Source organism: Halomonas sp. BN3-1, from assembly GCF_003056325.1.
Lineage (GTDB): Bacteria > Pseudomonadota > Gammaproteobacteria > Pseudomonadales > Halomonadaceae > Halomonas > Halomonas litopenaei.
In genome coordinates this window covers 56784-114454 of record NZ_PYVV01000007.1, presented here as the reverse complement: position 1 = coordinate 114454, position 57671 = coordinate 56784, and the positions used below count along the sequence as shown (strand labels likewise).

Below are 57671 nucleotides of genomic sequence, written 5' to 3'. Positions count from 1 at the left end.
GACGACCAGGTACAGGATCACGATGGACCAGTTCAACGCTCCCAGATTTTCCATGGCGGTTACCGTCGTTGTTGTTGTGCTAGTTGCTGTGCTTGTCGTTGCCGGCAGCGTCGGGACAGTGATCGATCAGCCGCCGGTACCTACGTCTGAGGCTGGCATTATTTGCATACGCATGCAATGCGTCAAAGACAGCATCTTCTAGAGATATCTCTGAGCTGCAGTGCAACAGAAACGCAGGCAAGCCGGGGCTCACCATGATAAATGGCCGTCTATTCAGAGAACGGCAGTTCGGGGAAAGCCAATTCGGAGAAAGGGAACTCGGAGGAAGACAGCAAAGTGAATATCGCCAAACGACAGCACAGCCTGCAGGGGCTAGCGGTAAGGGCCCTATAGGCCTCGCCCGGCGATCAGGACAGAACGCAGCGACGCATCTCACACCACGGGGCTAGCCGGGCTCCTGCGCAAGGACTGGCATCGCAATCAGGCCGAGTCGGGCCGCCGGGCGGTCTCGCGCAGTACTGGAATAACCGGCAGTACACGGCTCTCGGCTCCTCCGCCCTCATGAATCTGACGCATGAGCAGCGAGGTCGCCACCTCGATCATCTGATCGATGGGCTGGCGAACGGTGGTCAGCGAATAGCTTGGCCAGGCAGAAACAGGGGTATCGTCGAAGCCGATCACCGACACGTCCTCCGGGACCCGCTTGCCGAGCTCATGGCGCAAGGTCTCGAGCACCGCCACCGCCATATGATCGCTGGCGGCAAAGATGGCGTCGGGCACGACGGTTTCAGCGAACAATCGACGGGTCTGCTGGCGTGCCATCTCGAAGTCGTAGTCGCCATGGACAACCGCGTGGGGCTTGAGCCCGTGGGCTGCGAGGCCGTCGACGAAGCCTTCGAAGCGACGCCGACTGGTCGAGGAACGCTCGACACCGGCGACAAAGGCGATATTCCGGTGCCCACCCATGGCCAGATAGCTGCCAGCCCAGTAGCCACCATGATAGTTATCACTGTAGACCTGGCCGATCCCCTCGATGTCGACGCTACGGTTGAGCAGCACCAGCGGCACGCCGGCGTTCACGCACTCTCTGGCAAGGCTCGAGGTCAACAGCGCCGACAGCATCAGGATCCCGTCCACCTGGCTCTGCAGGATACGGTCCATGACTCCCGGGAAATCGTCGCTTTCCGGAACCACGAACAGCAGCAGATGGTAGCCCTCATCTTGGAACCGTCGAGACGCCATCTGGACCGCCATTGGGTAGAACATGTTGTCCAGCGAGGACAGTACCAGGGCGATCGTCCGTGTCGAACGCATGATCAACGAGCGCGCCACGGTATTGGGCCGATAGCCCAGCTCCTGCGCCGCGCGCAATACCTTTTCCCGAGTCTTCTCGGAAATACTTGCATTGGGGGAGAAACACCGACTTACGGCTGACTGAGAGACCCCCGCCAGCCTTGCCACTTCCTTCGAGGTTACCGCCGGCCTTTGTTTCATCGTTGACGACTCAATCGTTTCTGCATACGTACTCAGACTAACAGTATCGAGACCTCAAGGCGCGTCTCAATGCTCCCCCAGCGCCGCCAGAAAGGCTTCCAGCACCCGATGGGGGCGGCGGTCACGGCGGGTGATGGCGACGAAGGGCGTCTCGTAGGCGGCACTCTCGGAGCACAGCTCGCGCAGCCTACCCTGCGCGACCCAGAGATTGGCGTGGTGATCCGGCAGATAGCCGATGTAGGCCCCGGTCAGGATAAGAAAGGCCGCGCCTTCCCGGTCGGACGCGGTGGCGCTGGGCTTGAGCCCGACATGGCGCTCACGGCCGGCTTCCGACAGCGGATAGGACGGTACCACTGCGTCCCACTGCCCCAGCGCCTGCCACCCGCCCAGCGCCTCCAGCGCCGTCGATGGCTCGGCAAACAGCGGATGCCCCCGGCCACAGTAAAGCCCGGAGCGTTCGCTGTAGAGCGCCTGGCTATCGACGCTGGCAGGCAGGTTGACCGCCGGAACGACACCGACATGCAGGCGTCCGTCGAGCACCCCGCGGGCGATCTCGCCGGGAGGGTCCATGTGCATGTTGATGCGCACCTCTGGGCCCTGGGCCTTGAGGCTTGCCAGGGCATGGGTGATACGCATCTCGGGTGAGCTGACCAGGGTATCGGTGATGCCGATATTGAGTTCGCCGCGCAGGCTGTGGTGCAGCGCATTGACCTCGGTGCGAAAGGCTTCCAGTCCCGACAGCAGACGACGGGCCCCTTCCAGCACCTCCCGTCCTTCCTCGGTCAGGGCGAAGCCGCCCCGCCCCCGCCGACAAAGCTTGAGCCCCAGGCGCTTTTCCAGGTCGCCCATATGCAGGCTGATGGCCGAACGACTGATGCCAAGCTCGTTCTCGGCGGCGGAAAATCCACCACACTCGGCCACCGCCTTGAACACCCGCAATAGACGAATATCGAAGTCGGTGACCGGGCTCTGCCGGCTCACGCGCTTGCTCCGCCGGACCGCCCTCGGTCTGCGCAGGCAGGACAGCGTGGATCGCGCCCCAGCCGATAGTGACGCCATTCACCACTCAGGCCGTCGAAGGTGGCAAGCCCCCGGTGGGGCGTGCCGGCCCCGGACAACAGCTTGACCGCCTCCAGCGCCTGGAAGCAGCCGATCAGCCCCACCAGCGGCGAGATGACGCCACTCTCGGCGCAGGACAGGGCCTCGTCACCCTGGTCATCCGGCGGATACAGGCAGGCGTAGCAGGGGCTCGCCTCGTCACGCGGGTCGAACACCGCCAACTGCCCGGAAAAGCGGATCGCAGCGCCGGAGACCAGCGGCACCCCGGCGGCGACGCTGGCGGCATTGATGGCGTAGCGGCTGGAAAAGCGATCGGTGCAGTCGAGGATGACGTCCGCCTCCCGCGCCGCCTGGACCAGCCCCTCGGCGTCCAGATGGCGCTCGATGGCGCTGACCCGGCAGCTTGCATTGAGGGCGATGGCAGACTCGGCGGCCGACAGGGCCTTGTTGCGTCCCAGGTCCTGCTCCTGGTGGGCGATCTGGCGCTGCAGGTTGGAGATCTCGACCATATCGGCGTCGGCGATGGTCAGCTGTCCGACTCCGGCGGCGGCCAGGTACAGCGCCACCGGCGAGCCCAGGCCACCGGCACCGACGATCAGTGCGCGCGACGCCAGCAAGCGCTCCTGGCCGTCGATGTCCACTTGGGGAAGCATGATCTGGCGGCTGTAACGCAGCAGGTCCTGGTCATTCATGAAAACTCACTTGTCCTCGAACTCTTCGATATCCGGCACGTGCAGGGCAAAATCTTCCTTCACTTCTTCCATCACCACGTAGCTCTTGGATTCCTTGACCCCGGGCAGGGTCAGCACCACGTCGCCAAGTAGCTGACGATAGGCGGACATCTCGGGAATTCTGCACTTGAGAATATAGTCGAACTGCCCGGACACCAGGTGGCACTCCTGGATCTGCGGCAGCTTCGACACGGCTCGACGGAACTCGTCGAACACCGCCGGGGACTGGGTCTCCAGACTGATCTCGACGAACACCAGCAGATTGGCCTTGAGCATGCGCGGGTTGAGGATCGCCTTGTAGCCACGGATCACCCCGGAGCGCTCGAGGCGCTTGACGCGTTCCAGGCACGGCGTGGTGGACAAGCCCACCTGGGCGGCGAGGTCCACGTAGGACACCCGGGCGTTTTCCTGCAGGCAACGCAGAATCTTCAGATCGATACGGTCGAGGGAGCGGTTCTTGGTTTTCATTGTGGTCCTGAACGCTGGTCTGACGGCGAGGGGCACGCAAGGAAAGAATCGACCAAAAAGGCCTGGTCGCAAAGCATTTCACGACAATCTCTCGCGCCCAATCGCTTGGTGGCAAAACATTTTACTGATAATCAGTATCACATGCCCCCAACAGACTCCAGTCCCGGCTTCAACGTTGCCTGCCCCACTGCCCAAGCGTCACCCGAGGGTGGCCCCCCAGGTCATGCACGCTGTCGCAGCGAACATAGCCCAGCGCTTCAAGATGCTCTCGCACCCGCTCGGCCTGCTCGTAGCCGTGTTCCATCAACAGCCAGCCGCCCGGCTGGAGGAAGCTCCGGGCGCGCTCGGCGATGGCAAATAGATCGGCCAGGCCATGGTCGGCGGCCACCAGCGCCGAGCTTGGCTCGAAGCGCACATCGCCCTGCCCCAGATGAGGATCCTGCGGGTCGATATAGGGCGGGTTGGCCACGATCAGGTCGAAGCGCTCGTCATCGAGCGCATCGAACCAGTCGCTCTGGCGAAATCGTACCGCCAGACCATGTCGCTCGGCGTTGCGCCGCGCCAGCGCCACCGCCTCAGGGGACAGATCGACGCCCTCGACCCGCCAGCCGGGGCGCTCGCTGGCAAACGCCAGGGCGATGGCACCGGTGCCGGTGCCCAGGTCGAGCAAGGCGCCGGGATTGGTATCGGCCCGGGCCAGCGCGGCCTCCACCAGGGTCTCGGTATCGGGCCGGGGAATCAGGGTGCTGGGCGAGGTCGCCAGGGCCAGCCCCCAGAATTCGCGTTCGCCGGTCAGGTAGGCCACCGGCATGCCCTGGGCACGCGCCGCCACCCAGGCCTCGAAGCGGGCCCGGGCCAGCGTCGACATGGGCTTGTCGCCCCAGGTGTAGAGCCAGGTGCGATCGACCTTCATCGCCGCCATGGCCAGCACCTCGGCGTCGAGTCGCGGCGTCGGGCTGCCGGCGGCCTCGAGGCGGCGGGTCGCCCGGGCGATCAGCACATCACAGCGCATCAGCCGTCCTGTTGCAGAGCGGCTAGCTGCTCCGCCTGGTACTCGTGGATCAGCGGGTCGATGACCTCGTCGAGGCCGTCGCCGGTGACCACCTCGTTGAGCTTGTACAGGGTCAGGTTGATGCGATGGTCGGTGATCCGCCCCTGGGGGAAGTTGTAGGTACGTATGCGCTCGCTGCGATCGCCGGAGCCCACCAGCGAGCGACGGGCGTCGGCCTGTTCCTGGCGCTGGCTGTCCTGGGCCGACTGCTTTAGCCGCGCCGCCAGCAGCGACATCGCCTTGGCCCGGTTCTTGTGCTGGCTGCGCTCTTCCTGACACTCCACCACCACACCGCTGGGCAGGTGGGTGATGCGGATTGCCGAGTCGGTGGTGTTGACGTGCTGACCGCCGGCGCCGCTGGAGCGAAAGGTGTCCACCCGCAGGTCGGCCGGGTTGATGTCGATGTCGCTGACCTCGTCGGCCTCGGGCATCACCGCCACGGTGCAGGCCGAGGTATGGATGCGGCCCTGGGATTCGGTGGCGGGAACCCGCTGAACGCGATGGGCACCGGACTCGAACTTGAGCCGGGCGTAGACGCCCTCGCCCTTCACCCGAGAGATGATCTCCTTGTAGCCGCCCTGCTCGCCGTGGCTGGCACTGACCACCTCGACCTTCCAGCCCTGGTTCTCGGCGTAGCGCGAGTACATGCGAAACAGGTCGCCGGCGAACAGCGCCGCTTCGTCACCGCCGGTTCCCGCGCGCACCTCGAGAAAGACGTTACGCCCATCATCGGGATCCTTGGGCACCAGCAGACGCTTGAGTTCGGCCTCCAGCTCCTCGAGCTTGGCCACGCCCTCCTCGCGCTCCATCTGAGCAAGCTCGCGCATGTCGGCGTCGGCGTCCTCGGCCATCTGCTCTGCGGTGGCCACGTCTTCCTCGACGCCACGATAGCGGCGCCAGGCGTCGACCAGCGACTCGAGCTCGGCGTATTCGCGGGAGTAGTCGCGAAAACGTGGCTGATCGCTGATCACGTCGGGCTCCGACAACAGGGCAGAGAGTTCCTCGAAGCGGTCGACGAAGGCATCGAGGCGCTCACGCAGAGAAGCTTTCATCGGCAAATCCTTGAAATCATGTAAGAAGGCGCATTGCGGTCAAGCCAGGCCCGGCTAGTTCCGGGACTCGGGCTCGCCCAGCAGCAGTTCGACGGCAGCCTCGAGCAGGTCCTGGCGCTCATCGGCGGCGGCACCCCGCAGGGCCAGGGTGGGCTGATGCATCAGGCGGTTGGTCAACTGGTGGGCCAGGCGACGCACCACGGCCTCGGGATCCTCACCCTTGGCCAGGCGCTCCAGCGCCTGGGTCTGGGCCTCGTCACGCAGCCGTTCACCCTTGGCACGCACGTCGCGGATCACCTCGCCGGCCCCGCGCACCCGGCGTTCCTTGTGCCAGTGGGCCACGCCGTGCTCGATCAGCGCCTCGGCCTGGTCCGCCGCCACCTGGCGGTGACGTCGGTTTTCCTCGATGACCTCATGCAGGTCATCGACGGTATAAAGGAAGATGTCGCTGAGCTCGCCGACCTCCGGCTCGATGTCGCGAGGTACGGCGATATCGACCATGAACACCGGACGGTGGCGGCGACGCTTGAGCGCCCGCTCGACCATGCCCTTGCCAAGAATCGGCAAGGGCGCCGCGGTGGACGAAATGACGATGTCGGCCTTTTCCAGGGCGACGGGGATCTCGTCGAGGCTGATGGCCTGACCGCCCAGGCTGCCGGCCAGGGCACTGGCCCGCTCGCGGGTGCGGTTGGCCACCGTCAACTGGTGCACCCCGGCTTCATGCAGGTGGCGCGCCACCAGCTCGATGGTCTCGCCGGCACCGATCAACAGCGCCCTGGCACGCGAGAAATCGTCGAAGATTCGACTGGCCAGACTGACCGCCGCATAGGCCACCGAAACGGGGTTCTCGCCGATGGCGGTCTCGGTGCGCACCTGCTTGGCCACCGCGAAGGTATGCTGGAAGAGCCGCTCCAGCTCCCCGCCGAGCCCGCTGGCGTCCCTGGCCGCCTGGTAAGCATCCTTGAGCTGGCCCAAGATCTGGGGTTCACCCAGCACCATGGAATCGAGACCCACGGCGACGCGCATCAGATGGCGCGCGGCGTCACCTTCCAGATAGTGGTAGGCGCAGTGCAGCAGGTCCTCGCGGGGCAATGCATGAAACCGGCTCAACCAGTCGAGCACCTCGTTCTCCCCGCTCGACTCGGTCACGCAGTAAAGCTCGGTACGATTGCAGGTCGACAGCACCGCAGCCTCATGCACACTCGGCAGCGCGCGCAGCTCGGAGAGCGCCCGGGTGAGTTGCGAGGGGCCAAAGGCCACCTTTTCGCGCACCTCGACGGCCGCGGTTCGATGGTTGATGCCAAGGGCAAGCAGGGTCATGCGTTCGACGTCTTCATCAGATGATGTCCGGAGCGGCCAACCAGGCCGCTCCTGCAAGGCGCATATCCTACCATAGGCAGCTCTGACCTCGCTCCCCCGGGCATTGACCTTTGCCAAGACTCTCCAAGCCGTTATGCTGAGAATTCTCATGGAGAAGATGACGCCTCAATGCCCCCGAACGCGCGCCACGGAAAGCTGACCTGCACTCTGGCCACCCTGTCACTGACGGCGTGGCTCGCCGGCTGTCAGAGCTTTTCCTACAGCCCAGGCAGCGCGTCACAGGCTGACCCCATGGCCGGTGCTCCACCGATCACCCGTGGACTCGATGCCGACGGCCTGTCGACGCTGCTGATTGCCGAAATAGCCGGTCAGCGGGGCGACTATCGACGCGCCACCGAAGGCTACCTCAAGGCAGCCGAGCGCTATCACTCCGCTGCCCTGGTCGAACGCGCCACCCTGGCTTCACGCTTCACCGATGACACCGCCCTGATCGAACGCGCCGCGCGACGCTGGCAGGAGCTGGCGCCCGAGGCGCCGGTGGCCGCCCAGATCCTGGGCAACCTCGCCGGTGGTCGCGGCAACTGGGACGAAGCCCTGAAACAGCGGCTGATCGCGGCCGATGACGACACCGACATCACTCGCTTCGTCGATACCGCCCTGTCCAGTGGCGGCGATCCGGTGGCGCTCGCCGCCACCCTCGAACAGGCGCTCGACGAACCCACACTCCCAGAGTCGAGGAAAGACGACCTGCGCCTGGCGCTGGCCCTGACCGACTCGGCCCAGGGGGATCATGAGGGCGCCCAGCGACGAATTGCCGCACTGGGAAACGACAGTCGCGATAACCCCCAGCGGATTCTCGCCGAATCACGCATCGCCCTGGACGCCGGCAAGTACCACCAGGCCCGCCTGGCGGCCAAACGCGGCCTCAACCTCTCTCCCGGCGACCCCCGCTTTCTGTTGCTGATGGCGCGGGCCGACATTCGCCTGGGCAACCTGGTGTCGGCCGAGAGCAGCACCGACACCCTGCTCGAGACCCGTGGCGACAACCCCCTCTTGCGGGTCGGCCTGGCCCAGCTCTATCTGGAAGAAGGCCACCACGACCCGGCGCGCCGGCTGCTGCTGCCGCTGGTCGATGATCCCCAGGCACCCAGCGCCCTCTATCTATTGCTTGGCAGCATCGCCGAGCAGGAAGACGAGGTCGACAACGCCCTGCTCTACTATCGCCGGGTACCGCCGGGCCCTGACTTCCTGCTGTCGCGTCAGCGCGCGGCCAGCATGCTGATCGAGGCCGACCGGCTGCTGGACGCCCGGGCCTTTCTGCGGGTAGAGCGGCTGCGTCACGACGACGCCTATACCGGCCTGGTCATCACCGAAGTGCAACTGCTCGACCAGCAAGGTCTCGAGCCCGAGGCCGAGGCGCTGCTCAACCGCGAGCTGGCACGTAGCCCCGAGGATGGCGACCTGCGCTACTTCCGCGCCATGCGTGCCTGGAGCGAAGGCGACCTGGACACCTCCGAACAGGATCTGCGCACCCTGGTCGAACAGCAGCCGGACAACGCCGTGGCGCTCAATGCGCTCGGCTACACCCTGGCCGATGCCGGCGACCCGGATGATCTTGACGAGGCCAGGCGACTGATCCAGCGGGCCTACGAGCTCTCGCCGGACAACCCCGCCATCCTCGACAGCCTGGGTTGGGTCGCCTACCGTGAGGGCAAACCGGAGGTTGCGCTACCCTGGATCGAGCGCGCCTGGCGCGAGATCGCCGATCAGGAGGTCGCCGCCCACCTGATCGAGGTGCTGTGGGACCTGGGCCAGAAGCAGCGCGCACGCGAGCTGTTGCAAGAAGCCCAGCAACGCTTCCCCGAGCGCCCGCTGATCGTCGACCTCCTCGATCGGCGCCCCGAAATCAGGCCTGAGCCAACGGCAACAGCGCCTTGACCGCCCCGACACCACGACCACTACCCGCAAGGACCCCGCGATGATGTCTTGTTTTCGCCTGACCGCCGCCGCCCTGGGGCTCGGCCTGCTGGCCGGCTGCGCCACCTCCCAGAGCGTCACCGAGCCGCGCCAGGAGCGCCAGGCCGGTGACTGGGAAGCCCAGACCGAACAGGTGGAAGCCTTCACCTCCTGGAACCTGACCGGAAAGGTGGGCCTGCGCACTCCCCAGGAATCCACCAGCGCCAACCTCGACTGGCGCCAGACCCCCTACCACTATCGCCTGCTGGTCACCGGCCCCATGGGCGCCGGCCGCAGTACCCTGGAAGGACGCGACGGTCGCGTCTCGCTGACCACCAGCGAGGGTCGCTTCGAGGCCGACAGCCCCGAAGCCCTGATGGAACAGCGCCTGGGCTGGTCGCTGCCGGTCTCGAGCCTCACCGACTGGGTGCGCGGCCTGCCCGCCGACGACAGTGACTTCGAGATGACCGACGACGAACTCGGCTTCCCCGCTTCACTGGAACAGGACGGCTGGGAGATCGACTATCGCGGCTGGAAGGATGTGAACGGCACCTGGCTACCCAACCGGCTGGTGATGACCTATGACGACCTGCGCGCCACCCTGGTGGTGAACCAGTGGCAGCCACTGGAACTGTAGTCGCGCCGGCTCCCGCCCCGGGTGGCGGGAGCCTGTCTCCCGGGTAAAATGAAGCACCATCGCCCTCTGCCTCCTGTCGACGTGCTCCTTGCAGCAAGCTCCCTATAGAGAGAAGCAACGAGAGCCATCATCGATCCCGATCGCCGATGGCAGGCGCCGCCCCCAGCCACCGATCGCCATCACTTCGCTCAGCCGATCCCTGGACAGCACCCTTTATAGACTCCCCCATGCCCGACACCTCTTTCTCTTCCGATGCCAGCGCGCAGCAGACCCTGACGTTGCCGGCGCCGGCCAAGCTCAATCGCATGCTGCATATCGTCGGCCGTCGCGACGACGGCTACCACGAGCTGCAGACGCTGTTCCAGTTCCTCGACCACGGTGACGATATCCACCTGCGCCTGCGCCTGGACGGTGAGATAACCCTGACAGACCGTCTCGAGGGCGTACCCCGCGAGGCCAACCTGCTATGGCGGGCCGCCGACCTGCTCAAGCGCGAGACCGGCTGCGCGCTCGGTGCCGATCTTGGCGTCACCAAGCGCCTGCCCATGGGTGGTGGCCTGGGCGGTGGCAGCAGCGACGCCGCCAGCGTGCTGGTCGGGCTGAATCATCTGTGGGGCCTGGAACTGACGACCCGGCGTCTGGCTGAACTGGGCCTGACGCTGGGCGCCGATGTGCCGGTATTCGTCCACGGCCAGGCCGCCTGGGCGGAAGGCGTCGGCGAGCGCCTTGTCGCGGTGGCACTCGACACCCCCTGGTTCGTGGTCGTGCACCCGGGTGTGGCGGTCTCCACCCCTGCCGTGTTCACTGCGCCGGAATTGACACGGGACACCCCCGCCATTACCATGGCGCGCGCACTCAAGGGGGGAGCGTCAAGCTGGCGCAACGATTGCGAGGACACCGTCAGGCAAGCCTATGCTGAGGTGGCTCGTGCCCTGGACTGGCTCAACGCCCGGGCGCCGTCAATGTTGACGGGTACCGGCGCGTGCGTTTTTGCCCGTCTGGAGTCGGAGGCCGAGGCCGTCCAGTTGCTGGACGATGTCCGATGCCAACAGCCGACCTGGCACGCCTTCAAGGCCCTGGGCCTGAATCGATCGCCTCTCCTCGACGCCCTGCCCGCGTGAGGCAGGACGTATGCTGGGGTATAGCCAAGCGGTAAGGCAGCGGTTTTTGGTATCGCCATGCGGAGGTTCGAATCCTCCTACCCCAGCCAACTTCCTTCTGAGTCCTGGACTCACTCCCCCAGGCTCACACTGAAGACCCAACACAGCAAAGGTGGCTGCGCGTGTCAAAATTGATGGTTTTCGCCGGGAATGCCAACCCCGAACTCGCCCGTAAGGTCGCCGAGAGCCTGGACAGCCGACTGGGTAATGCCACGGTCGGCCAGTTCAGCGATGGCGAGGTCGCGGTCGAGATCAACGAGAACGTGCGCGGCAAGGATGTCTTTATCCTGCAGTCCACCTGTGCACCGACCAACGACAACCTGATGGAACTGATCCTGATGGTTGACGCCCTGCGCCGAGCCTCGGCCACCCGTATCACTGCGGTGGTGCCCTACTTCGGCTACGCCCGCCAGGATCGCCGCGTGCGCTCCGCCCGGGTGCCGATCTCGGCCAAGATCGTGGCCGACATGATGGTCAAGGCCGGCGTCGACCGGGTCATGACCATGGACCTGCACGCCGACCAGATCCAGGGCTTCTTCGACGTGCCCGTGGACAACGTCTACGGCTCGCCGATCCTGCTCGACGACATCGAGCGTCAGAACTACGACGACCTGGTCGTGGTCTCTCCCGATGTCGGCGGCGTGGTCCGCGCCCGTGCCATCGCCAAGCAGCTCAACGCTGACCTGGCGATCATCGACAAGCGTCGTCCCCAGGCCAACCAGGCCCAGGTGATGCACATCATCGGGGATATCCAGGACCGCACCTGTGTGGTGGTGGACGACATGATCGATACCGCCGGCACCCTGTGCAAGGCGGGCGAAGCGCTCAAGGAACACGGCGCCAAGCGCGTGGTCGCCTACGCCACCCACCCGATCCTTTCGGGCCCTGCGGTGGACAACATCTCCGAGTCGGTGCTGGACGAAGTGGTGGTGGCCGACACCATCCCGCTGTCCGACACCGCGCGTCGCAGCGGACGTATCCGCCAGCTCAGCGTGGCCGGCCTGATCGCCGAAGCGATCCGCCGCGTCAGCAACGAGGAATCCGTCAGCGCGATGTTCCACTAAGCGACATATCGCGCGGGAAACGCGCCCCGACAACCGGGGCATCTGGAACCACCGAGGTCTGGTCGCGGGCTCGGTGGCTTCCTTACTTTAGCCAAGAGGCAATTTCATGTCTGACTACAAACTTACCGCCAATGTTCGTAACGACCTGGGGAAAGGTGCGAGCCGCCGCCTGCGTCGTGCGAACCAGCAAGTCCCCGCCATCATCTACGGTGGTGAAAAGACGCCGCAGCCGATCGCCGTCGACAAGACTGCGTTCTACAAGGCGCTGGAAGACGAAGCCTTCTTCTCTTCCGTCATCAACCTTGAGGTTGACGGCAAGTCCCAGCAGGTCGTGGTGCGTGACCTTCAGCGCCACCCGTACAAGCCGCTGGTGACCCACGCCGACTTCCTGCGCGTCGATGCGACTCACGAGATCACCATGCGCGTTCCGCTGCACGTGGTCGGTCAGGACGAGTCCAAGGCCATCAAGGAGCAGGACGGTGAACTGCACCAGCTGGCCAACGAAGTCGAGATCAGCTGCCTGCCGAAGGACCTGCCCGACTACCTCGAGGTCAACATCGCTGACCTCGAGATCGGCAGCACCCTGCACCTGTCCGACCTCAAGGTTCCGGCTGGCGTGACCATCGTCGAGCTGAGCCACGGTGAAGAGCACGACCAGGCCATCGTCAACGTGACCAAGGCCAAGGTCATGCAGACCGAGGAAGAAATCGCCGAGGAAGAAGCCGCCGCCGCCGAGGCCAGCGAAGAAGCTGCCGAGGAAGCGAAGGACGACGCCAAGGACGAAGGCGAAGCCGAAGAAGGCGACAAGGAGTAATCCTTTTCTGCCGGATTCAGGGGCCACTGCGGTGGCCCTTTTCGTTTCCGAGGGCTTTGCCCATGGCCTCGTCGCCAAGGCCCTGAGCAAAGCGCTTGCCCCGCACCGCTGACCGGAGAGACCACCATGACAAGGATCAAGGCGCTGATCGGCCTTGCCAACCCTGGCACCCAGTACGAGGCGACGCGTCACAACGCCGGCGCCTGGCTGGTGGAGGAAGTCGCGCGTCAGTCCAGCGCCGAGCTGCGCCCGGAGAAGAAGTTTCTCGGCCTCTACGCCAAGGCCTTTGTCGAAGGCAGCGACCTGCACCTGCTGGTGCCGACCACCTACATGAACCGCTCCGGTGCCTCGGTGGCGGCGCTGGCCAACTTCTTCAAGCTGGCCCCCGACGAGATGCTCATCGCCCACGACGAGCTCGACCTGCCCCCCGGCAGCGCGCGCTACAAGCAGGGCGGCGGCCACGGCGGCCACAATGGCCTGCGCGACATCATCAGCGCCCTGGGCAACGACAAGTCCTTCCATCGTGCGCGCATCGGCATCGGTCATCCCGGCAGCGCCAAGCTGGTCACCAACTACGTGCTGGGCCGTCCCGGCAAGACCGAGCGCGAGGCCATCGACGGCGCCCTGATCGAGTGCCTGGCGACATTGCCCCAGGCGCTATCCGGCGACTGGGCCAAGGCCATGAACCGCCTGCACAGCCACTCTGCCTGACCCGGCAGGCGCCAACAGGGGCAGCAGGTGGTTGCACCGCCCGGGCTGTCCCCGCCTGGCCCGACGTCATACACTGTGCGCCGACTTCTTTCACTTCACGCCTTCAGGAACCACCCATGGGATTCAACTGCGGCATCGTTGGTCTGCCCAACGTCGGCAAGTCCACCCTCTTCAACGCCCTGACCAAGTCCGGCATCGATGCAGAGAACTTCCCGTTCTGCACCATCGAGCCCAATGTCGGCATCGTCCCCATGCCGGACCCGCGCCTCGACAAGCTCGCCGAGATCGTCAAGCCGGAGAAGGTGGTGCCCACCACCATGGAATTCGTCGATATCGCCGGCCTGGTCGCCGGCGCCTCCAAGGGTGAAGGTCTCGGCAACCAGTTCCTCGCCAATATCCGCGAGACCCAGGCCATCGCCCACGTGGTGCGCTGCTTCGACAACGACAACGTCATCCACGTGGCCAACCAGGTCGACCCGGCGGCGGATATCGAGACCATCAACCTGGAGTTGGCCCTGGCCGACCTCGACACCGTGGAGAAGGCCATCCAGCGCCTGGTTCGCGTGGTCAAGGGCGGCGACAAGGACGCCATTGCCACCAAGGCGGTGCTCGACAAGATCCAGCCGCACCTGGCCGAAGGCCAGCCGCTGCGCAGCTTCGATCTGAGCGATGACGAGAAGAAGCAGATCAAGAGCTTCGGCTTTTTGACCCTGAAGCCGACCATGTACATCGCCAACGTCAACGAGGACGGCTTCGACAACAACCCCTACCTCGACGTGGTCAAGGGCATCGCCGAGGCCGAGGGCGCCGTGGTGGTTCCCGTGTGCAACCAGCTGGAAGCCGAGATCGCCGAACTCGATGACGAGGAACGCGAGATGTTCCTGGCCGAGATGGGCATGGAAGAGCCCGGTCTCGACCGGGTGATCCGCGCCGGCTACGCCCTGCTGGGTCTGCAGACCTACTTCACCGCAGGGGTCAAGGAAGTGCGTGCCTGGACCGTCAAGGTCGGCGCCACCGCCCCGGAAGGCGCCGGTGTCATCCACACCGACTTCCAGAAGGGCTTCATCCGCGCCGAAGTGGTGGCCTATGACGACTTCGTCAGCCTGAACGGCGAGCAGGGCGCCAAGGACGCCGGCAAGTGGCGCCTGGAAGGCAAGGACTACGTGCTCAAGGACGGCGACGTGGTGCACTTCCGCTTCAACGTCTGAGGCTCACCGCAGCGTCCGACGTAACATCACGTTTCCTGTGTCAACACCGAGGCATGCCTCGGTGTTGTCGTTTACATGCCAGTCACATGCAGCAACTCTATCGCAAAGAGGTTATATTCGAGAGATGTCATCAAGCGCAGGAACAAGAGCGTGACACTCTCGAATGATTCTCCACCGCTCAAGGCAACGGCGCCTGAGCTATGGATAGCGGATGGGCCCGTCATCAGAGGCAAGCTGCTGCCCTATCCGACACGCATGGTGGTGGTACGCCTGAGCGGCGACCGGCTGTGGGTGCACAGCCCCGTCCCACTGACCGAGCCACTGCGTGACGCCCTCGACGAGCTGGGCCAGGTACACTTCCTGATCGCTCCCAACCATTGTCACCACCTGTTCATGCGCGAATGGCAGATGGCCTACCCGATGGCTCGCAGTTTCGGCACCCGGGAAGTCATCGCCAAGCGCGGCGACCTGGTGTTCGAAAGCACCCTGGATGGCACTCCCAACCGCTTCTGGGGTGACGATATCGACCAGTGCCTGTTCACCGGCTCATCGCGCATGCAGGAAGCGGTGTTCCTGCACCGTTCCAGCCGCAGCCTGATCGTGGCCGATCTGATCGGCAATCTACCCCCTGCTTCCCTGACGCCCTTGCAGCGTCGACTGGCCAGGCTCTCGGGCATCCTGGCGCCGGATGGCAGGATGCCGCTGGAGTGGCGACTGAGCTTCCTCGGCCGACGCTACCTGGCGAGCGAGCATCTACGCACCCTGCTCTCCTGGCGGCCCGCTCGAATCATCATGGCCCACGGCGAGATCATTGAGGATGACGTGGAAGGCTTTCTCAAGCGCTCCTTTCGCTGGTTGACAGCAAGCGCGCCGAGTTTGCCGTGAACACGCCCTAGTCGACGACTGCTTATTCTGGCCGAACAAGGTGGACGAGCGGAGAGACGACGACAGCGTGCTAGCGGAAATCCCGCGAGGGCACGCCGAGTTCGGCCCACAAGCCGCTCAAGTCCTCGAGCCGTCCGGCGATCACATGGATCACGCTGCCCTCGCGCTCCAGATGGCCGGTGACCTTCAACAGCCGGGCGTTCAACAGCGCCTGGCGCTGGGCCTTGGCGGTGTCCTTCCACACCACCACGTTGACGTTGCCGGTCTCGTCTTCCAGGGTCACGAAGGTGACCCCGGAGGCGGTGCCCGGCCGCTGGCGGGTGGTCACCAGCCCCGCTACCTGGACCAGATGGCCGTGGTCCAGCTCGGCAAGCTCAGTGGCCTTGAGGCAACGCGCCAGTCCTTGCCGCGCCATCGAGGTCTGCTCGCGCAGCAACGCCATGGGATGGCGGGCAAGGCTCAGCCCCAGATGGCGAAAGTCCTCCTCGAGGTCGGCCTGCTCGCTGGGGGGCGCCAGCTCTGGGGTGGTGTCGTCGAGGATATCGGTCTCGCCCAGCGCCAGCGCCGGATCCGGCGCCAGCAGATTCCAGCGTGCCTGGTAGCGATGGCCGCCGAGGCTCGACAGCGCCCCGGCCGCCGCCAGCGCTTCCCACTCGCGGGCCGACATCGGCGCGCGACGCCTGGCCTCGGCGACGCTGGCATAGCCGTTGGCCGGACGCCTCGCCAGCAGGCAGTCGATGGCACCACGCCCCAGCCCCTTGACCAGGCGAAAGCCCAGTCGCAGGGCACCATCTGGCTCCAGGGTGGCGTCCCAGTGGCTGGCATTGATATCCACCGGACGCACCTCGACACCGTGACGGCGGGCATCCTGCACCAGTTGTGACGGGCTATAGAAGCCCATCGGCTGGCTATTGAGCAGGCCACAGCAGTAGGCCGCGGGGTGGTGGCACTTGAGCCAGGCCGAGACGTACACCAGGTGGGCGAAGCTGGCCGCGTGGGACTCGGGGAAGCCGTACTGGCCAAAGCCCTCGATCTGGCGACAGATGGCGTTGGCAAACTCGTCGCTGTAGCCCCTGGCACGCAGCCCGGCGGTCAGCCGCTGCTGGTGCTCGGCGATGGTGCCGGCCCGTCGCCAGGCCGCCATGGCCCGCCGCAACTGGTCGGCCTCGCCACCGGAATAGCCCGCCGCCACCATGGCCAGCTTGATCACCTGCTCCTGGAAGATCGGCACCCCCAGGGTCCGCTCGAGCACGCCCCTGACCTCGTCGCTGGGATAGCTGACCTCCTCGATGCCGTCGCGACGCCGCAGGTAGGGATGCACCATGTCGCCCTGGATCGGCCCGGGACGAACGATGGCGATCTCGATCACCAGGTCGTAGTAGTTGCGGGGCTTCAAGCGCGGCAGCATGTTCATCTGGGCACGGCTCTCCACCTGGAAGACGCCGACGCTGTCCCCGCGACTGAGCATGGCGTACACCTCAGGATCATCCCGGGGCACCCGGGACATGGCCATGGCCTGATGCTCGCCATCGCCCTCGCCATCGTCGTCGCCCTCGCCCGTGCTCTCGAAGCAGCGCCTGTCGTCGTCCCGGTGTTCGCCTCCGTCTGACAGCAGCGCCAGGGTCTTGCGAATGGCGGTCAGCATACCCAGCGCCAGCACGTCGACCTTGAGCAGCCCCAGACTCTCCAGGTCGTCCTTGTTCCACTGGATCAGGGTGCGCCCTTCCATCGCGGCGTTCTCCACCGGCACCAGCTCGTGCAGCGGCCCGCGCGAGATCACGAAGCCCCCCACGTGCTGTGACAGGTGTCGCGGAAAGCCCAATAGCTGCTCCACCAGTTCGACCAGATGACGCAGCAGTTCCGGGACGGCGGTGGAGGCGGCCTCTTCACCTCCCGCGCCTACCGTCTCCCCCACCGTCTGCTTGAGCGCCTCGAGCCAGGCGCCCTCGCCCTCGCGGCGATCCAGCCGACTGGCGAGCCAGGCCAGATAGCCCGGTTGCAGCCCCAGCGCCCGCCCCACGTCCTTGAGTACACTTCTGGGGCGGTAGCTGATCACGGTGGCGGCAAGCCCGGCCCGCTCGCGGCCGTAGCGCCGATAGATGTACTGGATCACCTCCTCGCGGCGCTCGTGCTCGAAGTCCACGTCGATATCCGGCGGCTCGTCGCGCTCCTCGGAAATAAAGCGTTCGAACAGCAGCTGCACCTGACGCGGGTCCACCTCGGTGATAAACAGGCAGTAACAGACCACCGAATTGGCCGCCGAGCCCCGCCCCTGACACAGGATGCCCTGGCGGCGGGCGAAGGCGACGATGTCCTCGATGGTCAGAAAGAACGGCTCGTAGGCCATCCTGGCGATCAGCTCAAGCTCGCGGGCGATCTGCTCGGCGATATCCGAAGGCGTACCCTCCGGGAAGCGTAGCCGCTCGCCCTGGCGCACCTTGTGCGCCAGCCAGGACGACGGCGTATGGCCGTCGGGGACCAGTTCCTCGGGGTACTCGTAGCGCAGCTCGCCGGGGTCGAAGCGACAACGCTCGGCGATACGCAGGCTTTGTTCGAGCAGCGCAGGCGCAAAACACTGCGCCAGCCGTGACAGGGGGCGCAGGCAGCGCTCGGCGTTGGGCTCGAGCAGAAAACCGGCGCGTTGCACGCTGGTGCGATGCCGAAGGGCGGTCAGTACATCCTGCAATCGCTTGCGGCTCGGCTGGTGCATCAGGACGCCACCGCTGGCGACCAGCGGCAGGCCGGCGGCACTCGCCAGCCTCATCCGCCTCGCCAATCGGTCCTCCTCGCTTGCCTGGAAGTGGCGCTGGACCATCACCCAGCAGCGCCCGTCGAAGTGTTGCTTCAACCCGTCCATTCTCTCCCGAGTCCGGGCGTCGTCGTTGCCCGGCAGGTACAGCAGCAGACAGTCCTCGAGCGCCTCCAGATCCTCCCAGTCGAGACGATAGCTGCCCTTGGGCGCACGGCGACGGCCCAGGGTGATCAGCCGGCACAGGCTGGCGTAGCCGCTGCGGTTCTCGGCCAGCACGACCACGACCTCGTCGGCCAGGCGAAACTCGGCACCGATGATCAGCGCGATCCGGTGGTCTCGGGCAGCCTCCCAGGCGCGCACGATGCCGGCCACCGAGCACTCATCGGTGATCGCCAGGGCGTGATAGCCAAGCTCGGCGGCGCGGGCGACCAGCTCATGGGGGTGAGACGCGCCCTTGAGAAAGGTGAAGTTGGACAGGCAATGTAGCTCAGCGTAGCCAGGGCCCGGGGCGACTTCTGCAGCGTCAGGTGGCTCGCCGACACGCTCAACCGAACCAGCCATGCAACCACCATTGCGACTCGGCGTCGCGAAAGACCCAGCCATGGCGACCGTCCGGCCAGCAGGCCACGTGATAGTCACGCCGCGCCGGGGCCTGGTCCCACCAGCCGCTGGCCAGGCGCTCGGGCCCGGCGACCCAGACCAGACGCTCGAGGGTCGCCGGCGTCAGCGGCTCGGGGTGTTCCAGCAGCCAGGCCGGATGGTTGGCAGTCTGGATTTCAGCCGGGGGCCTGCGAGCGGTCCCCGGCTGCGCTACCAAGCGGGAGGCCCGTTCGGGGCGATGATCCTCCAGCGCCATGGGCTGCAACACGGCGCCATCACCGAGACGAGAACGCAACCGGCTGAACAGTGCCTCGGGGGTGTCTCTGGGCGGCGCCGCCTGAAACAGGTCCGTTGCCACCTCTTGCAGGCTAGCAACCTCGCTGACCTCCAGGCGCAGGCGCAACACCGGTGCTTCGAGTACCACTGATTCCAGGCGCAACCGGCACAGCTCGAGCCAGGCCTCCGCCGCCTGCTCGCCCCCGGCGTGCCCCACGCTCAGGTGCTGAGCCCCTTCCCGGTGATACAGGGTCAAGGTCAGCGACAATGCCTTGACGCAACGCACCTTGAGAAAGCCCTCGAGCTCCGCCAGCAGGCGCCGCAGGGGAAACACGATGCCGGCGGCCAGCTCGATCTCATGGACCAGCTCCCGCTCACGATCGAAGCGCGGTGGTGGCGCGAATACCGGCGGGGGATCGGCGACCTCGCCGGTCAAGCGCTGAAGGTAGCGCCGCAGGTCTGTCCCCAGGCGCGAGGCCAGCGAGGCCGGCGGCAGCACAAGCAGGTCATTGAGGTGCGTAAACCCAAGCCCCTTGAGGCGCGACTGCTGGCGTGCGGACAGCCCCAGCCGGTCGAGGCGAAGCCTGCCGAGCCTGGCCATATGCTCAGCCTCGCCCTGGCCACAATAGCCCCCCGTCCGGGCCAGCAGGCAGGCGGCCAGCGGGGTGTGCCCGGTGGCGCTGGACACCTCAAGCTCCAGGGTCGCCAATTCTTCGTGCAGGCGTCGCCACAGTCCCTCGAGTCCGCCGAAGTAGTCGAGCATCGAGACGATCTCCATCACCACGCCCCAGGACGCGGCGTTCTCCGCCGTCGGCTCGAGACTGACCCGGGCGCTGAAGCGGGCACACCATAGCGCCAGCCCTTCGAGACGACGTCGGCTCACCTCAGGATTCGGCGTCAATAGCCGGAGTCCTGGCTCCAGACACAGTGCCGCATTGATCGTCATGCCCGGCCGCACACCGGCCTGCCAGGCCCTGGCCGAGACCAGGGCGATACGCTCCCCGTCCTCGCACAGCAACGCGAGGGGTCCGTCATCGCCGGCGCTCAGCACCTCCAGCCCAAGCTGCGGACAGTGAAGGCATAGCCACAGCCCCTTCATGATCGCCCCGCACCCTTGCGCTCGGAGACGAGCAACACGGGGCGGGATCGACGTTCCCCACTGGGTGCGCACGGTAGCGAAGTCGGCCGCGGGCACGGGGGCGACAGCCTAGAGTCGGCCAGGGTGATATCGATGGCCCTGGCTGGCATGGCCCCCTTGCGCTTGAAGGCATGGACCTTGATGCGCCTCGACAAGGGCGCCGTCTCGTCACCGCTGCTCTGGTCAGGAGCCGACAGCCGCAGTCGCCAGGGGGCCACTGACCCTTGCTTGGCGAAGTCGGCCGGTCGAATCAGCGCGCCATGGCCGCCCCCTGACGCCACGGCGAGCTGCAGCCGCCGCAGCCATTGCCCCTGCACAGCGGCGAACCAGCCCAGCACCAGATCGCAGCAGCCGCTCTTCAATGCCTGCTCCATGGCCCACAGCCGCTGCCTGGGATGGCGGGTACGCACGATGACCAGATGCGACAGATCCAGGCCCGCCGCCGCCAGGGCCGCCGCATGAGGCTGCCAGGGTGGGTCGAACCACACCACCCGCTCGCAGCGGTGCATCAGCGGAAGCAATAGACGAATCTCGCCGCAACCCGCTCGATCCAGCAGCAGTTCCAGCAGCTCTCCCCGGGGCCAGCCACCGCCGAGCACCTCGTCCAGGGCCTCCACCCCGGTGGAGATCCCGCGCCTCGTGTCGCCCTGCGGCTGATCACGGTGCCACTGTCGCCGCGCCCGCCAGACGCTGCCTCGCTGCATCAAGCGCGAGAGGTCATCACTTGCGTTGTCACGGGCCTGGTTGTCTGCTGCCTTCATCGCTCCTCTCCCGCTCCTATCCCGCTCCGCTCTTGGCCTGCTCAACTGGCCTGCTCAACCGGCCTGCTCAACTGGCCTGCTCTGATGGCGTTCGCTGCTGGCGTTCTCTGCTGGCGTTCTCTGCCGAGCTGCGCTGCTGGCCCGCTAGATACTCCAGCCCGGCTCAGATTTCTAACCCAGATTTCTGGTCCAGGTTTCAGGTCCATGTTTCTAGACCACGCCCTGGCCTTACCGGGCGGACGCCAACATACCGAATACTGTTATTTTATACAGTACTCGTCCAATGCCAAGTCGGCAATGCAGCGCCAGGCCAATCTGACGATGGGTCAGGAAAGCGGCACATCCGCTCACACCAGCACAGAAGCGCCACGGAGGCTCCCCCGGGGAGGGGTATGGTGGTCGTAGAAGGTTGTCACAGCTCAAGTTTGGCCTGCGTTAGCTGTGAAATAGTCAGGCAGGTCTTTTCTTCACCGCTGGACGTCATGACCATTCACCCCCCCACGACACCGCCATGCACCCCAGAAACCACGGTAGAAATCCGGGTCCGCGGCTGCGTGCAGGGTGTGGGGTTTCGTCCGACGGTATGGCAACTGGCCAACCGGCTAGCGCTGGTCGGTGAGGTGCTCAACGACGGTGAAGGCGTGCTGATCCGGGCAGCCGGCCCCAGTGAACGCCTCGAGAGCCTGATCGAACAACTCAAGCGCGACCCGCCCCCACTGGCACAGATCACCGACATCGAGGTTCGCTCGGGCCTGGCACCGCTGCACCGAGTCGGCTTCACCATCGTCGATAGTCTCGAGGGCGCAACGCGCACCGATATCGCCGTGGACGCCGCCATCTGCGCAGCCTGCACAGAAGAAATACTGAGCCAGCACCAGCGACGCTCCGGTTACGCCCTGACCAACTGCACCCACTGTGGCCCACGCCTGTCGATCATTCGTGACATGCCCTACGACCGGGCGGCCACCACCATGGCTGACTTTGCGCTATGCGAGTGCTGTCGCGCCGAATATCTGGATCCCGGCGACCGTCGCTTCCATGCCGAACCCATCGCCTGTCCGGCCTGCGGGCCCCAGGTGCGTCTGGTGGCGCTGGACGACGGGCCCTGTCTGGCGGGCGAAGACGCCATCGACGCTCACACCACCCCCGCCATTGAGGCTCCCATCGACCAGGCCGCCGCGCTGATCCGCCAGGGCCAGATCCTCGCCATCAAGGGGCTCGGCGGTTACCAGCTTGCCTGCGACGCCACCAGCACCGAGGCCCTCGAGCGCCTGCGACGGCTCAAGCATCGCCCCACACGCCCGCTGGCGTTGATGGCAAAAGACCTGGAGATGGTCAGGCGTTATTGCCGGCTCGATGAGCTCGAACAACAGGCACTCTGCTCAGCCGCCGCACCCATCGTGCTGCTCGAGCGGCGCCGTGACGAGGCCACAGGTCGACCACTCGCCGAGGCCCTGGCCCCGGGACTCGACCGGCTCGGCGTGATGCTGCCATCGACCCCCTTGCACGTGCTGCTGTGCCAGCGGCTGCCCTTTCCCATCGTGATGACCAGCGGCAACGTCTCCGGGGAGCCCCAGCTGATCGACGATGGAGGACTCGGCGACAGCCTGTCGACGATCGCCAGCCACGCCCTCACCCACGACCGCGCCATCGCCCGGCGTATCGACGATAGCCTGGTACAGCTGGCCGCCGGCAAGGTGCGCATGCTGCGTCGTGCCAGGGGCTACGCCCCGGCATCACTGCCGCTGCCGCCTGGCTTCGAGGACATCTCGCCGGGGCTTGCCCTGGGTCCGCAACAGAAGGCCACCTTCTGCCTGGTGGATGGCCAGCGCGCGATCCTGTCCCCGCATCAGGGTGACCTGGACGACGCCGCCACCCTCGACGACTACGAACGCAATCTTGACGACTTCCTGGCGCTTTACGACCACCGCCCCGCCTGGCTGGCCTGCGACACTCACCCGGACTACCGTACCAGCGACATGGCTCGTCACATGGCTCGTCACATGGCTCGGCGAATGGCCGACGACGCCGGCCTGCCACTCGATGCCATTGGCCATCACCACGCCCATATCGCCGCCTGTCTGGCCGACAACGGCTATCCTCGCGACGCCGCTCCGGTACTGGGGATCGCCCTGGACGGCCTGGGCCTTGGCGAGAATGGAGGCCTGTGGGGCGGTGAGTTCCTGCTGGCGGATTATCGCCATTGCCAGCGGTTGGGTTCTCTCAAGTCCGTGGCCATGCCGGGGGCCGGCGCCGCCTCCCGCGAGCCCTGGCGCAACCTCTTGGCGCAGCTCATCGCCGGTCCCGGCCTTGCCGCCCTCAAGCGCCGCCACCCCAACCTTGGCGTACTGAAGCGACTGCGGCAGAAGCCGATCGACACCCTCAGCGGGATGATCGAGGCCAGGATCAACAGCCCCCTCGCCTCCTCCTGCGGGCGCCTGTTCGACGCCGTCGCCGCCGCCCTGGAGCTGTGCTTCGATCACCAGCACCACGAAGGCGAAGCGGCCATGGCACTGGAAGCCCTGGCCGCCCGCGCGCTGACACCGACCCCGCCGCCTACGTCACGCACGTCTTGTGCCATTGCGCCCTATCCCTTCGCCCTTCACAGGGCGCAAGGCGGTCACCGGATCCTCGATCCGGCACCGATGTGGACGGCGCTTTTTGACGACCTGGCCGCCGGCAAGGACGCCACACTGATCGCGGCGCGCTTTCATCTGGGACTGGCCAAGGGGCTTGGCGAGGTCGTTGGCGAGATGCAGGACGACGCACTCGACGAAGTATCTAACGACCATGCCCGGCGCCTCTCTAGCACGCGCAACGTCGAGGCCGTCGCGCTGAGCGGCGGCTGTTTTCACAACCGCACCCTGCTGGAACTGACGCTTAAGTGCCTCGCACCCCTGCCTGTTCGGGTGCTGACCCACCGCCAGGTGCCGGCCAACGACGGCGGCATCGCCCTGGGCCAGGCGCTGATCGCGGCGGCGCGGCGGCATCCGCTGGCCTCCGACCAGGCGTCGGATAGTCCGACCTCAGCAATCTCGACGATCTCGACAACAACAACCGTTCCCTCCATTGCCACTGTCACTACCGCCACCACGGCATCCAATAACACACAGGAGACCGCCCATGTGTCTGGGAATTCCAGGACAGATCATTTCCCTCGATGACGCCGACGCGCGGCTCGCCACGGTGGACGTGAGCGGGGTCCGACGCCAGATCAACATCGCCTGCATCGTCGATGACGACCACCCGCCCGAACACTGCGTGGGCGACTGGGTACTGGTCCATGTGGGCTTCGCCCTGAACCGTATCGACGCCGAGGCTGCGGCGCGCACCCTCGAACTGCTGGACGAACTAGGCGATACCCACGAGTTCGACGCCCTGACCTTGACCGGCGACCAGGAGGTCTCTTCATGAAATTCATCGACGAATTCCGCGATCACGCCCGCGCCCGGCAGATCCTCGAACACATCACCACCCTGGTCGCCCGCCTGGCCGAGCAGCGTGGAGGCCCGGTGCGCATCATGGAGGTCTGTGGCGGCCACACCCACGCGATCTTCCACTATGGGCTGGAGGCCATGCTGCCGCCGGAACTGGAGCTGATTCACGGCCCCGGCTGCCCGGTATGCGTGCTGCCGATGGGTCGCGTCGATGACTGCGTCGCCATCGCCGAGCGTCCCGAGGTGATCCTCGCCACCTTCGGCGACGCCATCCGGGTTCCCGGCTCACGCAAGAGCCTGATGCAGGCCAAGGCCGACGGCGCCGACGTGCGCATCGTCTACTCCCCCACCGACGCCCTGGCACTGGCGCGCAAGCATCCGGATCGGGAAGTGGTGTTCTTTGGCCTGGGCTTCGAGACCACCATTCCCTCCACCGCCCTGACCATCGCCCAGGCCGAGCGCGAAGGGGTCGGCAACTTCTCGGTGTTCTGCAACCACATCACCATCATCCCGACGTTACAGGCGATCCTCGACAATCCTGACCATCGCCTGGATGGCTTCCTCGGGCCGGGACACGTGTCGATGATCATCGGCACCGACCCCTACCGCTTCATCGCCGAGCGTTACGGCTGCCCGGTGGTGGTCTCTGGCTTCGAGCCCCTGGATATCCTGCAGTCGCTGCTGATGGTCGTTCGCCAGCTTCACGATGGCCGCGCCGAGGTCGAGAACCAGTACCAGCGTCTGGTGACCAGCGACGGCAATCTCACCGCGCTGGAGGCCTTCCATCGGGTCTACGAGCCCCGCGAGAGCTGCGAGTGGCGCGGGCTTGGATCGATCGCCGAGTCAGGTGTCCAGATCAAGGACGCCTATGGCGCCTTCGATGCCGAACGCAAGTTCGCCGTGCCCAATCAACAGGTGGCCGACCCGGACAACTGCCGCTGTGGTGACGTGCTCACCGGCAACCTCAAGCCCTGGCAGTGCGAGCTGTTCGGCAAGCGTTGCACACCGGATCAACCCCGGGGCGCGCTGATGGTCTCCAGCGAAGGCGCCTGCGCCGCCTACTATCAATACGGCGGTGGCAACGTCGATAGCCCGAACCACAGCACAAGCCAGGCCGAATCATGAGCGACACGACACAACGACAGCTTCCCACCCTTGCCGCCCGCGCGGTGACCCAGGCCCACGGAGGCGGCGGCAAGGCCATGAAGGACCTGATCGATGACGTCTTCGTCAGGGAATTCACCGCGCTTCCCGAGGTGCTCGAGGACCAGGCGCGGCTGGAACTGGCCGAGCTGGCATGCCTGGGCGACCGACTGGCCATGACCACCGACGGCTTCGTGGTCGACCCGCTGTTCTTTCCCGGTGGTGACATCGGCAAGCTGGCGGTGTGCGGCACCGTCAACGACCTGGCCGTGGGGGGCGCCCATCCGCGCTACCTATCCTGCGCGGTGATCCTGGAAGAAGGCCTGCCGATCGATGACCTGAGGCGCATCGCCCGCTCCATGGCCACAGCCGCCCGCGAGGCCGGCGTCGAGATCGTCACCGGTGACACCAAGGTGGTCGAGCGCGGGGCCTGCGACGGCGTCTTCATCACCACCACCGGCATCGGCGTCATTCCAGCCGAGCGTAAGCTCGGTATCGAGCGCATCCAGGCCGACGACGTGATCATCGTCAACGGCTGGCTCGGCGATCACGGTGCTGCCATCCTGGCGGCCCGTGGCGACCTGTCGCTGGACACAGACCTTGAGAGCGACTGCGCCGCCCTCAATGGCCTGATCGAGGCACTGCTGGCCGCCGCCCCCGAGACCCGCTGCCTGCGTGACGCCACCCGGGGCGGCGTCGCCACGGTGCTCAACGAGATGGCCGAGGCCTCCAGGCTTGCCATCGAACTCGACGACCTGGCTCTGCCGCTGCGCAAGGAGGTCCGGGGGATGTGCGAGATACTGGGGCTGGATCCACTGTACCTGGCCAACGAAGGCAAGCTGGTGGCGGCGGTGCCCGTGGCTCAGGCCGAGGCGGCCCTGGCCGCCCTACGCGGGCATCCGCTGGGAAAGGAAGCCGCGATCATCGGTCAGGCGCTTGACGGCAAGCCGGGACGGGTGACGCTGCGCACCGGCTTTGGCGGCCAGCGCATCGTCGACATGCTGGTGGGAGAGCAGCTACCGCGCATCTGCTGATGCAGTGCTGACACGCTGATGGCGGTCTGCTCCGGGCCGATTCGAATCTCGGCCTATTCGGGGTCTCCGGCCGCCTCGCCGATCCCGTAGCGTTGCAGCTTGGCCCTCAGGCCGATGCGCGATAGCCCCAGTTCACTGGCGGTACGTGACTTGTTGCCGCCATGACGCTCGAGCGCCCGGGCCAGGCAGCTCGCCTCCAGGCGCTCGACCCGTTCGCGCAGGGTGCCGGCGTCCTCGACCGGATCGGCCGTCGTATTCGCCTTCGGCGGCTCAGGCAGGTCCTGGCGCCGCTCGACTGGCGCCTGACGCCATTCATCGGTTCGCAGGTGCGGCGCCAGCAGTTCGACGCCAAGCTTCTCGCCGGTCGCCAGCATCACCATGCGGGTGATCTGGTTTTCCAACTCGCGAACATTGCCGGGCCAGGCGTAGGCGCACAGACACGCCATCGCCGCATCGGTGAAGCCGCCGACCCTGACCCCGTGGCGGGAAGCGATCCGCGCCAGCAGTACCTCGGCAAGGGCCGCGATATCACAGGCGCGCTCGCGCAGCGGTGGCAACTGAACCGGGGCCACCGTCAGGCGATGGTAGAGGTCCTCCCGGAAGCGTCCCGCCGCCACCTCGGCCATCAGATCCCGATTGGTCGCGGCGATGACCCGGACGTCCAGCTGGCGCACCTCGTTGGAACCCACCGGGCGCACCTCTCCCTCTTGCAGAAAGCGCAACAGGCGCAGCTGAAAGGCGCTGGAGGTGTCACCGATCTCGTCCAGCAGCAGGGTGCCCTCGTGGGCCCGCTCCAGCAGTCCGACGCGGCTTGAACTCGCCCCGGTGAAGGCCCCCTTGCAGTGGCCAAACAGCTCGCTCTCCAGCAGTTCATCGGTCACCGCGCCGCAGTCCAGGGCGTAGAAAGGCATCTCCGAGCGCAGGCTGCTGGCGTGGATCGCCCGGGCCATCAACTCCTTGCCGGTGCCGCTCTCTCCTGTCACCAGGACAGGCACGTCGAAGCCGGCGATGCGCGCCGCCATGTCGCACAGCGGCTCCAGCGGCGATCCCGGCGCCCGGATGATCGTCTCGAAGCCCCCCGCCTCGCGCATCCGCCGGCGGTGGGCCGCCAGCCGCGCCTGAACGGTCGGCTGGTACAGGGCACGCTCCACGCGCAGCCGCCGACACTCCCGCTCGAGCTGGTACTGACGCAGGGCGACGCCGATGGTTCGCGCCACCACCTCAACCGGACTACTGCGACAAAGCAGGTGAAACGCCTCGGGCCAGTCACCGACCGACGTGCGCCCATAATCGGCGATCACCAGACACTGCACCTCGGGCCAGCGATGGGCCAGTTCCCTTGCCCAGCCACCGTCAGGGGACAGCCCCCTGCCCCTGGCGGCGTCGCCCTCAGGTGCAAGCTCGACAATCACCAACCCGACCCACTCGGACACCAGCAGCGCCCGAGCCTCTTCCCAGTGCGTCGCCCTCAGGCACTCCAGGCGCCCTTGCGTGACGCCCTCGAGCGAGTCGATTCGCTCGCTGGCGACACCGACCACCAGCACACTGGGCAGCGACTCGGAGGCAACACCGTGTCCATCGAACAGCGGACCCTCGACCAAGGTGGACATGGCGCCCCCTAGCGCTGCTCGAGCATGGCAAGGTGCTGACGCGCCCGGCTCAAGGCGCGCTGCCTGAGCGCCTCACGGCGTGCGTCGATCCAGTCGAGCCAGGCGTCCATGCCCTCGCCGCTGGTGGCCGACAGCCGCAGGATCTCGAGTTCGGGATTGACCCGACGGGCGTAGGCTTCGCAGGCGTCCATGTCGAAGTCGACATGGGGTGCCAGATCGACCTTGCTCAGCAGCATCAGCGAGGCGGCGGCGAACATGTGCGGATACTTGAGCGGCTTGTCCTCGCCTTCGGTCACCGACAGGATCACCACCTTGGCGTCCTCGCCCAGATCGAAGCCCGCCGGACACACCAGGTTGCCCACATTCTCGATAAACAACAGGCCAAGCCCGGGCGGGCTTACCTGAGGCAGCGCCCGTTCCACCATGGAGGCGTCGAGATGGCAGCCCTTGCCGGTATTGACCTGCAGCGCCGGCACCCCTGTCTCGCGAATGCGCCGGGCGTCATTGGCGGTCTGCTGGTCGCCCTCGATCACCGCCACCCCCTCGGCGCCGAGTCGACGGATGGTATCCACCAGCAGCGTGGTCTTGCCGGACCCCGGACTCGACACCAGATTCAGCGCCAGCACACCGTCGGCCTCGAGGCGCCGCCGATTGCCCTCGGCGATGGCGTCATTGCGGGCCAGGATGTTGGTCTCGATCTCTACCAGACGGCGTTGCGACATCCCCGCCACCTCGACCCCGGCAGGCCCTGCGCCACAGTCCAGATGCGGCGAGGCATCCGGCTCGGCAGCGCCAGGGTGGTCGCCGTGGTCATGGGAATGAACATGGGCGTGCACATGCTCATGAGAGTGGGCGTGGTCGTGCTCGTGCGAATGAGGGTGAGCATGGGAGTGAGTGTGGGGGTGAGCATGGGAGTGAGCGTGCTCGTGCCCGTGCTCGTGGGGATGAGCATGCTCGTGCTCGTGATGATGGGCGTGACTCTGGTCACCGCTTTCGGCGCATCCGCAGACGGTACACATCAGACAACCTCCAGTTCCTTGACGCGAAGTTCCTCTCCGCCGGTCACGTGCAGACGGGCGCTGGAACACAGGGGGCAATCGTCGCCACGCTGGGCAATATCCACCGTGCGATTGCAACCGAAACACCAGGCCGTGGCCGGTATGTTGACGATATCCAGCGTCGCCCCTTCGGCGACGGAGCCACGGGTGGACAGATCGAAACCGAACGCCAGGGCCTCGGGCTCGACGCAGGACAAGGCCCCGATCTCGAGACACACCCGGGTCACCTTCTCGAACGCCTGGACGCTGGCCTGCTCCTCGATCAGTTCGACGATGCTCTGACACAGGCTCAATTCGTGCATGATGACCTCCCCCCTGGCGGCCCTGCCTTCCGGCATGGCGCCTGCGAAGGCTCCTGGCACAGCGCTTCACTCGACTCCTGCCACACCACCGGCAGACAGGGATCGGCACAGCTCAGCGCCATCGCCACCCGCTGCCGGGCCCGGTTGTCGCCATCACTGAGGCCATGACTGTAGCCATGGCACTCGCCCTGGCCGTGGGCGGATTCCAGCAGGCGAGAAAGAAAACCCCGTTGCCGCTCGCCATCGGGGCCGACAGCACCGTCGAGCATGGCGTCGGTCGGGGTGATGATGTGGTAGTCGACGACCCGGTCGTCCCGGCACGCCACCCGATGCACCAGGCGTCCCCGGGCGGCCTCGGCCCAGCCACTGCCATCGGCGGCACGCCCGCAGCGTGGCTCGCCGGCATCGCTGCTATCCCCAGCAGTGCAGTTGCCAGCGCCGGCGCGCAGCGCAAGTATCAACTGCGCCACCTCCACCACCCGCGCCAGCATCCGCGCATACAGGCTCCAACCATCCCGCGCGATGACGCCGCCTAGCGACGCATGCCCGCCCACGCGCCCCACGAAGGTAGGATCGTCCGCCACGGCGATTCTCCCGAACTCCCGGGGCCAGTGGGCGACCTGGCGCAGCACCTCGGCGGGCCGACTCGGCGCTCGCTCAAGCCACGCCTCGATATCCTCCAGAGCGCGCTCGGCCGGACCGGCGAACACCCGCGCCTCCAGCATCTCCAGCGTGGACAGCGAAAGCCCCGCCAGCCCCTTCAGGGAGTCGGCGTCCATCGCCATGCCCAGCACCCCCGGCCAGTCCCGCAGCATGACCAGGCCATGCTCGCGCAGGGACTCGAGCTGGATATGACGGTGGCAGTCAGGGGCAAGCGGCAGGTCCATGGCCTTGGCCGCCGCGGCGCTCTGGGCGGCGGCGCACAGGTTGTAGAGACACCCCACCATGGTCATCGCCTCGTGACGATTTCGATCGATCAGCCACTGGGTCGGCATCCGTCCTCGCTGACTCACGCGAAACCCGGGCTCGCCCCCTGGGTTGTGGCCGTGGCCGTGACTGATGATCAGCGTCGGCATCATGACGACTCGTCCTCGTCCCCTGACGCAGAATCCAAGGACGCTCCGCTGCTGGGGGCGGCTGTGGTGCCGGCAGCGGTGCTCGACGTGCGCCCGGTCAGGAAGTCTCGCCGAGACTCGAGCCCGGGTGTCGGGGGAGACCACTGGCTTACGCCAGCTTCGCCATCGCCGCCTAGGGGTTCGGGGTCGGCCGAGGGCGCCGCGGTGCTTTCAGCCTCCGCGTCAGCGTCAGCATCTGCCCCGGCGATACCCTCCTCCCCGGCCACGCTCAGCGCGGCGATATCCGCGTGGCGATCCGTCTCGGCACGGTGGGCCGGATCGAACAGCGCCTCCATGGCGGCGCGCGCCACCTCGGTGGCGTAGGCCTGGCTTGCAAACTCACTCATGTCGGAAAACAGCGAACAGGCCAGGAAGGCACCCACCGGTACCCGGGTATTGAAGATGAATTCGTAGTCGCCGGAGGCAAAGGAGTAGACCCGCTTGTCGCCGGGACGCAGGCGCTGGGCGTCGTCATCGGGCCCTGGGATCACCACCAGATTCATCAGCCAGGGCGCGACCAGGATGCCCAGCAGCCCGCCCTCCCAGGGGATAAACCCCACCGCCTCGACGTGCAGCGACAGATTGTTGAAGGGGGAATCCTTCATGCCGGTGGTCTGGATCTCGCGAAAGGTCTCGACCAGTCGCTTGACGGCGCCCGTATCGGCCGTCGCAGCCCCGGCGGGTGTGGCGAGTGCGGCGGGCGCGGCAGCCACCCCCCCGGCGCCCTGCCGATCATCCAGCACCATAAACTGGTTGCGCTCACCGTCGCACTGGGGGCAGCGCCAATCCTGGGGCAGCGCCGAGAACGGCGTCCCCGGCTCGACCTGACGGACGGCGTCACCGACGGCCGGGTCATAGCAGTACCAGCAGATCTTGCACTCGAGACGGGCGTCGTCGTCCAGACGCGCCAGGTCTCCGAGAAACGAACCTTCGAATCGTGCCGTCACGCCATCGCCTCCACTACCTGCTTGAGTCGAATCACCGAATCGGCGATGTCTTCGGCCGCCGCGCAGGCCACCTCGGGCACATCGGAGACTTCGATGACGTCCAGAATCAGCGAGTCCTGGGAATTGAAGTAGCGCACCCGCCAGACGTGATCGAGGGCGGTGCTGTCGATACGACAGTTGCCGTAGCCCCGCGACAGGATGGTGACCTCGCCCTGGCCCAGCGCCTCGTCCAGATAGGCCAGATCCTCCGGGGTATGGGGCAACAGCGACAGGTTGATGGCATAAGGGTCGCCACCAGGGGCACGCTCCTCGCAGCGCTCGATCAGCTCCGAGACGATAAAGGGTCCGTTGACCACACCCTGGCCGGCCTCCGGCGGGCAGAAGATGCGCTGCTGGCGGCATTGCCCCACCGCCAGGGGCACCACGCCGATCTCGATATGCTCCCGAACACTGCCCGAGGCGTGATCCACATCCCGGGACGTCACCCGCCACAGACCGGCGAAGACCGACTCCTGAATCTCGACGGCATCCTTGCCACCGACCTTGATCGCGACCTCACCCTCGCCGAGTGCATCGGCCAGCGCCTTGCGATTCTCGGCATCGAGCGACGGCAGCTCGACCACCAGATTGCCGCCCTCCGGCGTCCACTGGGCGGCCCTGTCGGCCAGAGCGCTGAGGGCATCCAGCGCGGGCCGGATGCGCTCGGGGTCCTCCACCTCGGGAAAGCTCGGCTGAAAGGTGCTCATTCCCGATGGCATCGGCAGGTAATCGAGCACGGCCTCCTCGGGCTGGCTGCCAGGCCCGATACCCGGCGATGACGGCATGAATCCCTGGGTCATGTTCGAACACTCCCGTCGCGAGCGATGATATTGGCGCTGGCAGACGTCCCTTGCAGAATGGCGTGGATCTCGCCCAGGTAGTCGTCCCAGTCGCGCACCTTCGAGATCACACCGGTCATCCGCCCGTCCTGGAAAAACAGCAGTGAAGGCACCGGCCACACTTGAAAGCGTTCGCGGGTGGCGTCTTCTTCCGCGCGATCCACCACCGCGGGCTTGAAGCGCCCCGGGAAGGCCTTGACCAACTCCGGCAGAATAGCGGCCACATCGTTGGTCTCGAGGTTGGTGGCCGGATCGCCACTGAGAAACAGCACCCGGGCGCCTGGCCCCGTCACGAAGGCCGCCAGTTCCTCCCCGGCGAGGCAGGGATAGTCCAGTTCATTGATCAGCCGGTGCAATGGCCCCGTCATTGGCGTGACTCCCTTGTCGCTCACTTGTCGCTCACTCGCTTGTGTTGTCGATCACCCGCTTATGTTGTCACCCGTGGCGTACTCACCCGGTGGAGGCACCCGCCTTGCGCGCCGCCTCCAGATGCGGCGGCAGGCGGGGTTCACCCTGCTCCAGGTCTGCAAACAGTCCCGCCTCGACCGTCCCTCCCTCGGCCGCCATGGCCATGGCCCTTAACGCATCGCTGATGCGCAGCGCCTCATCGGCCTCCAGCACCCGGCGCGCCGCTCCCAGAAATACCAGCAGCCAATCGCCGGGGCTCACCGCCTCGACCAGGGAAATATCGACCTCTTGTCGATTCTCTGCCCCGTCGCTGACACAGATGGCGAGCGTCCCGCTGACCTCAAGCACCCGCATGGGAATGCCAATGCACATATCGCGGCTACTCCTTTACAGGGCTTTCGGTAACACCATCCCGCTCGCTTCCCGCCTCGCGAGTCTGGTCAACGTGCGGACCGCCAGGATGGCCAAGGTCCCTCGCCAGAAAGCGCGGATCACCCACACGGCAGGCCTCGCGGGGCGAGGGACGCATGTTTTCGTAGTGGTGAAGGGCGAGCGCCGAAGGCGCCAGTTCGGCGATGGGGGCCTGGTGATCGCGGCTGTGTCCGGGCCCGTGTTCGGAGCGAAGTTCGGGCCTGGCGCCCCAGGACGCCAGCTCATCGACCACCAGGCGGATCACCTCATCGATTCGCGCGGCGATCTCCGGTCGCAGCGAGCCGCCATAATCGTCCAGCACCGAGGGCTGAACACCGACCAGCATCACCCGCTGTGGCTGCCAGCCGAGCAGCTGCGCCGCCGCCAGCACCTCCTGAAAGCCGGTCTGGTGCAGCGACATCTTCTTGGCGCCCATGAAGCTCGGCACCGCATCATCGCGCACCACATGCACACTGCCCGGGGCCAGGCCGTAGTCGATGGCATCGATGACCAGCAGGCACTCGCAGGACTGCACGTAGGGCAGCAGGTAGAGTCCCTGGGTGCCGCCGTCCATCACGGTCACCGCCTCGGCAAACGTATAGCGCTGGTGAAGTGCCTCCACCGCGCGGACTCCGAAACCCTCGTCGGCCCACAGCACATTGCCGATACCCAGCACCAGAATCGATGGCGTCGCCTCGTGATCATCCGTCTTCATGCCAGTTCCCTCGCTGCGCCGAATATCTGCCTGCGCTACTTTAGTTGGCTTTATCCTGCGTCTCGTTCTTCGTTCTTTCCTTGTTCTTTCTTCGCCTCTTTCAGCGGCTCGCTGTTCGTCTGATCCTGGATGCATTCGCCATAAAAACATCAAGATGCAGCATGAAAGCCAAAGGCCAGCCACGAAGCGCCTTGTTCAACAACAAACAAGACACCGAAAAACAAGACAACGACAAACAAGGCACCGAAAAACAAGACGCTGAAAAACAGGCCGCCAAAAAAACTGCCGAAAACGCTTCCACCTTCGCCACCCATGGCATATGCGAAAGCGATTTTTCACAATACAGCAGCCACTTACATGCACATATCCACGATGACCTGAAAAAATCTCGACCATTTCCGCAGAATAACGCCGCCACCTTTCAATAAAAAACATGCCCATCGTTTCGGCACAGCCACATGATATATAACCCTACAAAAGTCCAATAACCGCCGATTCAAAGAGAATCTTTCTCATAAAACACCGGGCAAGAACGTTTCAAAAGGTGACTTGTGATTACCTGATTAATGCCCGACCAAGATGCCTCCCCCACCGGCCTATGTACGCGCCTCGCCACCCTCCCTGAACGCAAACTAAAAGCGCCGGAGACCTCACCAGATATTCTCGGTGAAGCCTCCGGCGCCAACGGTCAGCGCTTACGCCCTTCAACGGCAGGGCTAACGATCAACTGCGAGCAATGACAAGTCACGGCAAGCAACGACAACTCACTACAAAGGGTCGTCGTCCTTGAAGGTGCGCTCCCCTGAGATCATGGTCGAGACGATGCTCTGGCGGGACATGATGTCTTCGCGTATCGCCACGTACACATGGATGATGATGAAGGTGATCATCACCCACATGCCGAGACGATGCAGGGTATGCACGTCCAGGCTCTGGCCCACCAGCGGGATGACCCAGCCGAACAGCGAGTCCTGCCAACTGCCGCGCAGGGCGCCTTCGGCGTATAGCGCCATTCCGGTCACGATCATGAACAGGGTGCCGAGGGTGATGAAGATGAACATCGCCAACTGTGCCAGGGGGTTGTGGCCCACGTACTTGCGCGGGCGCTTCTCCAGAAACAGGTACCAGCGAAGCTCGAACCACACCTCACGCCACCAGTCACGACGGTGCAACGGCAAGCGAAACAGCTGCTTGGCGTGGTGATTGCCGACCAGCGACCAGTAGAAGCGAAACAGAAAACCGATCGCCAGGATGTAGCCTGCGGTGAAATGGGCAAAGCGGATATAGCCCATCACGAAGTGATCACTGGCCTCACCTGACACCGTCGGCAGCGGCTTGCCGATAAAGTAGCCGGTGACGATCAGCACCAGGATGGCCGCCGCGTTGGTCCAGTGCCACAGCCGCAACGGCGCCTCGTAGACGTAGACCGAGGTCTGCTTGACCGAGGAAGGCAGCACCCGTTCCTCCCCGGGGCCGAGCTTGCCAGCCTGAGGGTCCTCCGGGCTGGCCGTTGCAGCAGGTGACGCTTTCGAGTCATGGGACATGGGACACCCTCCCCCGGCTATCTGACGGTGACGCGAGACAGCTCTTCACCGTCTTCGCTCATCACGTGGGTGGAACAGGCCAGGCACGGATCGAAGGAATGCAGCGTGCGCAGGATCTCCACCGGCTCGTCCGGCCGCTCCATGGGCGTATTCAGCAGTGACGCCTCGAAGGCGCCGATGTTGCCCTCCGGGTCCCGCGGGCTGCCGTTCCAGGTGGTCGGCACGATGCACTGGTAGTTCTCGATCTTGCCGTCCTTGATGCGGATCCAGTGGCCGTTCATGCCCCGGGGAGCGGCGACCATGCCGACACCGCGTGCCTCCTGGGGCCAGGACGCCGGGTCCCACTTCTCGATATTGGCGGTGGCCAGGTCGCCGGCGCGGATGTTGGCGATCAGCTCATGCCAGTCATCGAGCATCATGGACGCGCAGTAGTGAGCTTCCAGGGCGCGGGCCAGGGTACGGCCGATGGTGGTCGGCAGCGCCTGCTTCGGTGTCAGGCGGGTGCCGGCGAGCTGATTGAGGGCGGCCAGCGACGAGTCCACCTGGTCGATCACGAAGTCATTGCCCTGGGCGTAGTTGAGGATGTAGCGCGACAGCGGCCCCACCTCCATGGCGTGGCCGCGCCAGCGTGGCGACTTGATCCAGGAGTACTTGGCGGCCTCGTCGATCTCCTCGATCCGGGTGCGGGTGCCGACGGTGCCCTCGCCCAGTTCGTAGTGGTGCTCGGTCTCGCCGTCCCAGGGGTGCAGGCCACGGGACTCGTCGGCGTAGCGGTACCAGGAGTGGGCCACGAACTCCTGAATCTGCTCGGGGTCGGTGGGGTCCACCTCGTGGATCTCGTTCCAGTTGCCGCCGAGGATGGCGCCGCCCTTGAGCTGGTCGGTGGACTTGTCGTAGTTGACCTTGGAGTAGTCGCCGTAGTCCATCACGTTGGTGGCGGACAGGCCCCCGCCGTACAACCAGCCCTTGTAGAAGCTCGCAATGGCGATGACGTCGGGGATGTAGACGTTCCTGGAGAAGGCGAAGGCTTCCTCCATGCGCGCGCGCACGAAGTTGAGCCGCTCCATGTTGAGTGGCGCCCCGGCCGCCAGATCGCCGTCGATATTGATGGCACAGGGCACCCCTCCGACCATGTAGTTGGGGTGGGGGTTCTTGCCGCCGAACACGGTGTGGACCTTGACGATCTCCTTCTGCAGGTCCAGCGCCTCGAGATAGTGAGCGGTCGCCATCAGGTCCGCCTCCGGCGACAGCCGATAGGCGGGGTTGTCCCAGTAGCCGTTCTTGAAAAGCCCAAGCTGCCCCGACTCGATAAAGGTCTTCAGGCGATTCTGGACGTCGCGAAAATAGCCCGGCGACGACAGCGGATGGTTGGGGCCGGTCAACTGCTGCAGTTGCGAGGTCGCCCGCGGGTCGGCCCGCAGCGCGTTGACCGGGTTGACCCAGTCCAGCGCGTGCAGGTGGTAGAAGTGCACCACGTGATCGTGCCACTGCAGCACCTTGGCCATCATCTCGCGAATCAGGTGGGCGTTGCGCGGGATGCGGATGTCGAGAGCGTCCTCTACCGCGCGCACCGAGGCCAGCGCATGACAGCCGGTGCAGACGCCGCAGATACGCTCGACAAAGGCCCAGGCGTCGCGCGGGTCACGGCCCTTGAGGATGACCTCGAGCCCGCGCCACATGGTGCCGGTGGACACCGCGTTGCGGATGATGTTGTTGTCATCCACGTTGACCTCGCAGCGCATATGCCCCTCGATGCGGGTCACCGGGTCGACGACGATACGCCGTCCGCTTCTGTCCAGATTGAACCCGTTAGGGGTGTTGATCTGCGTCATCAGGCTTCCTCCCTGTTGGCTGACGACTGGCGCTTGATCTGCGCCCGTTTCAAGGCGCTGACGGCAGCGTGGACCGCCACCGCACCGCCCACCCCGGTGGCTACAACGCCGCCGATCTGGTCGGCGTTGGCCTCGATGCCGAACTGGTGCACGTCCTGCAGCCGGGCGTACCAGGAGCCCTTGTCCCAGAAGCCGTCTTCGGAGCAGCCGATACAGCCGTGGCCGGCCTGGATCGGGAAGCTCACGCCCTCGTTCCAGCGGATGGTCGAACAGGCGTTGTAGGTGGTCGGGCCCTTGCAGCCCACCTTGTACAGGCAGTAGCCGCGACGGGCGCCCTCGTCATCGAAGGACTCGACGAACTGGCCGGCGTCGAAGTGTGGCCGGCGGTAGCACTTGTCGTGGATGCGCTGGGAATAGAACATCTTGGGCCGGCCGGTGCGGTCGAGCTCCGGCAGCCGATCGAAGGTCAGCATATAGGTGATGACCCCGGTCATGACCTCGGCGATCGGCGGGCAGCCCGGTACCTTGATGATCGGCTTGTCGGTGATGACCTTGTGCACCGGAGTCGCCCGGGTGGGGTTGGGGCGCGCCGCCTGGACACAGCCGTGGCTTGCACAGGAGCCCCAAGAGATCACCGCCTTGGCGTGATCGGCGGTCTCGCGCAGCTGGTCGACGAAGGGCCGCCCACCGACGATGCAGAACATGCCGTCCTCATTGAGCGGCGGGTTGCCCTCCACCGCCAGGATGTAGTTGCCCTTGTAGCGCTCGATGGTGTCGGCCAGGGCGGCCTCGGCCTGGTGCCCCGCCGCCGCCATCAGGGTGTCGTCGTAGTCCAGCGAGATCATCGACAGCACCACGTCCTTGACCAGCGGATGGGCGGAGCGGATGAACGACTCCGAGCAGCAGGTGCACTCGAGCCCGTGTACCCAGATCACCGGCGTGCGCGGCTTGGTCTCCATGGCGTGGGCGATTTTGGCGGTGTAGGCAGGCCCGAGCCCCAGCGCCGCCGCCGTGAGTGAACAGAACTTCAGAAATGAGCGACGCGTGACCCCCTGTCGCCGCATCACGTCGTAGAAGGTTTCGATGGGCTCCATCGGCAACGACTCCCCTGTCGTGGTCCTGGATCTCGCCACCGGCGTGATCCCCTGATCTGGAGGCGGCCTGCCCTCATTACAGCCAAGGCCAGAAGCCGACACGAGGCCTGCACGAAAAGCCATCCAGATCGCCTGTTGTTGTTTCCCTCAACTACAGGGCAAGGCCCGTGCCAGATTGCTGGGAGTACGTCTTTTCAAATAGTTGGCGCACTTGACGACCACATGGCGGTAGCGCCCTTTCCAGCGGCCTCCGTCACGCCAGCACAGAACTCGCGCTACACGGCACACAGGTGGTAGCCGGCTTTCCAGCGCGCTGCGCTGGCGTCGCCGTCCCCGGGGCCATCACCAAGGCCGGCATCGGCGCCATCACCGTAGCCCAGGTGCTTGACAACAAGCCGGCAATCCGTAGAATACTGCGCCATCCAAAGGCTACGTAGCTCAGTTGGTTAGAGCACATCACTCATAATGATGGGGTCCCCTGTTCGAGTCAGGGCGTAGCCACCAGATACCGAAAGGCCCGTCGATCACCGATCGATGGGCCTTTTCGTTGTGCCTTCCTATGCAACGGTTCAACACCGACGCAGAAAAAACAGAGCGCCTGGCGGTGGCCCGCCAGGCGCTCTGTTATCGTCGTTTCAGTCTTTCAGCAAGCGTGCTGCGAGCGCTGGACCTACACCAGTTCGGCGCTGTTGAAGAAGGCCGTCAGCGCACGGGTCAGGTGTTCCACGTCCTGGCTGCCGGCGGTCTCGCGGATAGAGTGCATCGCCCACTGGGGCACCCCCACGTCCAGCGTCGGCACGCCAAGCTCGGTTGCGGTGATGGGGCCGATGGTGCTGCCGCAGCCCATGTCCGCCCGGGTAATAAAGGTCTGCACCGGCACCTCTACCTTCTCGCACAGGTCACGGAACATCGCCGCCGTGGCGCTGTTGGTGGCGTAGCGCTGGTTGGCGTTGGTCTTGATCACCGGGCCTGCGTTGAGACTCGGGCCGTGCTGGGCGTCGTGCTTGTCCTTGAAGTTCGGATGCAGTGCATGGGCGTTGTCGCAGGAGATCATCCGCGAGGACTGGATCAGGCGGATATAGCCTTCCTCGGTGCCCTCGCCGACCTGGCCATTCACCCGCTTGAGCACGTCGGCGAGGAACGGGCCCTGGGCGCCACAGGCGCTGGCGCTACCCACCTCTTCGTGGTCATTGGCGACCAGCACCATGCCCTGTTCGCCGTCGGCGTCGAGCATCGCTTCCAGGCCAATAAAGCAGGACAGCAGGTTGTCCAGGCGGGCGCTGGCGATCAGCTCCTTGCCCACGCCCACCAGCGACGGCGGCTGCAGGTCATAGAAGCCCAGCTCGAAGTCCAGCACCTTCACCCCGGTCAGACCGTGCTCCTGTTCCAGCCAGGCCAGCAGCAGGCGATCGAGGTCGTCGTCCTTGCCGCCCTGCAGCACCACCGGCGCCATCTGGGTCTGGGCATTCATCGCCTTGCCGTCGTTGGCTTCCCGATCCAGGTGGATGGCCAGGCTCGGGATGATGGCGATGGCCTCGGCAACGTTGAGCAGCACGCCCTCGACCCGCCCATCGGCGTGACGGACATGTAGACGCCCGGCCAGGCCCAGGTCACGGTCGAACCAGGGCGCGAGCAGTGCCCCGCCGTAGACCTGCACGCCAAGCTGCAGCCAGCCCGCAGACGTCTGGCCGGCGTGGGTCTTCAGCCTGAGATTGGGGCTGTCGGTATGGGCGCCGACCATGCGCAGACTGGTGACCGGCTGGCCCTTCGGCAGGTTGACAGCGATAATCGAAGAATCGTTGCGGGTCACGTAGAAGCGGTCACCGGGAACCAAATCCCAGCTATCGGTCTCCAACAGACGACGGTAGCCGGCGTCCTCGAGCCGCTGAGCCATGTTCGCGGTGGCGTGCCAAGGGCTGGGGGAACGGTGAAGAAACTCAAGCAGCCGACTGAGCCTTTTGGCGCATCCGGCATCATCCTTTGGCAAGCACTCCTGTGACATGGGCGTCCTCTGTTGCATGATAGTGTGGTTCAAGGATTGACCCTAAATGTCGCACAACGGCAAGGGTCAAGGATTGACATCAAGCTGCTACAATGCGAATCCGGTCCAAGGGACCCGCCGACCGAGTCGGTGTCAGACCGACGAGTGTACACGAATCCTGGAGTGCTTCATTGATGAGCCTGATTGAGTCTGCGGGTCGCGCCCTGGCGCTGTCCCTGCTGATCGCGGCCCCTACGGCGCTGGCTACTCCCACGCCCGGCGACGACCAGCGTCAGGCGGCCATGGAGGTGGCCGAATCACTACGCTACGGCCACTACGCGGACGTGAGGCTGGACGACCAATGGTCCAACCGCGCCTTCCAGCGTTATCTGGACGTGCTGGACGGCCAGCGTGCCTACTTCGTGCAGGACGACGTGGATGAGTTCGCTGATCTGCGTACCGGCATGGACGAGGCAATGCTCGAAGGCTCCCTGGAGCGGGCCTACGACCTCTACGAGCGCTACCACGATCGTGCCGAGGCGCGTCTTACGTGGATGCTAGACGAGATCGACCACCTCGACATGAGCTTCAACGGCGAAGGCCGCCTCGAACTCGACCGCGAGGATGCCGCCTGGGCCGCCTCCCAGGCGAGCCTAGACGACTTGTGGCGCAAGCGCCTGGCCAACGCCGCCCTGACGCTGTCGATAAGCGGCCAGGAAGACGACGAGGTCATCGACACCCTGCGCGAGCGCTACGAGACCCAGAAGCATCGCCTCGAGCAGACCAACGCCGAGGACGTGTTCGGGCTGATCATGGCCGCCGCCACCGGCACCGTGGACCCCCACACCGAATACCTGTCGCCGCGCCAGGGCGAGTCCTTCGACATCCAGATGCGCCTCTCGCTCGAAGGCATCGGTGCCCTGCTCCAGGCCGACGGCGAGTACGTCAAGGTCGCGAGCCTGGTGCCCGGTGGCCCGGCCGAGAAGGACGGCGCGCTCAAGCCCGCCGACCGCATCATCGGCGTCGGCCAGGAAGGCGAAGACATCGTCAACGTGGTCGGCATGCGCCTGGACGACGTGGTCGAACTGATTCGTGGGCCCAAGGGCTCCGAGGTACGCCTCGAGGTGGTGCCCGGCGAAGCCGTGGACATGACCCGCTCCACCGTGGTCGACATCACCCGTGACACCGTCAAGCTCGAGGATCAGGCGGCCAGCAGCGAGGTCATCGAGATCCAGCGCGAAGACGGCGTGCACAAGGTCGGCGTGATCGAGGTGCCCGCCTTCTACGTCGACTTCGACGCCTGGCAGGCCGGCGAGGAAAACTACCGCTCCACCACCCGTGACGTTGCCGCCGAGGTCGAGAAGCTCAAGGCCGAAGGCGTTGAGGGCATCGTGCTGGACCTGCGCAACAACGGCGGCGGCGCGCTGCAGGAAGCCAACTCGATGATCGGCCTGTTCATCGACCGTGGCCCCACCGTGCAGGTACGTGACGCCCGTGGCCGCATCAGCCTGTACGGCGACACCGACAGCGGCACCCTGTATGACGGCCCGCTGGTGGTGCTGGTCAACCGCCTGTCCGCCTCGGCCTCAGAGATCTTCGCCGGTGCCATCCAGGACTACGGTCGCGGCCTGATCGTCGGCTCCAACACCTTCGGCAAGGGCACGGTGCAGACCCTCAACGACCTGAGCTACGGCCAGATCAAGCTGACCCGCGCCAAGTTCTACCGCATCTCTGGCGAGAGCACCCAGAACCGCGGCGTGAAGCCGGACATCATGTACCCGAGCCTGCTCGACCCCGAGATCATCGGCGAGAGTGCGCTGGACAACGCCCTGCCCTGGGACACCGTCCGCGACGTCCAGTACCGCAGCTACGGCACCCCGCGCCAGTACCTGAAGGACCTGCGCGCCCGCCACCAGCAGCGTGCCGACGAGCACCCCAACTTCCACTACCTGGAACAACGGGCAGAGCTGGCGAGCCGTCTGCGCGAGCAGCACACCAGCGTCAGCCTGAACCGCGAGCAGCGTCAGCGTGAAGCCGACGCCCAGGACGCCGAAATGCTGGCACTGGAAAACGAGCGCCGCGAAGCCCTCGGCCTCGACATCCTCGAAGAATGGGGCGACGCCCGCGAAAGCGGCGACGATACCGACCTCGCCGACGAAGAGACCGAAGAGGAACAGCCCGTCGACCGCGCCGAGGTCGAGGAGTCAGCGGAAATCCTGCTCGACTTCGCCGAACTCGGCCCAAGCTGGCAGTACGCGGTAAAAGGCTAAGCGGCGACAGAAACGTATCGCTGCAAGCAACACGAAAAAGCCGGGGCATCGAGCCCCGGCTTTTTTATGGACGTGGTCTGAACTCAGCCATCGCCAACCTAACGGCGAACAGCCCTTCTCACTCTTCTCTCCCTCCAAAGCCCCATCGCGACCAGGAGTTCGAGCAAGGCGAAGCCCACAAACGCCACCCCGTAGACCCATCGAACCTGACGCTGCTGCTCCTCGGTCGGAAACAGCTCCAGCGAGCCATGCAAGAACCCTGCACCGCTCAACAGCATCAACAAAAGCAACAGCACCGCAGCACACCAGAGTAGGATTCTCACCTTCGTCCTGCCTTGTTCGTCAGAGGGCAACCAAGAGAATGGGCAGATGCAGTTACTGAGCGCAACTGAAGTGCCCCTTCTCCAAGCCAACCTCACTACAGTAGTTGCCAACGCCCATGCGGCTAACCATATTGATGGTGCTACCGAAAAAGGAGGCATGACGATGCGAAGGCGATCTGACCAGAGAGCTCTTAAAAAAGCCAAAAACCTCAGCAGCAACAATGATTTGAGCGAAAAGACCGGACGTCTGAAGGCCAACATCTCGGCTACACGAGAGAAAGCACTGGAAGCAAAGCTCTCCGAGAGCGAAGCCGAACAATGGCAGTGGGACAACAGCAACGCTATCAAAGCCTACAACCATGCTGTCGCTGAGCATGGGTGCCTTGGAGAAGAGTACAGGACATTCTAATGCCCCCAGTTCGACGTGTACGCTAACCCCAGCGCGTCGACGAAAAGGATGTACCCTACCTTCTGGACATACAGAGCGCTACGCTCTCGGCGTTGGCCACCCGAATTGCGGTGCCCCCTGGACGAGCATCATTCCTCAAAGGAGAAAAACTGACCCGCCTTACTCCAACAGCGCCCCTCGACAGCGAAGAACTGTTGATCCTTATCCCACAAATCGCATCATTGCCTGCCAGCGTTTTAAAAACGCCCATCGGCACTCTAGAGCACATGCGAGATGAAATAGTCGCCGCACTCGACTTCGCAATAGTCGGGTTCTAGTTCTGGATATCGGTGTCTAACGCCCGCAGGTGCGGACAACGTGTAGCGACGAAGGAGCGGAAAGGTGCTCCGACAGCCCGCGCTTTTTATGAACTTTTTAACCTCGCACTGAACTGGTTACGTTCTTCAGACGGGAACTCCCAAGACCAGATACTGCTTGAAAAATCTATCTCTTTCCAGCAAGGTAAAGACTCAAGTTCTCTTAAAGCATCATAGAGACGGATGATCGATATTTCCACGCACCCTTAAAATGATCGGGTCATTGCGGCTAGAGGTAGAAAACACATGTATCTCAATCACGCTATCTTTAGTGATGAATTTCCAAAGTGCGAAATCTGGCTTCAGCGAAAACTCGACTTCTTCCGACTTGGAGCCTGACTGTAACCCAAAAAAATGTCGACTAACATGCAGAGCGAATTTCACGGAGCATCAGAAATAACTAAAAAATTGCGCATTCACGGTCACTAATGATGACGTCCATCCAGCCATGCTCAGGCGTATTAAATTTAAATTTCAAATCATTCATAGGTATAGTGCATAACGCCTGGCTCATGCGCCGATTTGGAGCTGCGAAACCGCGGGAAATCGGTCGCTGTGCAGCCATTTTTTATGCCTGCGGAACACTCGCTTGTTTCAGATCCGAATTTGAGTGCCCATGTAGTTATTTCTCGGATGCGCATGAAGAAAATGATGGTTAAAATAGTGGTCGATTTTCTATTATCTAGGTCATCAGAGATGCGAAACCTGATCTTTTCTGAAGAGACCGCGACCAATCAATTCTGCTCCAGCCGCAGACGCTTCACTTGAAAATAACAGAATTCGCAAATTCACCTCGGCTCTTGAGAAACATACATAAGCTAGCTTTTCAGTGAGCTCCCTTTGCCGTTCAGTTGGCTCCCCCGCGACGCCCGGCGTTAGCACCTTGGAAAAACTGTAGGCGTTCCATGACGCCTCAACGTCGTCGATCATAACCAGTACATTTTCATACTCTTCGCCTTTGACACCGTGCTGAGTGCTAAATGGGGAGTTTTCATCCAGAAAATCGATGTATTTCTCTAATTCTTCAGTCCCAAGTTTGAAAAACTCATCGGCTAGCCAATCGCTTTTCTCACGCTGATGCTCATCGTTTCTCGCGTCAAACTCTTCGCGAGGACCACGATCCAACTGATAGGCGAGCCGCTCCGATACCGGATAAAGAGCATTGTCACGGCAGTACTCGAGAATTTCCCGCAAACTACAAGTTTTCCACATATCTTCCAAGGCTTTGGAGTGCTGTGAAGCGAGATCAAGCATATCTCTTAGGGATTTTTCCTTATTCTTTCCGTCATCTGAATATGCGGGACTAGTCTGGCGAAGCGTTTCAATTGTCCTTTTCTCGTTTCCGGACCTAAAGGCCTCTACAAGTGAAAAAATCCCGTCAACGAATGGCTTAAGCAGGTAGTGAGTCCCATCCTCATAATCCGACTGTGAGCGGGAGGATGAGTATAATCCGGTAAAGAGCTCATGGAGTTTTATAAATCCTAATCTGCGCGCAATCATTCGACGAGCGAGGAATAATTTTTTCACAGAAGGATTGTCTTTCCATCCCCAAAGTTCAACGGCTTGTGAAAATTTGGCTGTAACGTCGTCCAACTGCCCGGCTGTGTAGGTATTTCTTGGCCCATTGGGTCTCGGCGCCTGCGCGATGGTTATCTGGACGCTTCCTTCGACTTCAGCGTTCACCTCACCGGGTACTTGCTGCAAATCCGACCTAAAGTTGTTGAGAAGATCAATCACAGAGGTAGAACAACGAAAATTTTCCTCCTTCGGTATAACTGTTGCACCTTCTGGTCCGGCAAAATCCCCCGCACGCTTGTCGTAGATTTGCTGCATCGGATCACCGAAGTATCCAATAATAGGCAGGCCTTCACCTGAACAGATAGCGTTTAAGGCAGCCATCACTTGAGGAAAAGTATCCTGGGCTTCATCAACGAACATATAAGGATATTTAAAGCCTATCCCCTTTCGTAAGACTGGTTTATTCGAGATCAGATAAGATGCAACATCAATAACATCATCATGATTCAACACACATTTAGAGTAGTCGCTTATCGTGGTTTCTTCATATTTAGCTAATGGCTTTTCTTTCAACGCTTCCAGCTCACGCGCTAGCCGCTCAAGTTTCGCCCTCGCCTTTTGTGCTTTCTGGGAGGCTCTACCGTTGTCGTCCTTCTCCGCCTTCTCAACTTGACTTGGTATAATTGCTACGCAAAGCGCATCTCGTATAGCATCCTGAAATCGAACAATCTCTCCCCAGAGAAATCCATGAAGTGTTGAAACAAAAAACAACTCATCAAAACCAAGCCGAGACGAGATCACCTCGACCGCACGATTCGTATAGGTGATGCATACAATACGTTGTCCATTCTTTCTAAGTTCCTTCCCGTGCTTGTCTCGTATCCTCTTAAGCGCTTTGACGAGAGATGTGGTTTTTCCGGAACCCGCGCCAGCAATAACCGAAAACGATGTTTCAGAGTCTACGCAAGCAGCAATCTTCTCGTCTGCTTCCGTCGGCTTTAGCCTAGTATTCATTCTCCCTCTCCCTGTTTCTGCGAGAGGTGTCCATCAAGCCATTGCAGGCCTTCTGCGATATAGCATGGCACATTCCAATAGCATGTAGCATGATCTGCGGGGCCACTACCGCCCTCATGTTTCCGGACTGAGGGCTCAAAACCCAAAGCATCCATTGCAAATTCGGTCTTCTTGAATGTGGAGCCTTTGATGCGCTCCCATACAACTTTGTGTAGTTCAGTCGGTTCGCTGGGAAGGCCGATGCCAATACTCAACTTACCCTCTTGAAACAAATCAAGATTTTCGTAGACGAAAGCCTCTTCAAGCGTCCTCCCATGGAAGGTATGCGATTGGCCTTCAATGTCTACTGAAACCGGCTTCTGATAGGAGACAAAACGTTTTCCATCGGCCTGAAGGCAATTATAATATGTCTGCTTAGCGAGTTTCTTCACTCCAGTTTCTTGGAAAAAATAACTAAGAGTTGCGTTAGCCGAGACAGCGTTCTCTTCCGTAGCAATACAATTCTTACGATTGTTATCGGGGTCAACAGAATCGATGTCCGTGATAACTAGATACGGAATCTCTAGGAACTCCAATAAGCCAGCGAAGCGCATTCCATATGCCCCACCGACCTCTAGAACGGTCAAGTATTTTTTATTGAGGTTTTCGGCCACGATATCGATCATCCGTGGCAGTAGGAGCTTTTCTACTGCACCCTCTACAAGAATCGCCGCATCAGAAAAAAATAAATCGCAATGGGTTAGCCGCAGATACTTCTTGAGAAATGACAAGGCTTCCTCAGCCGAAACAATATGGCTTCCTACATCTATAGGATCCGGCTGAAACTGCCGAAGGCTATGCACCGTTGTTCCTTGAAATACTTTACCTTCCGATGCTTCGTCAATAAGCTTCCGGCGGAAATATCGGATTTTTGAGAAATCAACAGTATCCAAAATATGTGAAGAATGCGTTGTGATGGCGAGCTGGGGTTTATCTTCCTCTTCCGGTGTCCCGGCAGTCAGAACATCCCACATTTGGCGAATGAATGTTTGCTGGACCTGAGCATGTAGGTGAACCTCTGGCTCTTCTATAAAGATAACCTGACACATTGGACGATTCTCTTCAGTGGAAAGCCATTGCCTATAAAAGTGGTCAATCTGGATCGCCATAAATACAAGATTTTTGAATCCGAGCCCATTGTAGCCTTCGGGGAGTTCATGGTTGGTGTTGGTGTCGACATAAAATAGTTCGGTGTTTCCTCGCAGCGCGGCATCCGAGCTAAGCGTTGAAACAACTCTCATCGCACGGTCGTTGCCAGAAGGAAGCCCTAGACCTCCGATCATTTTCATCAACGGCTCAAAGTGCTGGTCATAATGCTCCGTCAGATTTTTATTATTTTCTTCAATAACAGAGACGGCCTTCTCGGCAAGCTCCGCTTGCTCAAGATTGCGCTTGTAATAGGTTGCAAAAGCTTCTGATAATCTGTTGCTACTTGTAGCGTTCTCATCATCAATGTTACGCTGAGCGTCAACGAAATCGACGCGAAGTAGCGAATTCAGAATGTTTTTCCCGTTCTTGGGGTCAATCGGCGTCGCTATAGCCTCCTTCTGGCTTTTTTCAAGTGAAAACATATGTAAGCTAAAATATTTTCTCAGATTACCTTCCAACTCAAGGAAATGACTTAAAGACCGCTTTCGCTTACCGTCTTCCCCTTTGGGAAAGGTGTTGTCGTACTGCTCCCAAAGCTCCGCAACGTCTTCTACTGCCAATGCGCACCGCATACCGATCTCTGAAAAATCTGCCGACAGGCTTGTTGCAAGGTCGAATACACGCCCGAAGGAAATAGATCCCGGGTCAACCTCGAACCAAAGATCAAGCTCTATGGACGGCAAGCTAGCACCTTGACTGGGATCATATTTATCAATGCTAAAAATGCAATTCATCGAAAAGTCGTGAATCTTGAAATCACGGTTCCCTAAAAAACTTCTAACGGCGGCTGTGGCAGAGGTCTTTCCGCTGTTATTTGGACCGACAAATACAGTTTCCTTGTGCTCGAAATCAACTTCCACATCCCTCAGGCGGCGGAAATTTCTTATCGAAATACTCTTTAATCGCATGTACGACCTCAGTCTTTAGCCATGTCACTACCATCCCAGGCAGTATTGTACAAAATGCTTTTCCGGATAGATTGCTGACAAAGATTGCGGGATTAATAAGAACGGCACAATCCCTATCGTCAGAATGCTCGACGGTCTACGAATATTGCTTAAAATATTGTTCCGCTCTGTCCAGTGCCGCCGCGGCCCTGAACGAGGCCGGCCACTGACTACGAGGACACTCCGCTTAGCTATACCGATCTATTTGAGCGCAATCCATTCAACTTAGCTGTATATGGGTGTTAATTTTTCTCTTGCTTAGCTCCGGGAGGCCATTAACCTTCCATCAAGACTCCCTCAAGGCATAACGCTTACAGCATGGTCGCGACGTCAGGAGCGTCCCTTGCCTGTATTTATTATGCACTTTGTGTAAAAACCTGGTCGTATAGTTTATCCATGAACTTCTCGACTGTAGTTATAATAGCATCAATGTATTCGCGATCTATCTTAATATATCTTTCATCTTTCAAACTTAACCCAGGGCTATTAGTTACAATACTTTTAAGCTGTGTAGTGCTCCTCGCCGCTTTGATATTGCCTTCTGAATGGACAATGCAATTCCTAATTTTGTTAAACGATGAAATTGTGCTCCACTCGCCATTGAGCAATGAAAAATCAATCCCTGCCAGTTTTTCTAGATAGGATTTAGCCCTTACGATACCCTCACCATGAAGATCACCAACCTCAACAGGGTATCCATGTCGCTTGTATAGATGACCACATAATGTATTTAAAGAGTTTTCCAAAAAAGAATATACAGATACCAGTGTTGACCTTCTGTATAGCCCAACATGAATTTCTTCAATGATGTAGTAGTCATCAGAAAAGTAATTCTCCACTTCTCTAATCTCATCATCGTTAAGGCCTTCTGTAGCTTCTGAAAATGAGTCAGCCAAACGGTTCTTGTCGGCAGAAAACTTACACTCAATCTCAAGCGTATACTCTCTGAAGCGCTCGAGCTTGTCTTTAGCTTGATGTCTGAAAATTTTCTCAAATAGCTTGCTTTTATCTAGTTCATATAATCCCATTGCTTTTCCTTTGAGGTTCGGCTTTCATAACGCCCGCCAGCAGGCGTGCGGATTTTTGCATCGTCTGCCTGTCATTGATATGTTTATTTAGTATCCAATTTACTCGGGCTTACCTATCAAGACACCGATACCCTCATTTCGTATCGTCGCCTTCAATTCTTCCAAAGCATCAGTATCGGTCGCGGAAAGCTCATTCCAGACGGTAGACGTGCCTTCTTCATCTACCACCTCGAGAATCCCCACTCTCCTCTCCGCGATAAATCTTAACTTGAAGCGTCTTCCCGCGGTCGGTGGGCTCTTGGCACAGAGGACTCACCCCGATTTCTACGTCATCGGTCATCCATCGTCCTCCAGAAAGGCCTGACACATAATGGCTTAATAACCGGCGCAGTTCTGCTTCGTCCGGCGCCGTAGGAGCGAAATTGATTAACTTGTTAGATTTTTTTCTTCCAGCCTTGCCTTTTGCATGCAGATACAACATCTTTAGGTCTCGCTTCATACTTGGACTGAACCAGTACAGAGAAGCTAGGCGATACTTCCCTATCAACATTTACTACCAACTGAGAACAATACTGGTCTTTGACATTGTTTTTTAACCAAGCTGGAGCATTATTCCTATCTAGCCACTCATTGACTTGATTAGGCATGCCAGAAAGACGAGATAATGGCAATCCTATAAATATTGAAATCACTGTGAGCAGAAAAAAGCAAACAGCGATCTCCATATCGTCGATTACAGATAGTGTTACAATGCCGCCTATAAATGTAACTACTGACAAAAAACAAAAAGCGTTCCATAGCAGATGAGGAAGACCTGCGTATCCGGCTCTTAGTAAGTTGTATTTTAGCCCCTGATTCTTTAAGCATTTAGCATGGTTTTTTAAATTTTTCTGTTCTTCAGGTTTTAGCTCTGATGGCCTTTCAAAAAGATAGGCGCTCTTTGACTTTTCCGTGCATTCACTCAATGTTCTTATCACCACACCACTTGGGATGGCTTCAACTACATTCTTATCATCAATCGCGATTGCAACATGAGACCAGCGGCTAATTGTTGATACTTGTACAAAACGGTTTCCCGTTGTAGCGATAATATCACCAGCTTTCATAATTCCTTCCTGGATTCATAGAATAGCTGCAGCACTTTGGACCACGAGGTAGAGGCGAGAGGATCAGCGCCGGTACCCTTCTCGGTTCACCGACCAAAGTGAAGCAGAGTATGCGATACCGACAGCTAACCCAGAGCCAACGATACCAAATATATGCCCGTCATAACCTGGGAATGAGCCGACATCAGATCGCCAGAGAGCTTGGTATCCACAGCAGTACGATCAGCCATGAACTGCGCCACAACGCTACCACCAGCGGCTACGATCCAGAGCGGGCGCAGTCCCGCAGTGATCATCGGCGACGTACCGCCTGGAAGTAGACAAAGCGCTTACCCAGTATGATCGCCGCCGTCGCTGACCGACTGCGGGAGGAATGGAGCCCGGAGCAGATCAGCGGTTTCATGGCGCCCTTGTATGGCGTAGGCGTCAGTCGCCAGTGGATCTACGCCTTGATCTGGGATGTTCAGGCTCGTGGTGGCGATCTCTGGCAGCATCTCCGTCAGCCCAAGCGGCGCAGCAAGCACCGTGCCAGGGCAAAGAGCGCAGAGCTCGGCAAGATTCACAACCGTTTGGGCATCGAGCATCGTCCCGCTGAGATCGATGACAGACGCTTTATTGGGTACTGGGAGAGTGACACCGTGGTCCAGGGGCACAAACAACCAAGCCTGGTGACGCTGGTCGATCGACGTAGCGGCTATCTGCTGGCAGTACGATTGCCCAAGCTCTCAGCGGAGCTGACGCAAAAAGCCATGATCCGGCTGCTTAAGCCTCGCCGGGGTGCTGTCCAGACCACCACCCTGGACTCCGGCTCGGCGTTCACTGATCACGAGACCGTAGCCCAGCCGGTAACGGCAGCGATTCACTTCTGCGCTCCCTACTGTTCCGGTCAGCGTGGGACCAATGAAAACACCAATGGCCTGATACGGCAGTACTTCCCCAAGGGAACGGACTTTCAACAGGTCACCGATGTCGAGTTACGCAGGGTGGTCAAGAACCTGAATGATCGCCCCCGAAAACGACTGGGATATCGGACACCGGCACAGGTGTTCCTCGGTGAGTACTCAGGAGCCTTGGATACCGCAAGTGCTGCGCTTATTGCTTGAATTCAGGCTCAGAGGATGCGTCCGCCGAAGTTGAAATATTTTATAAGTTCAACAGCCCTTTGCAATTGGGGTACTTAGAACAACCCCAGAATTTATTTCCGACATATGGCCCAGTCTTAGCAGTTCTTAAAACCATCTTAGCCCCACATGTTGGACAAAAAGGTATGACAGTTTCTTCAAACTCACCATCTTCCAAACCATCTTCTACTTTTGCATATTTCATCTCATCGGTCTTTTTACTATCCGCAGGCCTTTTTGTATTATTTAATCCCCCGGGATTAAGAAAATAGTTTAATAGAACGGCAACTACAAAAGTATGTGGTAACGCCGCCATAATACAGTAAGGAGCAAAGCATGCCCCAAATATAAATATCTGATTAACAATTATTATCAAAACCCAAGTTACTAGCAAGGCTTGAAAGTTTCTTATTGCACTTTTTAGAATATCCTTCAACATGTCTGCACCTTTAAAAAATAAGATTGCCATTACGCTATTATCGCGCGTATAGACTTGTTAAAAAATCATTCATAACATCAACTTATAAACATGAGAAATTTTCCCGATCAAAAGGGTGAGGCTTATACAAATTCATCAAATACAATACTGCCCTGACAGGACTGAATGCCAAACGCAGAGAAACGCCCACGCCATGTCACCGAGAGAAAGGCCTATCTCCCCATCACCTACGCACTACCACACAGGCACGCTACCGCCACGACGGCCACACGACATGACCACCCAGGCGGCGAAGGCCGCTGTGCGATCACAAGTAGGGAAGGAATTGAGAACGGGTAACCAAAAACGGCAGCACGCTGCCATACAGGCGGCAAGGCGCCTGCATTGAACGTCAGATTAGCGTTGGCTGGTCATCCCTTGGCCATAGACGGCTTTCCTATCCCTGCGCATGATCGTTGTTTTCGTGCTCGTAGCGGCACTGTTTATAGCTTGGCATTGGCCATTAGCAGCAGAATAGACAAAAGATGCGAGGAATGGGAACGAATTTACGCGTTTTTTGGCTTAAGTCTTACAAACTGTTGAATTTCGAAAGCTGCTTTTTGAAAGCACGTGCTCGAATAAAATTCGGGGATAGAGGTTTGAAGCGAATACGACTGCCCTGCCCAGCGCGAGCAAGCAATCACTCGCATATGGCGAATGGATGGTATAGCTTGTTCAGCTCGGCGCCAGGTAACCGCGATGCGTTTCTGATCCACCACCGAACCTTGCCGCCATTGACGGGAACGGCGCCGTCCGTCTGTGAGGCAACGTTTCGAGGTAACGCTACCAGGAAGCGTATTCACGCCCAGCGCGGCAAGCGGGCCTGGGTTGCCATACTGAGCACCAAAACGAGCCAATATACGTGAATACGTCAGAATGAGCTGCGAGGCTTCAGATGGATACCCGTATACAGTTTCGTATCGATCAAGAGACAAAGCGCCTAGCCCAGCAGATGGCAGAGAGCCAGGGGCGTACGCTCAGTGGCGCCTGCAGGGAATTGGCAGAACAACTCGCCGAGCAACAGCGCCAAGCAACAGCGCCGAGCAACAGCGCCAAGCAACAGCGCCAAGCAACAGCGCCAAGCAACAGCGCCAAGCAACAGCGCCAAGCAACAGCGCCAAGCAACAGCGCCAAGCAACAGCGCCAAGCAACAGCGCCAAGCAACAGCGCCAAGCAACGTCACACCATGACTGGTTATCGCTTCAGGTCAAGCGAGCGTTTGACAGACTCGAAGCCGGTGCAGCGACCTTTGTCGATCATGAAACCGCAAAATCCCGGATGGCAGAACGAAAGTCACGGATCCGCGCCCGTGACCTTGCCCCGGTAATCGGCGATTCCAAGGGAAGAAGAGGGTCTGACAAGGCGTGAAGCCATTTTTGACTTCCTCTACCAGTTCAATCCTGTGGTCGCCGAACGGACTGATGGCCAGATTGAGGAAAGGGCAGAACTGCTGATGCTGCAACCGCTACTCGGCGTAGAGCGCCAAGGTATTCCTGGTCGCTTGCTAATCCTTCCGGAAGTATCGTTTCTGATCTCCTATCAGTTGGCAGGCTCAGATATCCGGATCATGCGGGTCCTTCACCAAAAGCAGCAATTCCCGCCCGCCGATTGACGGCTAATCACTCTCTGACCGCAAAGGCTCGAAGCGGACGTAGCTTCTTGGCTCGGCTGATGGACGGAGTCAGCCGGCCCCTCCCCTTCGCTCGATATCCGTTAAGCGTCATTACCTCACCTGCTCTGCATCCTGCCCATCAGTGTCTCGCTATCACGCCCTTGGCTGGCCGGCGTCGCCTGCCGCACCTGGCTCACCTATTGGCCGCTCTCGGTGTCGACATCGGCGAGAGACTGGTCCTCGGCCGCGGGGTTGGCGTACTTCATCCAGGTCTTGCCGAGGTGATTGCGCAGTTCGTTGCCGACCTGCTTGCCGTCGCGGGCTTCCAGGGCGGCCATGATGGCTTCGTGCTCGTCCATGGCCACGGACCACTTCTCGTTTTTCAGGTTGGAGAGATAGCGCACGCGGTAGAGCTGTCGGCTCAGGGTGGCGTGGATCTCGATCAGAGAGTTGTTGCCGGAGAGCGAGACGATGCGGTTGTGGATCGCCTGGTTCAGGCGAAAGTAGTTCTGGCGGTCGCGGCGCAGGAAGGCGGCCTTCATCTCGAAGTGTAGAGCCTGCAGCTCCGCGATGTCGTCGTCGCTGGCATTGGCGCAGCAGAGCTCCGCGGCTGACTGCTCCAGCACGCTCAGCACGTAGGCCTTTTCCTGCACGTCCTGGGGGCTGACGTCGGCCACCACCGCACCCCGTCGCGGGGAGATGACCACCAACCCTTCTGCTGCGAGGATCTTGAACGCCTCGCGCATGGGGGTGCGCGAGACGTCCAGTTCTTCGGCCAGCTTGCGCTCGGGCAGCCGCTGTCCGGGCTGGAAGTGATCCATCACGATATGTTCACGCAGGTAGTTGGCGACCTTCTCCACCAATCCTTCGCGTGCGTCCACTGCCGCTTCGTCCATCGTTATCGCCGTCATGGTCTTCGATACCTAGAGAATGGCATACCGTTTTTTGACGGGCAAACATTTACGCGGTTTGTCTCACTGCATTTATTCGTTGTTATTCAACGATATAACGCACACCTTTTGCCTTATTCGACCAAGGTCTATGCCCTAATCGTTTGACCACCAAAATGGTATACCACTACATTTCTCTGCATCTTGATCCCGCCCGATCCTTCCAGACCGAGGCCTTCAACCCGCTCAGGCAGCCCCCGGCAACGCGCCAGCGGTAGGCCAGGCCAGCACGGAGACGCTCTACGACCATGAATTACCTTCACCACTTTGATACCGCCACCACCGTCGAGGCATGCGTCGCGGGCGCTGGCGATTTCGGTCGCGGCATCCTCCGTCAGGCCCAGCAGATGCCCGGCATGAACGCGCGTATCGCGGTGGACATCAGCGCCGAGACGGCCGCCCAGGCGTTCGAGAAGGCCGGCATTCCGGCCTCGCAGATTGCGGTATGCCAAACTTCGGACGAGGCAAGCGACGCCTGGCAGGCGGGCAAGTTTGTCGCCTGTGGCGATCTCGAAGTGGTCAAGCACCTGGATTTCGACATCCTGGTGGAAAGCACTGGTATACCAAACGCCGGTGCCACCCACGCTGCCAGCGCACTCAAGGCCGGCAAGCACGTCGGTATCGCCACCAAGGAAACCGAATCGGTGGTCGGCCCCTACCTGACCCGCCTGGGCAACCGCCATGGTCGCCTGTTCACTCCGCTGGACGGTGATCAACCGAGTCTGTTGATCGGCCTGGTGACCTGGGCCCAGACGCTCGGCTTCGAGATCATCGCCGCGGGCAAGAGCAGTGAATACGACTTTGTCTGGGACGAAGAGGATCAGGCGATCTGGTGCAACGGCACCCGTTTCGACGCCCCGGACATGGCCGACCTGTGGACACTGCCCGAGGGCGACGAGCGCAGTGTGGTGCGCGCCCGCGGCGAGCACCTGAGTGCCATCCCGCAGATCTCCGCACCGGACCTGTGCGAGATGACCAATGTGGCCAACGCCACCGGCCTTACCCCTGACCACCCTGCCTTCCACGCCCTGGTGCTGCGTACCCATGAGGTGCCGACCCTGCTGGATCTGGAAGGCAACGGCGGCGTGCTCTCCGGCACGGGGCGTCTGGAGGTGTTCAACTGCCTGCGCCGCCCGGACGAGCTGAGCTTCGCCGGTGGCGTCTTCGTGGTGGTGCGCTGCGAGGACGCCCACGCCTGGGAGGTGCTGGACGGCAAGGGCCACATCCTGAGTCGCAGCAAGAAGAGCGCCATGGTCTACCTGCCGCGCCACCTGCTGGGCCTGGAAGCGCCGATCTCGCTGCTCGACGCCGTGCTCAAGGGCCTGCCCTCCGGCGGCGGCCAGGCCACCCGCCCGGCGGTGGACCTGGTCGCCCGCGCCACGGTGTCACTCAGCAAGGGGCAGGAGCTCGAGATGAAGGGCCACCATCGCCACATCGCAGGCCTTCAGCCCGAGGTGCACCCCGCCGCTGCGCTACTCGATGCCACCCCGGTGCCCTTCTATCTGCTGCCTGGCGCCGTGCTCAAGCGCGATGTGGCTGCAGGACAGTTGATCAGCGTGGCCGACGTACAGCTGCCGGATTCCACCTTACTCCACCTTCGCCGCGAGCAGGACGCGATGTTCTTCTCCACCGCCGAATCTTCCTCCGAACCGGCCTGACGTCATGTCAGGCCACCTGGCAACCACTGGGCATCTGCCCATGCTCAACCACAACAACCACCCCCAGGAGAACGCCATGATCACCCGAAACGCGATCATCACCGCCAGCGCCCTCGGCCTGTCGCTCGTCGTTGCGAGCCCCGCCGCGCTGTCCGCCGACGAGGCGGCCGACTTCCCCTCCAAGCCGCTGCAGTTCCTGGTCGCCGCCGGCGCCGGTGGCGGCACCGACAACTTCGCGCGCACCATCAAGCCGCTGCTTGAAGAGGCCATGGACACCCGCGTGACGGTGGTCAACCTGCCGTCCGCCTCCGGCGCCCTGGCCCACCAGCGTACCGCCAACGGCGACGCCGACGGCCACACCCTGGACTTCGCCTCCTCGACTCTGGTCACCTCGCTTGCCGCCGGCCAGAACCCTACCGGCCTCGACCAGCTCACCCCGGTGGCGCGCATGCAGTCCGACGTGATGACGCTGATCGTCGATCCGGACAAGTACGCCGACTTCGACGCCTTCATGGAGCACGCCAAGGCCAACCCGGGTCAGGTCATCATCGGCGGCACCCACGCGGCCAGCCCCGACCGCATGGCCTTCCTGTCGTTCCGTGACGCCACCGGCCTGGACATCAGCTTCATCCCCTACGACGAGGAAGGCAGCGTCGCCGCCAACGTCATGGGCGGCAACATCGATGGCCTGTTCGGCGAGATCAGCTCTGTGCTGAGCTACATGGAATCCGGCGAGATGATGCCGATCCTGGTGTTCGCCGAGGAGCGTCTGGAGAACTTCCCGGACATCCCCACCACCGTCGAGAACGGCTGGGACCTGACCGACGGCAACGAACGCGGCATCTTCGTCCACGCCGACACCCCGGACGCCATCGTCGAGAAGCTCGAGTCCACGCTGAAGAGCGTCTACGACTCCGAGACCTACCAGGAGTACGAAGAGCGGGTGAACCTGCACTACCGCGAGGGCTGGCTGGGTAGCGACGACTACCGCGAGAAGCTCGAGCAGAACCTCGAACTCTACACACGGCTTCTGGAAAACACCTGATC

At 62.2% G+C, this 57671-nt stretch carries 52 protein-coding genes and 2 tRNA genes (1 of these 54 only partly in view); 23 read left to right on the top strand and 31 right to left on the bottom strand.

All coding sequences use genetic code 11. The annotated features are described in order from the left end of the window. The 8 genes from C9F12_RS11420 to hemA form a co-directional block, all read right to left on the bottom strand. On the bottom strand, positions 1–54 hold the 5' end (the start) of the coding sequence (locus tag C9F12_RS11420) for a sodium/solute symporter (protein ID WP_108448947.1). The gene continues 1548 nt to the left of window position 1, outside the view; only the first 54 of its 1602 coding nucleotides appear in the window; the start codon lies at positions 52–54; its stop codon lies off the left edge, out of view. Between the two features lie 426 nt (positions 55–480). Beyond that, a complete protein-coding gene (locus tag C9F12_RS11415) occupies positions 481–1494 on the bottom strand; it encodes a LacI family DNA-binding transcriptional regulator (RefSeq protein WP_108448946.1) in 1014 nt (337 codons plus the stop codon). A 66-nt stretch (positions 1495–1560) separates the two neighbouring features. Continuing rightward, the gene (locus tag C9F12_RS11410; RefSeq protein WP_222516634.1) at positions 1561–2475 is read right to left on the bottom strand and encodes a LysR family transcriptional regulator; all 915 of its coding nucleotides are present in this window, start codon (positions 2473–2475) and stop codon (positions 1561–1563) included. Continuing rightward, positions 2472–3245: a molybdopterin-synthase adenylyltransferase MoeB gene (moeB, locus tag C9F12_RS11405; protein ID WP_108448944.1), complete on the bottom strand. Its 774-nt coding sequence runs from the start codon at positions 3243–3245 to the stop codon at positions 2472–2474. The genes C9F12_RS11410 and moeB overlap by 4 nt, the downstream gene beginning before the upstream one ends. Before the next feature lie 6 nt (positions 3246–3251). Then, a complete protein-coding gene (locus tag C9F12_RS11400; protein ID WP_045995158.1) occupies positions 3252–3752 on the bottom strand; it encodes an Lrp/AsnC ligand binding domain-containing protein in 501 nt (166 codons plus the stop codon). 169 nt (positions 3753–3921) lie between these two features. Further along, complete coding sequence (prmC, locus tag C9F12_RS11395; RefSeq protein WP_108448943.1) at positions 3922–4764, bottom strand: peptide chain release factor N(5)-glutamine methyltransferase; 843 nt, start codon at positions 4762–4764, stop codon at positions 3922–3924. Beyond that, on the bottom strand, positions 4764–5855 hold the full coding sequence (gene prfA, locus C9F12_RS11390) for a peptide chain release factor 1 (protein ID WP_108448942.1): 1092 nt from the start codon (positions 5853–5855) through the stop codon (positions 4764–4766). The genes prmC and prfA overlap by 1 nt, the downstream gene beginning before the upstream one ends. Before the next feature lie 54 nt (positions 5856–5909). Continuing rightward, positions 5910–7175 carry a glutamyl-tRNA reductase gene (gene hemA, locus C9F12_RS11385; protein WP_108448941.1) on the bottom strand — a complete coding sequence of 422 codons (1266 nt, stop codon included), beginning with the start codon at positions 7173–7175 and terminating at the stop codon, positions 5910–5912. Between the two features lie 168 nt (positions 7176–7343). On the opposite strand from hemA, the gene C9F12_RS11380 reads away from it, so the two are divergent. From C9F12_RS11380 to C9F12_RS11340, 9 genes are all read left to right on the top strand, one after another. Next, on the top strand, positions 7344–9113 hold the full coding sequence (locus C9F12_RS11380; protein ID WP_240184237.1) for a tetratricopeptide repeat protein: 1770 nt from the start codon (positions 7344–7346) through the stop codon (positions 9111–9113). Between the two features lie 40 nt (positions 9114–9153). Continuing rightward, the gene (gene lolB / locus C9F12_RS11375) at positions 9154–9768 is read left to right on the top strand and encodes a lipoprotein insertase outer membrane protein LolB (protein WP_108448940.1); all 615 of its coding nucleotides are present in this window, start codon (positions 9154–9156) and stop codon (positions 9766–9768) included. Positions 9769–9995: 227 nt separating this feature from the next. After that, complete coding sequence (ispE, locus tag C9F12_RS11370; RefSeq protein ID WP_108448939.1) at positions 9996–10889, top strand: 4-(cytidine 5'-diphospho)-2-C-methyl-D-erythritol kinase; 894 nt, start codon at positions 9996–9998, stop codon at positions 10887–10889. Between the two features lie 14 nt (positions 10890–10903). Beyond that, positions 10904–10978: transfer RNA gene (locus C9F12_RS11365), tRNA-Gln, on the top strand. 72 nt (positions 10979–11050) lie between these two features. Next, positions 11051–11992, top strand: a complete 942-nt coding sequence (locus C9F12_RS11360) for a ribose-phosphate pyrophosphokinase (RefSeq protein ID WP_181248623.1) — start codon at positions 11051–11053, stop codon at positions 11990–11992. A 106-nt stretch (positions 11993–12098) separates the two neighbouring features. Then, the gene (locus tag C9F12_RS11355; RefSeq protein ID WP_108448938.1) at positions 12099–12806 is read left to right on the top strand and encodes a 50S ribosomal protein L25/general stress protein Ctc; all 708 of its coding nucleotides are present in this window, start codon (positions 12099–12101) and stop codon (positions 12804–12806) included. A 126-nt stretch (positions 12807–12932) separates the two neighbouring features. Further along, a complete protein-coding gene (gene pth / locus C9F12_RS11350) occupies positions 12933–13517 on the top strand; it encodes an aminoacyl-tRNA hydrolase (protein WP_108132918.1) in 585 nt (194 codons plus the stop codon). A gap of 116 nt (positions 13518–13633) precedes the next feature. Then, a complete protein-coding gene (gene ychF, locus C9F12_RS11345; protein WP_045995168.1) occupies positions 13634–14725 on the top strand; it encodes a redox-regulated ATPase YchF in 1092 nt (363 codons plus the stop codon). 150 nt (positions 14726–14875) lie between these two features. Continuing rightward, a complete protein-coding gene (locus C9F12_RS11340; RefSeq protein WP_205254672.1) occupies positions 14876–15610 on the top strand; it encodes a DUF4336 domain-containing protein in 735 nt (244 codons plus the stop codon). A 70-nt stretch (positions 15611–15680) separates the two neighbouring features. On the opposite strand, the gene C9F12_RS11335 is transcribed toward C9F12_RS11340, so the two are convergent. The 3 genes from C9F12_RS11335 to imuA are packed head-to-tail and all read right to left on the bottom strand — an operon-like array spanning position 15681 to position 21137. Further along, positions 15681–18923: an error-prone DNA polymerase gene (locus C9F12_RS11335; protein ID WP_108448936.1), complete on the bottom strand. Its 3243-nt coding sequence runs from the start codon at positions 18921–18923 to the stop codon at positions 15681–15683. After that, positions 18907–20337, bottom strand: a complete 1431-nt coding sequence (locus C9F12_RS11330; RefSeq protein ID WP_108448935.1) for a DNA polymerase Y family protein — start codon at positions 20335–20337, stop codon at positions 18907–18909. Before C9F12_RS11330 ends, C9F12_RS11335 begins: the two co-directional genes overlap by 17 nt. Then, positions 20334–21137, bottom strand: a complete 804-nt coding sequence (imuA, locus tag C9F12_RS11325) for a translesion DNA synthesis-associated protein ImuA (RefSeq protein WP_108448934.1) — start codon at positions 21135–21137, stop codon at positions 20334–20336. Before imuA ends, C9F12_RS11330 begins: the two co-directional genes overlap by 4 nt. A gap of 482 nt (positions 21138–21619) precedes the next feature. Here imuA and hypF point away from each other — a divergent pair, with 482 nt between their 5' ends. The 4 genes from hypF to hypE are packed head-to-tail and all read left to right on the top strand — an operon-like array spanning position 21620 to position 26751. Continuing rightward, positions 21620–24301: a carbamoyltransferase HypF gene (hypF, locus tag C9F12_RS11320; RefSeq protein WP_108448933.1), complete on the top strand. Its 2682-nt coding sequence runs from the start codon at positions 21620–21622 to the stop codon at positions 24299–24301. After that, on the top strand, positions 24261–24551 hold the full coding sequence (locus tag C9F12_RS11315) for a HypC/HybG/HupF family hydrogenase formation chaperone (RefSeq protein ID WP_108132925.1): 291 nt from the start codon (positions 24261–24263) through the stop codon (positions 24549–24551). The genes hypF and C9F12_RS11315 overlap by 41 nt, the downstream gene beginning before the upstream one ends. After that, the gene (gene hypD / locus C9F12_RS11310; protein WP_108448932.1) at positions 24548–25699 is read left to right on the top strand and encodes a hydrogenase formation protein HypD; all 1152 of its coding nucleotides are present in this window, start codon (positions 24548–24550) and stop codon (positions 25697–25699) included. Before C9F12_RS11315 ends, hypD begins: the two co-directional genes overlap by 4 nt. After that, entirely contained in the window at positions 25696–26751 is a 1056-nt protein-coding gene (hypE, locus tag C9F12_RS11305; protein WP_108448931.1) for a hydrogenase expression/formation protein HypE, read from the top strand. Before hypD ends, hypE begins: the two co-directional genes overlap by 4 nt. A 53-nt stretch (positions 26752–26804) precedes the next feature. Here hypE and C9F12_RS11300 read toward each other — a convergent pair whose 3' ends face one another. The 9 genes from C9F12_RS11300 to C9F12_RS11255 form a co-directional block, all read right to left on the bottom strand. Further along, positions 26805–28361, bottom strand: coding sequence for a sigma-54 dependent transcriptional regulator (locus C9F12_RS11300; protein WP_108448930.1), 1557 nt, complete (start codon positions 28359–28361; stop codon positions 26805–26807). Positions 28362–28369: 8 nt separating this feature from the next. Beyond that, the gene (gene hypB / locus C9F12_RS11295; RefSeq protein WP_108448929.1) at positions 28370–29380 is read right to left on the bottom strand and encodes a hydrogenase nickel incorporation protein HypB; all 1011 of its coding nucleotides are present in this window, start codon (positions 29378–29380) and stop codon (positions 28370–28372) included. Beyond that, entirely contained in the window at positions 29380–29721 is a 342-nt protein-coding gene (gene hypA, locus C9F12_RS11290) for a hydrogenase maturation nickel metallochaperone HypA (protein ID WP_108132930.1), read from the bottom strand. Before hypA ends, hypB begins: the two co-directional genes overlap by 1 nt. Continuing rightward, a complete protein-coding gene (locus C9F12_RS11285) occupies positions 29709–30800 on the bottom strand; it encodes an uptake hydrogenase HoxC (protein ID WP_108448928.1) in 1092 nt (363 codons plus the stop codon). The genes hypA and C9F12_RS11285 overlap by 13 nt, the downstream gene beginning before the upstream one ends. Continuing rightward, on the bottom strand, positions 30797–31783 hold the full coding sequence (hybE, locus tag C9F12_RS11280) for a [NiFe]-hydrogenase assembly chaperone HybE (RefSeq protein WP_162816460.1): 987 nt from the start codon (positions 31781–31783) through the stop codon (positions 30797–30799). The genes C9F12_RS11285 and hybE overlap by 4 nt, the downstream gene beginning before the upstream one ends. Further along, a complete protein-coding gene (locus C9F12_RS11270) occupies positions 31780–32622 on the bottom strand; it encodes a hydrogenase expression/formation protein (RefSeq protein WP_108448927.1) in 843 nt (280 codons plus the stop codon). Before C9F12_RS11270 ends, hybE begins: the two co-directional genes overlap by 4 nt. Further along, positions 32619–33029, bottom strand: coding sequence for a hydrogenase (locus tag C9F12_RS11265; RefSeq protein ID WP_045994046.1), 411 nt, complete (start codon positions 33027–33029; stop codon positions 32619–32621). The genes C9F12_RS11270 and C9F12_RS11265 overlap by 4 nt, the downstream gene beginning before the upstream one ends. Positions 33030–33111: 82 nt before the next feature. Further along, the gene (gene hypC / locus C9F12_RS11260; RefSeq protein ID WP_108448926.1) at positions 33112–33441 is read right to left on the bottom strand and encodes a HypC/HybG/HupF family hydrogenase formation chaperone; all 330 of its coding nucleotides are present in this window, start codon (positions 33439–33441) and stop codon (positions 33112–33114) included. Positions 33442–33448: 7 nt separating this feature from the next. After that, the gene (locus C9F12_RS11255) at positions 33449–34195 is read right to left on the bottom strand and encodes a HyaD/HybD family hydrogenase maturation endopeptidase (protein WP_108448925.1); all 747 of its coding nucleotides are present in this window, start codon (positions 34193–34195) and stop codon (positions 33449–33451) included. A gap of 161 nt (positions 34196–34356) precedes the next feature. Here C9F12_RS11255 and C9F12_RS22555 point away from each other — a divergent pair, with 161 nt between their 5' ends. Continuing rightward, positions 34357–34623, top strand: a complete 267-nt coding sequence (locus C9F12_RS22555) for a hypothetical protein (RefSeq protein ID WP_162816459.1) — start codon at positions 34357–34359, stop codon at positions 34621–34623. 339 nt (positions 34624–34962) lie between these two features. Here the strand turns inward: C9F12_RS22555 and cybH are convergent, their stop codons facing one another. The 4 genes from cybH to C9F12_RS22550 form a co-directional block, all read right to left on the bottom strand. Beyond that, on the bottom strand, positions 34963–35739 hold the full coding sequence (cybH, locus tag C9F12_RS11250) for a Ni/Fe-hydrogenase, b-type cytochrome subunit (RefSeq protein WP_108448924.1): 777 nt from the start codon (positions 35737–35739) through the stop codon (positions 34963–34965). A gap of 17 nt (positions 35740–35756) precedes the next feature. Continuing rightward, a complete protein-coding gene (locus C9F12_RS11245; protein ID WP_108448923.1) occupies positions 35757–37571 on the bottom strand; it encodes a nickel-dependent hydrogenase large subunit in 1815 nt (604 codons plus the stop codon). Then, a complete protein-coding gene (locus C9F12_RS11240) occupies positions 37571–38665 on the bottom strand; it encodes a hydrogenase small subunit (RefSeq protein WP_108448922.1) in 1095 nt (364 codons plus the stop codon). The genes C9F12_RS11245 and C9F12_RS11240 overlap by 1 nt, the downstream gene beginning before the upstream one ends. Positions 38666–38940: 275 nt before the next feature. Further along, complete coding sequence (locus C9F12_RS22550) at positions 38941–39087, bottom strand: hypothetical protein (protein WP_162816458.1); 147 nt, start codon at positions 39085–39087, stop codon at positions 38941–38943. Positions 39088–39092: 5 nt separating this feature from the next. Here C9F12_RS22550 and C9F12_RS11235 point away from each other — a divergent pair. Next, positions 39093–39169: transfer RNA gene (locus C9F12_RS11235), tRNA-Met, on the top strand. Positions 39170–39335: 166 nt separating this feature from the next. On the opposite strand, the gene C9F12_RS11230 is transcribed toward C9F12_RS11235, so the two are convergent. Beyond that, positions 39336–40667, bottom strand: a complete 1332-nt coding sequence (locus C9F12_RS11230; protein ID WP_108448921.1) for a M18 family aminopeptidase — start codon at positions 40665–40667, stop codon at positions 39336–39338. 173 nt (positions 40668–40840) lie between these two features. Here C9F12_RS11230 and C9F12_RS11225 point away from each other — a divergent pair, with 173 nt between their 5' ends. Continuing rightward, complete coding sequence (locus C9F12_RS11225; protein WP_108448920.1) at positions 40841–42916, top strand: carboxy terminal-processing peptidase; 2076 nt, start codon at positions 40841–40843, stop codon at positions 42914–42916. Positions 42917–43285: 369 nt separating this feature from the next. Continuing rightward, positions 43286–43648 carry a type II toxin-antitoxin system CcdA family antitoxin gene (locus tag C9F12_RS11215; RefSeq protein WP_240184236.1) on the top strand — a complete coding sequence of 121 codons (363 nt, stop codon included), beginning with the start codon at positions 43286–43288 and terminating at the stop codon, positions 43646–43648. A gap of 1046 nt (positions 43649–44694) precedes the next feature. Here C9F12_RS11215 and C9F12_RS11205 read toward each other — a convergent pair. From C9F12_RS11205 to C9F12_RS22540, 4 genes are all read right to left on the bottom strand, one after another. Beyond that, positions 44695–46536, bottom strand: a complete 1842-nt coding sequence (locus C9F12_RS11205; protein WP_108448917.1) for a UvrD-helicase domain-containing protein — start codon at positions 46534–46536, stop codon at positions 44695–44697. Continuing rightward, positions 46533–48632 carry an AAA family ATPase gene (locus C9F12_RS11200; protein WP_108448916.1) on the bottom strand — a complete coding sequence of 700 codons (2100 nt, stop codon included), beginning with the start codon at positions 48630–48632 and terminating at the stop codon, positions 46533–46535. The genes C9F12_RS11205 and C9F12_RS11200 overlap by 4 nt, the downstream gene beginning before the upstream one ends. A 395-nt stretch (positions 48633–49027) precedes the next feature. Further along, positions 49028–49699 carry a hypothetical protein gene (locus tag C9F12_RS22545; RefSeq protein ID WP_162816456.1) on the bottom strand — a complete coding sequence of 224 codons (672 nt, stop codon included), beginning with the start codon at positions 49697–49699 and terminating at the stop codon, positions 49028–49030. 434 nt (positions 49700–50133) lie between these two features. Next, positions 50134–50805, bottom strand: coding sequence for a hypothetical protein (locus C9F12_RS22540; protein ID WP_162816455.1), 672 nt, complete (start codon positions 50803–50805; stop codon positions 50134–50136). A 110-nt stretch (positions 50806–50915) separates the two neighbouring features. Between C9F12_RS22540 and C9F12_RS11190 the strand changes: the two genes are divergently transcribed. Together C9F12_RS11190 and C9F12_RS11185 are read left to right on the top strand one after the other, a co-directional pair. Further along, positions 50916–51125: a helix-turn-helix domain-containing protein gene (locus tag C9F12_RS11190; protein ID WP_108448915.1), complete on the top strand. Its 210-nt coding sequence runs from the start codon at positions 50916–50918 to the stop codon at positions 51123–51125. Between the two features lie 18 nt (positions 51126–51143). Further along, positions 51144–51908 carry an IS30 family transposase gene (locus tag C9F12_RS11185; RefSeq protein WP_108448914.1) on the top strand — a complete coding sequence of 255 codons (765 nt, stop codon included), beginning with the start codon at positions 51144–51146 and terminating at the stop codon, positions 51906–51908. Between the two features lie 40 nt (positions 51909–51948). Here C9F12_RS11185 and C9F12_RS11180 read toward each other — a convergent pair whose 3' ends face one another. Next, the gene (locus C9F12_RS11180) at positions 51949–52365 is read right to left on the bottom strand and encodes a topoisomerase DNA-binding C4 zinc finger domain-containing protein (RefSeq protein WP_108448913.1); all 417 of its coding nucleotides are present in this window, start codon (positions 52363–52365) and stop codon (positions 51949–51951) included. Positions 52366–53299: 934 nt separating this feature from the next. On the opposite strand from C9F12_RS11180, the gene C9F12_RS23090 reads away from it, so the two are divergent. Both C9F12_RS23090 and C9F12_RS11170 read left to right on the top strand, forming a co-directional pair. After that, positions 53300–53731 (top strand): hypothetical protein, encoded by a 432-nt coding sequence (locus C9F12_RS23090; protein WP_345840308.1) that lies wholly within the window; start codon positions 53300–53302, stop codon positions 53729–53731. A 6-nt stretch (positions 53732–53737) separates the two neighbouring features. Continuing rightward, a complete protein-coding gene (locus C9F12_RS11170) occupies positions 53738–54016 on the top strand; it encodes a type II toxin-antitoxin system RelE/ParE family toxin (protein ID WP_108448912.1) in 279 nt (92 codons plus the stop codon). 197 nt (positions 54017–54213) lie between these two features. Here C9F12_RS11170 and C9F12_RS11165 read toward each other — a convergent pair whose 3' ends face one another. Continuing rightward, positions 54214–54927, bottom strand: coding sequence for a GntR family transcriptional regulator (locus C9F12_RS11165; RefSeq protein ID WP_240184233.1), 714 nt, complete (start codon positions 54925–54927; stop codon positions 54214–54216). A 287-nt stretch (positions 54928–55214) separates the two neighbouring features. On the opposite strand from C9F12_RS11165, the gene C9F12_RS11160 reads away from it, so the two are divergent. Both C9F12_RS11160 and C9F12_RS11155 read left to right on the top strand, forming a co-directional pair. Further along, complete coding sequence (locus C9F12_RS11160; protein WP_108448910.1) at positions 55215–56624, top strand: flagellar biosynthesis protein FlgA; 1410 nt, start codon at positions 55215–55217, stop codon at positions 56622–56624. Between the two features lie 76 nt (positions 56625–56700). After that, positions 56701–57669, top strand: a complete 969-nt coding sequence (locus C9F12_RS11155; protein WP_045994607.1) for a tripartite tricarboxylate transporter substrate binding protein — start codon at positions 56701–56703, stop codon at positions 57667–57669. The last annotated feature ends 2 nt before the right edge of the window (positions 57670–57671 follow it).

Bases quoted from the DNA above. Each gene is read 5' to 3' on its own strand.
- C9F12_RS11415 (WP_108448946.1), bottom strand. From the start codon at position 1,494: ATGAAACAAAGGCCGGCGGTAACCTCGAAGGAAGTGGCAAGGCTGGCG.
- moeB (WP_108448944.1), bottom strand. From the start codon at position 3,245: ATGAATGACCAGGACCTGCTGCGTTACAGCCGCCAGATCATGCTTCCC.
- C9F12_RS11400 (WP_045995158.1), bottom strand. From the start codon at position 3,752: ATGAAAACCAAGAACCGCTCCCTCGACCGTATCGATCTGAAGATTCTG.
- prmC (WP_108448943.1), bottom strand. From the start codon at position 4,764: ATGCGCTGTGATGTGCTGATCGCCCGGGCGACCCGCCGCCTCGAGGCC.
- prfA (WP_108448942.1), bottom strand. From the start codon at position 5,855: ATGAAAGCTTCTCTGCGTGAGCGCCTCGATGCCTTCGTCGACCGCTTC.
- hemA (WP_108448941.1), bottom strand. From the start codon at position 7,175: ATGACCCTGCTTGCCCTTGGCATCAACCATCGAACCGCGGCCGTCGAG.
- C9F12_RS11380 (WP_240184237.1), top strand. From the start codon at position 7,344: ATGCCCCCGAACGCGCGCCACGGAAAGCTGACCTGCACTCTGGCCACC.
- lolB (WP_108448940.1), top strand. From the start codon at position 9,154: ATGATGTCTTGTTTTCGCCTGACCGCCGCCGCCCTGGGGCTCGGCCTG.
- ispE (WP_108448939.1), top strand. From the start codon at position 9,996: ATGCCCGACACCTCTTTCTCTTCCGATGCCAGCGCGCAGCAGACCCTG.
- C9F12_RS11355 (WP_108448938.1), top strand. From the start codon at position 12,099: ATGTCTGACTACAAACTTACCGCCAATGTTCGTAACGACCTGGGGAAA.
- pth (WP_108132918.1), top strand. From the start codon at position 12,933: ATGACAAGGATCAAGGCGCTGATCGGCCTTGCCAACCCTGGCACCCAG.
- ychF (WP_045995168.1), top strand. From the start codon at position 13,634: ATGGGATTCAACTGCGGCATCGTTGGTCTGCCCAACGTCGGCAAGTCC.
- C9F12_RS11335 (WP_108448936.1), bottom strand. From the start codon at position 18,923: ATGGCTGGTTCGGTTGAGCGTGTCGGCGAGCCACCTGACGCTGCAGAA.
- C9F12_RS11330 (WP_108448935.1), bottom strand. From the start codon at position 20,337: ATGAAGGGGCTGTGGCTATGCCTTCACTGTCCGCAGCTTGGGCTGGAG.
- imuA (WP_108448934.1), bottom strand. From the start codon at position 21,137: ATGAAGGCAGCAGACAACCAGGCCCGTGACAACGCAAGTGATGACCTC.
- hypF (WP_108448933.1), top strand. From the start codon at position 21,620: ATGACCATTCACCCCCCCACGACACCGCCATGCACCCCAGAAACCACG.
- C9F12_RS11315 (WP_108132925.1), top strand. From the start codon at position 24,261: ATGTGTCTGGGAATTCCAGGACAGATCATTTCCCTCGATGACGCCGAC.
- hypD (WP_108448932.1), top strand. From the start codon at position 24,548: ATGAAATTCATCGACGAATTCCGCGATCACGCCCGCGCCCGGCAGATC.
- hypE (WP_108448931.1), top strand. From the start codon at position 25,696: ATGAGCGACACGACACAACGACAGCTTCCCACCCTTGCCGCCCGCGCG.
- C9F12_RS11300 (WP_108448930.1), bottom strand. From the start codon at position 28,361: ATGTCCACCTTGGTCGAGGGTCCGCTGTTCGATGGACACGGTGTTGCC.
- hypB (WP_108448929.1), bottom strand. From the start codon at position 29,380: ATGTGTACCGTCTGCGGATGCGCCGAAAGCGGTGACCAGAGTCACGCC.
- hypA (WP_108132930.1), bottom strand. From the start codon at position 29,721: ATGCACGAATTGAGCCTGTGTCAGAGCATCGTCGAACTGATCGAGGAG.
- C9F12_RS11285 (WP_108448928.1), bottom strand. From the start codon at position 30,800: ATGATGCCGACGCTGATCATCAGTCACGGCCACGGCCACAACCCAGGG.
- C9F12_RS11270 (WP_108448927.1), bottom strand. From the start codon at position 32,622: ATGACCCAGGGATTCATGCCGTCATCGCCGGGTATCGGGCCTGGCAGC.
- C9F12_RS11265 (WP_045994046.1), bottom strand. From the start codon at position 33,029: ATGACGGGGCCATTGCACCGGCTGATCAATGAACTGGACTATCCCTGC.
- hypC (WP_108448926.1), bottom strand. From the start codon at position 33,441: ATGTGCATTGGCATTCCCATGCGGGTGCTTGAGGTCAGCGGGACGCTC.
- C9F12_RS11255 (WP_108448925.1), bottom strand. From the start codon at position 34,195: ATGAAGACGGATGATCACGAGGCGACGCCATCGATTCTGGTGCTGGGT.
- C9F12_RS22555 (WP_162816459.1), top strand. From the start codon at position 34,357: ATGAAAGCCAAAGGCCAGCCACGAAGCGCCTTGTTCAACAACAAACAA.
- cybH (WP_108448924.1), bottom strand. From the start codon at position 35,739: ATGTCCCATGACTCGAAAGCGTCACCTGCTGCAACGGCCAGCCCGGAG.
- C9F12_RS11245 (WP_108448923.1), bottom strand. From the start codon at position 37,571: ATGACGCAGATCAACACCCCTAACGGGTTCAATCTGGACAGAAGCGGA.
- C9F12_RS11240 (WP_108448922.1), bottom strand. From the start codon at position 38,665: ATGGAGCCCATCGAAACCTTCTACGACGTGATGCGGCGACAGGGGGTC.
- C9F12_RS22550 (WP_162816458.1), bottom strand. From the start codon at position 39,087: ATGGCGCAGTATTCTACGGATTGCCGGCTTGTTGTCAAGCACCTGGGC.
- C9F12_RS11230 (WP_108448921.1), bottom strand. From the start codon at position 40,667: ATGTCACAGGAGTGCTTGCCAAAGGATGATGCCGGATGCGCCAAAAGG.
- C9F12_RS11225 (WP_108448920.1), top strand. From the start codon at position 40,841: ATGAGCCTGATTGAGTCTGCGGGTCGCGCCCTGGCGCTGTCCCTGCTG.
- C9F12_RS11215 (WP_240184236.1), top strand. From the start codon at position 43,286: ATGCAGTTACTGAGCGCAACTGAAGTGCCCCTTCTCCAAGCCAACCTC.
- C9F12_RS11205 (WP_108448917.1), bottom strand. From the start codon at position 46,536: ATGAATACTAGGCTAAAGCCGACGGAAGCAGACGAGAAGATTGCTGCT.
- C9F12_RS11200 (WP_108448916.1), bottom strand. From the start codon at position 48,632: ATGCGATTAAAGAGTATTTCGATAAGAAATTTCCGCCGCCTGAGGGAT.
- C9F12_RS22545 (WP_162816456.1), bottom strand. From the start codon at position 49,699: ATGGGATTATATGAACTAGATAAAAGCAAGCTATTTGAGAAAATTTTC.
- C9F12_RS22540 (WP_162816455.1), bottom strand. From the start codon at position 50,805: ATGAAAGCTGGTGATATTATCGCTACAACGGGAAACCGTTTTGTACAA.
- C9F12_RS11190 (WP_108448915.1), top strand. From the start codon at position 50,916: ATGCGATACCGACAGCTAACCCAGAGCCAACGATACCAAATATATGCC.
- C9F12_RS11185 (WP_108448914.1), top strand. From the start codon at position 51,144: ATGATCGCCGCCGTCGCTGACCGACTGCGGGAGGAATGGAGCCCGGAG.
- C9F12_RS11180 (WP_108448913.1), bottom strand. From the start codon at position 52,365: ATGTTGAAGGATATTCTAAAAAGTGCAATAAGAAACTTTCAAGCCTTG.
- C9F12_RS23090 (WP_345840308.1), top strand. From the start codon at position 53,300: ATGGATACCCGTATACAGTTTCGTATCGATCAAGAGACAAAGCGCCTA.
- C9F12_RS11165 (WP_240184233.1), bottom strand. From the start codon at position 54,927: ATGACGGCGATAACGATGGACGAAGCGGCAGTGGACGCACGCGAAGGA.
- C9F12_RS11160 (WP_108448910.1), top strand. From the start codon at position 55,215: ATGAATTACCTTCACCACTTTGATACCGCCACCACCGTCGAGGCATGC.
- C9F12_RS11155 (WP_045994607.1), top strand. From the start codon at position 56,701: ATGATCACCCGAAACGCGATCATCACCGCCAGCGCCCTCGGCCTGTCG.